Source organism: Pelomonas sp. Root1237 (assembly GCF_001425055.1).
Taxonomy (GTDB): domain Bacteria; phylum Pseudomonadota; class Gammaproteobacteria; order Burkholderiales; family Burkholderiaceae_C; genus Pelomonas.
The window spans coordinates 284,780-341,145 of the sequence record NZ_LMDK01000019.1 but is presented as its reverse complement, the minus strand read 5'-3'; the positions used below and the strand labels follow the sequence as shown (position 1 = coordinate 341,145).

At 66.7% G+C, this 56,366-nt stretch carries 54 protein-coding genes (2 of these 54 running past the window's edge); 21 read left to right on the top strand and 33 right to left on the bottom strand.

The genetic code is table 11. The features are described 5' to 3' along the window. From ASC91_RS24345 to ASC91_RS24260, 18 genes are all read right to left on the bottom strand, one after another. Positions 1–2,352, bottom strand: the 5' portion of a protein-coding gene (locus tag ASC91_RS24345) for a pilus assembly protein (RefSeq protein WP_162247858.1). It extends 1,164 nt beyond the left edge of the window; only the first 2,352 of its 3,516 coding nucleotides appear in the window; its start codon is at positions 2,350–2,352; its stop codon lies beyond the left edge, outside the window. 19 nt (positions 2,353–2,371) lie between these two features. Further along, positions 2,372–2,971, bottom strand: coding sequence for a hypothetical protein (locus ASC91_RS29895; RefSeq protein ID WP_056203330.1), 600 nt, complete (start codon positions 2,969–2,971; stop codon positions 2,372–2,374). A 69-nt stretch (positions 2,972–3,040) separates the two neighbouring features. Continuing rightward, positions 3,041–4,132, bottom strand: coding sequence for a PilW family protein (locus tag ASC91_RS24335; protein WP_056203327.1), 1,092 nt, complete (start codon positions 4,130–4,132; stop codon positions 3,041–3,043). Between the two features lie 14 nt (positions 4,133–4,146). After that, a complete protein-coding gene (pilV, locus tag ASC91_RS24330) occupies positions 4,147–4,554 on the bottom strand; it encodes a type IV pilus modification protein PilV (RefSeq protein ID WP_056203324.1) in 408 nt (135 codons plus the stop codon). 25 nt (positions 4,555–4,579) lie between these two features. Next, positions 4,580–5,191 (bottom strand): GspH/FimT family pseudopilin, encoded by a 612-nt coding sequence (locus ASC91_RS24325; protein WP_157282067.1) that lies wholly within the window; start codon positions 5,189–5,191, stop codon positions 4,580–4,582. 7 nt (positions 5,192–5,198) lie between these two features. Beyond that, complete coding sequence (locus tag ASC91_RS24320) at positions 5,199–5,666, bottom strand: type IV pilin protein (RefSeq protein ID WP_056203319.1); 468 nt, start codon at positions 5,664–5,666, stop codon at positions 5,199–5,201. A gap of 242 nt (positions 5,667–5,908) precedes the next feature. Next, complete coding sequence (locus ASC91_RS24315; protein ID WP_056203317.1) at positions 5,909–7,384, bottom strand: glutamate synthase subunit beta; 1,476 nt, start codon at positions 7,382–7,384, stop codon at positions 5,909–5,911. An 11-nt stretch (positions 7,385–7,395) separates the two neighbouring features. Next, positions 7,396–12,159: a glutamate synthase-related protein gene (locus tag ASC91_RS24310; protein WP_056203634.1), complete on the bottom strand. Its 4,764-nt coding sequence runs from the start codon at positions 12,157–12,159 to the stop codon at positions 7,396–7,398. 129 nt (positions 12,160–12,288) lie between these two features. Then, positions 12,289–13,014, bottom strand: coding sequence for a transposase (locus tag ASC91_RS24305; protein WP_056203306.1), 726 nt, complete (start codon positions 13,012–13,014; stop codon positions 12,289–12,291). Positions 13,015–13,093: 79 nt separating this feature from the next. Further along, entirely contained in the window at positions 13,094–14,230 is a 1,137-nt protein-coding gene (locus ASC91_RS24300; protein WP_056203303.1) for a deoxyguanosinetriphosphate triphosphohydrolase, read from the bottom strand. A 1-nt stretch (position 14,231) separates the two neighbouring features. Then, the gene (gene aroB / locus ASC91_RS24295; RefSeq protein ID WP_056203301.1) at positions 14,232–15,326 is read right to left on the bottom strand and encodes a 3-dehydroquinate synthase; all 1,095 of its coding nucleotides are present in this window, start codon (positions 15,324–15,326) and stop codon (positions 14,232–14,234) included. Positions 15,327–15,383: 57 nt separating this feature from the next. Beyond that, positions 15,384–15,977, bottom strand: coding sequence for a shikimate kinase (locus tag ASC91_RS24290; RefSeq protein ID WP_056203298.1), 594 nt, complete (start codon positions 15,975–15,977; stop codon positions 15,384–15,386). Further along, on the bottom strand, positions 15,943–18,114 hold the full coding sequence (locus ASC91_RS24285; RefSeq protein ID WP_157282031.1) for an Ig-like domain-containing protein: 2,172 nt from the start codon (positions 18,112–18,114) through the stop codon (positions 15,943–15,945). The genes ASC91_RS24290 and ASC91_RS24285 overlap by 35 nt, the downstream gene beginning before the upstream one ends. 58 nt (positions 18,115–18,172) lie before the next feature. Continuing rightward, positions 18,173–20,389, bottom strand: a complete 2,217-nt coding sequence (gene pilQ / locus ASC91_RS24280; RefSeq protein ID WP_394326337.1) for a type IV pilus secretin PilQ — start codon at positions 20,387–20,389, stop codon at positions 18,173–18,175. After that, on the bottom strand, positions 20,386–20,910 hold the full coding sequence (locus ASC91_RS24275) for a pilus assembly protein PilP (protein WP_056203292.1): 525 nt from the start codon (positions 20,908–20,910) through the stop codon (positions 20,386–20,388). Before ASC91_RS24275 ends, pilQ begins: the two co-directional genes overlap by 4 nt. After that, entirely contained in the window at positions 20,907–21,596 is a 690-nt protein-coding gene (locus ASC91_RS24270) for a type 4a pilus biogenesis protein PilO (RefSeq protein ID WP_056203289.1), read from the bottom strand. The genes ASC91_RS24275 and ASC91_RS24270 overlap by 4 nt, the downstream gene beginning before the upstream one ends. Before the next feature lie 6 nt (positions 21,597–21,602). Continuing rightward, entirely contained in the window at positions 21,603–22,205 is a 603-nt protein-coding gene (locus ASC91_RS24265; RefSeq protein ID WP_056203287.1) for a PilN domain-containing protein, read from the bottom strand. After that, the gene (locus tag ASC91_RS24260) at positions 22,202–23,281 is read right to left on the bottom strand and encodes a pilus assembly protein PilM (protein WP_056203284.1); all 1,080 of its coding nucleotides are present in this window, start codon (positions 23,279–23,281) and stop codon (positions 22,202–22,204) included. Before ASC91_RS24260 ends, ASC91_RS24265 begins: the two co-directional genes overlap by 4 nt. 284 nt (positions 23,282–23,565) lie before the next feature. Between ASC91_RS24260 and ASC91_RS24255 the strand changes: the two genes are divergently transcribed. Then, positions 23,566–25,959, top strand: a complete 2,394-nt coding sequence (locus tag ASC91_RS24255) for a penicillin-binding protein 1A (RefSeq protein WP_082532974.1) — start codon at positions 23,566–23,568, stop codon at positions 25,957–25,959. Positions 25,960–25,963: 4 nt separating this feature from the next. Here ASC91_RS24255 and cyaY read toward each other — a convergent pair whose 3' ends face one another. After that, entirely contained in the window at positions 25,964–26,296 is a 333-nt protein-coding gene (cyaY, locus tag ASC91_RS24250) for an iron donor protein CyaY (RefSeq protein WP_082532973.1), read from the bottom strand. Between the two features lie 11 nt (positions 26,297–26,307). Between cyaY and ASC91_RS30970 the strand changes: the two genes are divergently transcribed. Then, a complete protein-coding gene (locus ASC91_RS30970; protein ID WP_082532972.1) occupies positions 26,308–26,445 on the top strand; it encodes a lipoprotein in 138 nt (45 codons plus the stop codon). Here the strand turns inward: ASC91_RS30970 and ASC91_RS24245 are convergent. The 6 genes from ASC91_RS24245 to ASC91_RS24220 form a co-directional block, all read right to left on the bottom strand. After that, positions 26,442–27,437, bottom strand: a complete 996-nt coding sequence (locus ASC91_RS24245) for an ABC transporter ATP-binding protein (protein WP_056203279.1) — start codon at positions 27,435–27,437, stop codon at positions 26,442–26,444. The two genes, ASC91_RS30970 and ASC91_RS24245, sit on opposite strands and share 4 nt — an antisense overlap. Continuing rightward, positions 27,434–28,414 carry an ABC transporter ATP-binding protein gene (locus ASC91_RS24240; protein WP_056203276.1) on the bottom strand — a complete coding sequence of 327 codons (981 nt, stop codon included), beginning with the start codon at positions 28,412–28,414 and terminating at the stop codon, positions 27,434–27,436. The genes ASC91_RS24245 and ASC91_RS24240 overlap by 4 nt, the downstream gene beginning before the upstream one ends. Beyond that, positions 28,411–29,355: an ABC transporter permease gene (locus tag ASC91_RS24235; RefSeq protein ID WP_056203273.1), complete on the bottom strand. Its 945-nt coding sequence runs from the start codon at positions 29,353–29,355 to the stop codon at positions 28,411–28,413. The genes ASC91_RS24240 and ASC91_RS24235 overlap by 4 nt, the downstream gene beginning before the upstream one ends. A 2-nt stretch (positions 29,356–29,357) precedes the next feature. After that, positions 29,358–30,335: an ABC transporter permease gene (locus tag ASC91_RS24230; protein ID WP_056203270.1), complete on the bottom strand. Its 978-nt coding sequence runs from the start codon at positions 30,333–30,335 to the stop codon at positions 29,358–29,360. A gap of 174 nt (positions 30,336–30,509) precedes the next feature. Continuing rightward, positions 30,510–31,904, bottom strand: a complete 1,395-nt coding sequence (locus ASC91_RS24225; RefSeq protein WP_235532085.1) for a porin — start codon at positions 31,902–31,904, stop codon at positions 30,510–30,512. Continuing rightward, on the bottom strand, positions 31,904–32,941 hold the full coding sequence (locus ASC91_RS24220; RefSeq protein ID WP_056203264.1) for a porin: 1,038 nt from the start codon (positions 32,939–32,941) through the stop codon (positions 31,904–31,906). Before ASC91_RS24220 ends, ASC91_RS24225 begins: the two co-directional genes overlap by 1 nt. A gap of 196 nt (positions 32,942–33,137) precedes the next feature. Here ASC91_RS24220 and coq7 point away from each other — a divergent pair, with 196 nt between their 5' ends. Further along, the gene (coq7, locus tag ASC91_RS24215; RefSeq protein WP_056203261.1) at positions 33,138–33,800 is read left to right on the top strand and encodes a 2-polyprenyl-3-methyl-6-methoxy-1,4-benzoquinone monooxygenase; all 663 of its coding nucleotides are present in this window, start codon (positions 33,138–33,140) and stop codon (positions 33,798–33,800) included. A gap of 11 nt (positions 33,801–33,811) precedes the next feature. On the opposite strand, the gene ASC91_RS24210 is transcribed toward coq7, so the two are convergent. Both ASC91_RS24210 and ASC91_RS24205 read right to left on the bottom strand, forming a co-directional pair. Then, positions 33,812–34,243: an OsmC family protein gene (locus ASC91_RS24210; protein WP_056203625.1), complete on the bottom strand. Its 432-nt coding sequence runs from the start codon at positions 34,241–34,243 to the stop codon at positions 33,812–33,814. 12 nt (positions 34,244–34,255) lie between these two features. Continuing rightward, positions 34,256–34,435, bottom strand: coding sequence for a hypothetical protein (locus ASC91_RS24205; RefSeq protein ID WP_157282028.1), 180 nt, complete (start codon positions 34,433–34,435; stop codon positions 34,256–34,258). A 122-nt stretch (positions 34,436–34,557) separates the two neighbouring features. Between ASC91_RS24205 and ilvA the strand changes: the two genes are divergently transcribed. Both ilvA and ASC91_RS24195 read left to right on the top strand, forming a co-directional pair. After that, the gene (ilvA, locus tag ASC91_RS24200; RefSeq protein ID WP_157282065.1) at positions 34,558–36,078 is read left to right on the top strand and encodes a threonine ammonia-lyase, biosynthetic; all 1,521 of its coding nucleotides are present in this window, start codon (positions 34,558–34,560) and stop codon (positions 36,076–36,078) included. Positions 36,079–36,110: 32 nt separating this feature from the next. Continuing rightward, complete coding sequence (locus ASC91_RS24195) at positions 36,111–37,184, top strand: nicotinate-nucleotide--dimethylbenzimidazole phosphoribosyltransferase (RefSeq protein ID WP_056203250.1); 1,074 nt, start codon at positions 36,111–36,113, stop codon at positions 37,182–37,184. 7 nt (positions 37,185–37,191) lie between these two features. On the opposite strand, the gene ASC91_RS24190 is transcribed toward ASC91_RS24195, so the two are convergent. Further along, a complete protein-coding gene (locus tag ASC91_RS24190) occupies positions 37,192–37,821 on the bottom strand; it encodes a hypothetical protein (RefSeq protein WP_157282024.1) in 630 nt (209 codons plus the stop codon). 53 nt (positions 37,822–37,874) lie between these two features. Here ASC91_RS24190 and gspG point away from each other — a divergent pair, with 53 nt between their 5' ends. The 11 genes from gspG to gspF all read left to right on the top strand — a co-directional run bounded on the left by gspG (position 37,875) and on the right by gspF (position 48,389). Next, positions 37,875–38,309 carry a type II secretion system major pseudopilin GspG gene (gene gspG / locus ASC91_RS24185; protein WP_056203245.1) on the top strand — a complete coding sequence of 145 codons (435 nt, stop codon included), beginning with the start codon at positions 37,875–37,877 and terminating at the stop codon, positions 38,307–38,309. Further along, positions 38,281–38,748 carry a Tfp pilus assembly protein FimT/FimU gene (locus tag ASC91_RS24180; protein ID WP_056203240.1) on the top strand — a complete coding sequence of 156 codons (468 nt, stop codon included), beginning with the start codon at positions 38,281–38,283 and terminating at the stop codon, positions 38,746–38,748. Before gspG ends, ASC91_RS24180 begins: the two co-directional genes overlap by 29 nt. Then, positions 38,745–39,113: a type II secretion system minor pseudopilin GspI gene (gene gspI, locus ASC91_RS24175; RefSeq protein ID WP_056203235.1), complete on the top strand. Its 369-nt coding sequence runs from the start codon at positions 38,745–38,747 to the stop codon at positions 39,111–39,113. The genes ASC91_RS24180 and gspI overlap by 4 nt, the downstream gene beginning before the upstream one ends. After that, positions 39,113–39,736, top strand: coding sequence for a type II secretion system protein J (locus ASC91_RS24170; protein ID WP_056203230.1), 624 nt, complete (start codon positions 39,113–39,115; stop codon positions 39,734–39,736). The genes gspI and ASC91_RS24170 overlap by 1 nt, the downstream gene beginning before the upstream one ends. Beyond that, the gene (gene gspK / locus ASC91_RS24165; protein WP_056203228.1) at positions 39,733–40,722 is read left to right on the top strand and encodes a type II secretion system minor pseudopilin GspK; all 990 of its coding nucleotides are present in this window, start codon (positions 39,733–39,735) and stop codon (positions 40,720–40,722) included. The genes ASC91_RS24170 and gspK overlap by 4 nt, the downstream gene beginning before the upstream one ends. A gap of 101 nt (positions 40,723–40,823) precedes the next feature. Beyond that, entirely contained in the window at positions 40,824–42,071 is a 1,248-nt protein-coding gene (gspL, locus tag ASC91_RS24160; RefSeq protein WP_056203225.1) for a type II secretion system protein GspL, read from the top strand. Next, positions 42,071–42,595 (top strand): type II secretion system protein GspM, encoded by a 525-nt coding sequence (gspM, locus tag ASC91_RS24155; protein WP_056203222.1) that lies wholly within the window; start codon positions 42,071–42,073, stop codon positions 42,593–42,595. Before gspL ends, gspM begins: the two co-directional genes overlap by 1 nt. Continuing rightward, complete coding sequence (gene gspN, locus ASC91_RS24150) at positions 42,595–43,479, top strand: type II secretion system protein N (protein WP_235532084.1); 885 nt, start codon at positions 42,595–42,597, stop codon at positions 43,477–43,479. The genes gspM and gspN overlap by 1 nt, the downstream gene beginning before the upstream one ends. Before the next feature lie 2 nt (positions 43,480–43,481). Continuing rightward, a complete protein-coding gene (gene gspD / locus ASC91_RS24145; protein ID WP_235532083.1) occupies positions 43,482–45,731 on the top strand; it encodes a type II secretion system secretin GspD in 2,250 nt (749 codons plus the stop codon). A gap of 11 nt (positions 45,732–45,742) precedes the next feature. Further along, positions 45,743–47,167: a type II secretion system ATPase GspE gene (gene gspE, locus ASC91_RS24140; RefSeq protein WP_056203217.1), complete on the top strand. Its 1,425-nt coding sequence runs from the start codon at positions 45,743–45,745 to the stop codon at positions 47,165–47,167. Between the two features lie 10 nt (positions 47,168–47,177). Beyond that, positions 47,178–48,389 (top strand): type II secretion system inner membrane protein GspF, encoded by a 1,212-nt coding sequence (gene gspF / locus ASC91_RS24135; RefSeq protein WP_056203216.1) that lies wholly within the window; start codon positions 47,178–47,180, stop codon positions 48,387–48,389. A gap of 94 nt (positions 48,390–48,483) precedes the next feature. On the opposite strand, the gene ASC91_RS24130 is transcribed toward gspF, so the two are convergent. From ASC91_RS24130 to ASC91_RS24120, 3 genes are all read right to left on the bottom strand, one after another. After that, positions 48,484–49,161 carry an amino acid ABC transporter permease gene (locus ASC91_RS24130; protein WP_056203212.1) on the bottom strand — a complete coding sequence of 226 codons (678 nt, stop codon included), beginning with the start codon at positions 49,159–49,161 and terminating at the stop codon, positions 48,484–48,486. Next, positions 49,158–49,859 (bottom strand): amino acid ABC transporter permease, encoded by a 702-nt coding sequence (locus tag ASC91_RS24125; protein WP_056203209.1) that lies wholly within the window; start codon positions 49,857–49,859, stop codon positions 49,158–49,160. Before ASC91_RS24125 ends, ASC91_RS24130 begins: the two co-directional genes overlap by 4 nt. 73 nt (positions 49,860–49,932) lie before the next feature. Further along, a complete protein-coding gene (locus tag ASC91_RS24120) occupies positions 49,933–50,769 on the bottom strand; it encodes an ABC transporter substrate-binding protein (protein WP_056203206.1) in 837 nt (278 codons plus the stop codon). A gap of 204 nt (positions 50,770–50,973) precedes the next feature. On the opposite strand from ASC91_RS24120, the gene ASC91_RS24115 reads away from it, so the two are divergent. Next, positions 50,974–52,362 carry a pyridoxal-phosphate dependent enzyme gene (locus ASC91_RS24115; RefSeq protein ID WP_056203203.1) on the top strand — a complete coding sequence of 463 codons (1,389 nt, stop codon included), beginning with the start codon at positions 50,974–50,976 and terminating at the stop codon, positions 52,360–52,362. Then, positions 52,359–53,528, top strand: coding sequence for a PLP-dependent aspartate aminotransferase family protein (locus ASC91_RS24110; RefSeq protein WP_056203201.1), 1,170 nt, complete (start codon positions 52,359–52,361; stop codon positions 53,526–53,528). The genes ASC91_RS24115 and ASC91_RS24110 overlap by 4 nt, the downstream gene beginning before the upstream one ends. On the opposite strand, the gene ASC91_RS24105 is transcribed toward ASC91_RS24110, so the two are convergent. Then, positions 53,525–54,028, bottom strand: coding sequence for a DUF3455 domain-containing protein (locus tag ASC91_RS24105; RefSeq protein WP_056203198.1), 504 nt, complete (start codon positions 54,026–54,028; stop codon positions 53,525–53,527). The genes ASC91_RS24110 and ASC91_RS24105 overlap by 4 nt on opposite strands. A gap of 77 nt (positions 54,029–54,105) precedes the next feature. Between ASC91_RS24105 and ASC91_RS24100 the strand changes: the two genes are divergently transcribed. The 3 genes from ASC91_RS24100 (at position 54,106) to ASC91_RS24095 (ending at position 55,701) form a co-directional block, all read left to right on the top strand. Continuing rightward, positions 54,106–55,002, top strand: coding sequence for a 5'-nucleotidase (locus ASC91_RS24100; protein WP_056203196.1), 897 nt, complete (start codon positions 54,106–54,108; stop codon positions 55,000–55,002). A gap of 100 nt (positions 55,003–55,102) precedes the next feature. Continuing rightward, a complete protein-coding gene (locus ASC91_RS29700) occupies positions 55,103–55,342 on the top strand; it encodes a hypothetical protein (RefSeq protein ID WP_157282021.1) in 240 nt (79 codons plus the stop codon). Next, positions 55,330–55,701, top strand: coding sequence for a hypothetical protein (locus tag ASC91_RS24095; protein ID WP_056203194.1), 372 nt, complete (start codon positions 55,330–55,332; stop codon positions 55,699–55,701). The genes ASC91_RS29700 and ASC91_RS24095 overlap by 13 nt, the downstream gene beginning before the upstream one ends. Here the strand turns inward: ASC91_RS24095 and ASC91_RS24090 are convergent. Then, positions 55,685–56,366, bottom strand: the 3' portion of a protein-coding gene (locus ASC91_RS24090) for a HupE/UreJ family protein (RefSeq protein ID WP_082532970.1). It continues 425 nt past the right edge of the window; the window shows 682 of its 1,107 coding nt (coding positions 426–1,107); its start codon lies off the right edge, out of view; its stop codon occupies positions 55,685–55,687. The two genes, ASC91_RS24095 and ASC91_RS24090, sit on opposite strands and share 17 nt — an antisense overlap.

Below are 56,366 nucleotides of genomic sequence, written 5' to 3'. Positions count from 1 at the left end.
CAGCATGTACATGTTCGACATGACCATGGACGGCACATAGGCCCACAGCTCGGTGCCGCTCGTGGCATCTGCCACGTTGTCTTTGTCCACCACTTTGATGGCGTGCAGCATGCCGTCGTTGGCGCCCACATAAAGTACGCCAGGCCGCTTGGTGCCGGCGAACGCGGTGTAGCCGGCATCGCTCAAGCTCATGGGCGACTGCTTCACGTAGACCGGTGCGCCGTTGACGATGTCGCCCAAGGGACCGGCGCGGGTGCGGAACACCTTGTCGGCATCGGCGCTGGCGGACTGTTCGTAGGTGGTGGCGCCAAGCAGGTAACTGACGAGGTTGGCGGTCGTGGCCTTGAGCTTGGCGCCCGGGTCCATCGTTGCGCACTGACTCAGCTGACTCGCCCCGACGCATGGGTCCGGAAATTTGCTGATCTTGCCGGCGGTGGTCAGATTGGCCACGGTGAAATCGACGAGGCTGTTGCTGCCGTTGTTGAACAGGATGGTGCGCGAGGCCTGGGCCTTGATGCGATCGGCGGCCGACCAGATCGGCGTGCCCGGGTTGATCACGGCCCCGGTGCCGGTGTCGATCTTGAACGCATTGACGGTGCCGTCCCAGGTCTTGGTGGTGTACAGGGGGATGAACAACCAGTCGTCGCCCGCCGACGGTGTCAGCGAACTGGTGGCCGCCGCGGCCGAACTGCCCGTGGCCGCGTCGATGCGGGTCAGCGCATCCACGAGGCTGGCGGCCATTTCCGACGCGTTGTTGGCGCTGTAGTAGGTGCCGCGCCCGTTGACGGCGGCATGCCAGAGATCGTCGACGGCCGTCAGCGTGTTGGACTTCGGCTCGGGCCAGACCTTGTTGCCCTGCTTGATGTCGAAAAAGTCGCCGCTCCTCTGGGTTTCGTAATTCTTGTCGTAGGTCAACGTCCCGCTCAGGCCCAGGCCCATCGCGAACGTGGTCATGTGCTGGGCCGGGTTGTTGTCCTTGGTGTCGACCGGCACGATGTTCGCGCAGACGTCCTGGTTGGCGACCGAGCCCGTGCAGTTGCCCAGCGCCGAGGTGCGCAGGTCGTTGACGTAGTAGTACTGGGCCACGTCGGCCAGCGTGTCGGCGTAGCCGGCGCCGCCGTTGCCCTCATCGCGCATCGGCCGCGCCACCGACGCGCCCGCATCGGTGTTGCCGATACCCACGGTGCCGGCCAGGTCCTTGTGCGTGATGCTGCCCTCGTTCCAGTAGCCGTCCGTCGAGAGGATGGTGTAGTTGCGCTGGCAGGCGTACTGCATCGGGTCGCTCTGCCCGCTCAGCTTGTTGGCGAAATAGCGCCCCGCCCGCGCCAATGCCGGCCGCAGCGGCGTGGCGCTGTTGCCCGACGTGCCGTACAGGCGGGTGAAGAAGTCGGTCTTCTGCGTACCGCCGTCGAAGTCACGGATGTTCAGGAAGCCCGTGCCGTCGGCGCCGTTATTGGCGTACTCGCTGATCTTGGAGAAGCCAACGCGGAATCGCGTGGCGTCGATCCTGGCGAAGGCCATGCCGGCACCGGCCCGCATGGCCAGCATGCGGGTGCGGTAGTAGGAGAACCAGTTGGCATAGTTCTGCTTCTGCGCCGCGGTCGCGTTCTGGGCGCGCACGACGTCGAAGTCGGGGCCTGCGCAGCTGCTGCCCGTTTTCCCGGCCTTGGGCGTCGCCCAGAGGAAGGAGCCATAGTCACCCTCGGTCGCGGTCGTGGTGACGGTTTTTTGGATGGAGCAGCTATTGGCTACGTTGTTCTTGCAGGTCTTGCCGGGTGCATTGATGCGCGCGTACGACGTCACGACGCTGGTCGTCGTGTTGCTGGCACTGTCGTAGTTCGACGTGGAGCCGCTGCCGGGAACGCTACAAGCGGGATCGTTTCTGGCGCCGCACACCGCGGAGGTGGCCGACTGAACGGGGGTGCCGACGGTCGCCCCGACGACACTGGGCGTTTCCGGGTTGTCGTTGCTCAGGTCGACGGTGCTCGAGCCGCTCATGTAGCCGTCGTTCCAGGCGGCCGTGAAAGTGGCGTCCGTCATCGACGTGCCATTGGATCTCAAGGGCGCCGGATAGCTGCGGTTGGGATCGTAGAAGATCTTGTTGGCACCGACCCAGCCGAAGCACACGTCGCCGGTCGGCGCGTCGTCGGGCAGGTAGTTGTCGCTCATGGAGCCCGAGTCGTCGAGCACGAACATCAGGTTGGCGCGCACCAGCGTGCCATTGGTCGTGCTGGCCAGCGGCCGGTCGGCCAGATCGGCGAGCCCGGCGGCGCTGGCCGTCAACGCGGCCAGGAGCAGGGGCAGGCCCCCAACCATCCATCGCAACCCAGGGAGAAAAGAGGTCGTTTTCATGCTTGATCTCCTGCGTGGCTTACAGCTGGACCATGGTTTCGGTGAACGAGACGGTGCCGCGCGCACTGGTGGCGCGCACGACGATGCGGTAGTACTGGGAATTCGTGACGATGGTCTGTGCCTTGCCGTCCTTGTAGCTCTGCACGCCCTTGTTGCCCCCGCCCGTGAGCGCCGAACCGGTGGGCACTGCGCAGTCGACTGCCGACGGTGCACCTTCACCCGCGCACAGCCGCGTGATGATGTAGCGCGCCGTATTCGCGCCACCATTGAGGCTGATCTGGGCAGACGGGCTCACACAGGTGCCAAAGCTGCCCGCCGCGTAAAGCGAGCAGGCGCCGCCGCCGGTCCAATCCACCACCGCTCGCGCGTTGCTGGTGGAACCCTGACCAGTCATGTCCAGCGAGTCGCGACTGCTGGCGTAGTAGCCGGCGGCGGCCCGGTCGTTGTGCAGATTCGTGCCGGCATTGGCGTTCAGGTAGGCCACGGCCGATTCAGCGGCCTGGCTGGCCGCCGACGTTGCATCTTGCTTGAACCCGAGGTTGCCAATGACCAGCGAGCTGGTGTCCACCGACCGCACCAGCGCCACCGCGGCCAGAGAGATGACCACGAGGGCGATCAATGCAAATATCAGCGAGATCCCCCGCTGCCGGCGGGTCGCCGTTGTCCTGGTTGCGTGGCAGTCCGTCATTTAATTTTGTCCCCAGATCACGTTGCGCAGGGGTGCCGTCACCTCGAACACCGAGTAGCGGTAGTGCTTCCAGTCCGGCACGCCGCTGACCACCAGGTCCAGGCAATTGCTGCTGCCGCACGTGGTGGCACCGGTGACGGTGGTTGCCTTGCCTACATCCCACTTCGGCGCGGCCACGGTCACTTCGTCCTTCTGGTAGCTGCCGCTGCGAGCGACGAGTGCGAGCCGCACGGCCAGCACCTGCCGCCAGCCGGCATTGGTGGTGGGCGTCACGTTGTCGTAGGTGTCCACGACGCGGTCGGCGTTGGTGTCCTTGCCATACAGGGCGCGCAGGTAGACGATCTGCGGGAACAGCTCCTGCGACTGCATCCCGCCCGAGGCCAGGTCCAGGGTCTGCTGTTGCAGGTTGTAGTTGGCATCCACCGCGAAGGTGCGCAGCACCAGTTGACCCGCGTTGATCAGCCGATCGCCCGCAAGATAGCCCGCAGCCGGCGCCACCTGCGCGCCGCTGTTCCAGGACGACGCGCCATGCACGACCTGGTTGCTGTTGGCGATCTGCGTCACCTGGTAGGCGCCGCACCAGTTGGTGGCGGAGTTGCCGGCGGGCACGGCGATCACGATGTCGCTCACCGAGATCCCCACCGCCGACCGAAGGGTGAATCGATCCGCGGTGATCGGGTGATTGACGCTCACGATCGCCGGCACGGCATAGGCACGGCTGGACGACATGACCGTGACGCTGTCCGGAGCGCCATTGGCCCCTGCGGCGATCACCACCGGCGTGAGCGTCCAGTTGAAGGCGCCCGTACTCGTATGGTTGGCAACGACCGGGCAGCCGAGCGCGGGCAGATCATCGATGAGGCCGTAGCCGGCCATCTGGATTTCGCGCTGCAGCGTGTACAGCCCCAGGGCGCCATTGACCTGGGCATCGGCACCACCGGTCGTCACGCGCTTCTGCCCTTCGGCGAAGGACAGCACCTGGGCGGTGACCAGCACGACGACCAGGCCCAGCAGCAGCCCGATCATCAGCTCGATGAGCGTCGCGCCGCGCACGGCCGCCCGGCAGGGGGGCAGTTTGGAATTCAAGACCATCACGACAGCGGCCCTCAGTTGATGGACGAGGCCATCGTGAATCGATTGGTCGACTCACCAGCCGCCGTCCAGCGGATCTCGATGGACACCGCCCCCGTGGCCGCCACGGTCACCGTGGACTCGCCGTTGGGGAGTCGGGCCGCCACGCGGGCCTGCCAGTCCTGACAGGCCGCCCCGCAACTGGCCGTGGCGTAGGCGTTGAGGCCGGTGCGGTCGGTCCACATCTCGCCGAGCAACTGCTGGGCGAGGAAGGCCGCCTCGGCCCGGAAGGTGGCGGACGTCTGGGCGCGCGTCATGGCCCCTTGCAGCCCGACGACGCCCAGCACGCCCATCGCGCAGATCAGCAGCGCGACCAGGGCTTCGAGCATCGCAAAGCCGGTGTGCTGGCCGCGGCCAGCCTTCAGGTTCGAGCTTGCTTTCATGCCTTGGACTCCATGGTGCAGCGGGTCAGCATTTGCGCGGATCACTGCTGGCGGTGACCTTGGGCTCGCACATGCGGATGGCGCCGCCGGTCCCCACGACGATGCGCAGCGCGCGGAAGTCATCGCCAGGGACGCTGTTGTCGATGTTCAGCGTGGTCAGCGTGGCCACAGGGGTAAGGTCTACGGGGCGGCCGAAGCCGTTGAACACGACGAACGCAGCGTCACCGCCGGCGGCATCGTCCCCCTGCACCACGACCGATTGGCTGCCGCTGCCGGTGGCATGCTTGTCCAGGATGCGGGGGGCTGTCGTGTCGCTGACCGCGGTCGCGCACTTGCCTGCCGGGTCGTCAAGGCTGACCACCCACGACATGCCGTCCTCTTTAACCGCGCAGCTGTTGTCCATCACCGCCGAGTTGCTCAGGGTGACGAGCGAGAAGCGCACATTGGTGTTGCGCCGCATCGCCTCGGCGCGGGCGCGCTGCAGGCCAGCCTGCAGGGACGTGGCCACGTTGCGGATCTGAGTGTTGCGTATCCAGGCGCTGGCGCTGGGCATCACGGCCATGAGCAGCAACGCCATCAAGGCGACCACCACCACCAGCTCGATCAAGGTAACGCCCCTCAGGGCCGGCCGCTTCATGTTCACCTCAGCACTCGCTGCCCTTGGCGAGCCAGCAGTTCTTGCCGGTCATCGCCGCGCCCTTGAAGGTGGTCGTGGCCTGCACGTTGGCTTCGTTGATGGTGTACACATGCCCCAGCGACACCGTGCCCGTCTTGCCGGTGGCCGTGAGGGTGTAGCCCTGCCCGGAGCTGGTCAGGCCGCAGGCATAGGTGAAGTTCTTGGCGCCGGTGGGAACGAAAGTCTTCCAGCTCGGGGCGGCCGCGGCGTCGACACAGGTCGTGGTCCCGTAGTTGCGGTTGTCCTGGTAGTACTGTTCCATCTTGACCCGGTAGTCCGCCAGCTGCGAGAAGCTTTCGGACAGGGAGCCGCGGCGCACGTAGTCCTTGTATTGCGGGACAGCCACCGCTGCCAGGATGCCCACAATGGCCACCGCGATCATGAGCTCGATCAGCGTGAAGCCACGTTGAACCTGAGGAGACGCGAATTGGGACATGGGCAGTTCCTGTGGAGCGGCGACGAGGCGATGAGCGCCGGGTAGAAGGACCATCAAGTGGTCGTTTCGGGGCATTCTGCGGCAGCGCCGGCGTGAATGTCGTGCAAAACTGCGCACCTCGACACTGCTTCTCGACGGGCGTCCATGCCGCCGCGACGAACGGCATGCCCCCGTAAGTAATTGCTACGGCGCCATGAAAAACGCGACCCGGAGGTCGCGTTGCAGGAGGCGAGGCGGCGTGCTCAGCGCGGCAGCGTCGTCGAACCCATCAGGTATTCATCCACCGCACGCGCGGCCTGGCGGCCTTCGCGGATGGCCCACACCACCAGGCTCTGGCCGCGGCGCATGTCGCCGGCGGCGAAGACCTTGTCGACATTGGTCTTGTAGGCGCTGGCACCTTCGGTCGAGGCCTTGCCGTTGCCACGCGCATCCTTGTCGACGCCGAAGGCCTCCAGGATGGTGGCGACCGGCGACACGAAGCCCATCGCCAGGAAGGCCATGTCGGCCTTGAGGATCTGCTCGCTGCCTTCGACCTCGGTCATCTTGCCGCCCTGCCATTGCAGGCGCACGGTCTTGACGCCAGTCAGCTTGCCCTTCTCACCGATGAATTCCTTGGTGGCGATGGCGAACTCGCGCTCGCAACCTTCTTCATGGCTGGACGAGGTGCGCAGCTTGATCGGCCAGTAGGGCCAGGTCAGCGGGCGGTCTTCCACTTCGGGCGGCTGGGGCAACAGCTCGAACTGCGTGACGCTCTTGGCGCCGTGGCGGTTGCTCGTTCCGACGCAATCGCTGCCGGTGTCGCCGCCACCGATGACGATGACGTGCTTGCCGTCGGCGCGCAACTGGTTCTTCAGCTTGTCGCCGGCGTTGATCTTGTTCTGCTGCGGCAGGAATTCCATCGCGAAGTGCACGCCGGACAGCTCCCGGCCCGGCACGGGCAGGTCGCGCGACTGCTCGGCGCCGCCGGTCAGCACGATGGCGTCGAACTGGCTCTTCAGCTCGCCGGCGCTGATCGTTTCCTTGGCCCAGTTGGTGACCTTGCTGCCTTCGGGCAGGGCGGCGACCATCACGCCGGTGCGGAACTCGACGCCCTCGGCCTTCATCTGCTCGACCCGGCGGTCGATGTGGGACTTCTCCATCTTGAAGTCCGGGATGCCGTAGCGCAGCAGGCCGCCGACTCGGTCGTTCTTCTCGAAGACGGTGACGCTATGGCCGACGCGGGCCAGTTGCTGCGCCGCCGCGAGACCGGCCGGGCCGGCGCCGACGACGGCCACCTTCTTGCCGGTCCGCACCTTGGCCGGCTGGGCCGTGACCCAGCCCTCGGCCCAGGCGCGGTCAATGATGGCGTGCTCGATGGACTTGATGCCGACCGCGTCGTCATTGACGTTCAGCGTGCAGGCCGCCTCGCAGGGCGCGGGGCAGATGCGGCCGGTGAACTCGGGGAAGTTGTTGGTGCTGTGCAGCACGACGATGGCGTTCTTCCAGTCCTCCGGCCGGCCCTTGTAGACCAGGTCGTTGAAGTCCGGGATGACGTTGTTGACCGGGCATCCGCTGTTGCAGAACGGCGTGCCGCAGTCCATGCAGCGCGCGCCCTGCTGCTTCGCCTGCTCGACGTTCAGGCCGATGACGAATTCCTTGTAGTTCTTGACGCGGGCGGGCGCGGGCTCGTAGCCCTCTTCCAGACGCTCGTATTCCATGAAGCCGGTGACTTTTCCCATGCTCCCTCTCCTCAGGCCTTGGCGGTGACGGCTTCAGGCGCCTTGGCCTGAGCGATGGTTTGTGCGGCTTCCTTGGCGGCGTTGATCTCGCCCAGCGCGCGGCGGTATTCGTTCGGGAACACCTTGATGAACTTGCCGCGCGATTCGGCCCAGTGGTCGAGGATGTCGCGGGCGCGCTGGCTGCCGGTCCAGCGGTGGTGGTCCTCCAGCAGCTTCTTCAGGATGGCCTCGTCGGTCTGGGCCTCGCGGTCCACGCCGTCGACACCCTTGGTGCGGTGCCAGATGGCCTTGTCGACGCTGGCTTCCTGCTCCTGCGCCGTGGCGAGCTTCTCCAGCGACACCATGCTGGTGTTGCAGCGCTTGGCGAAGTGGCCGTCCTCATCAAACACGTAGGCGATGCCGCCGCTCATGCCGGCTGCGAAGTTGCGGCCGGTCTTGCCGAGCACGGCGACGGTGCCGCCGGTCATGTACTCGCAGCCATGGTCGCCCGTGCCCTCGACGACGGCCGTGGCGCCCGACAGGCGCACCGCGAAGCGCTCGCCGGCGACGCCACGGAAGAAGGCCTCGCCGCGCGTCGCGCCATACAGCGCGGTGTTGCCGACGATGATGTTCTTGGTCGCGTCGCCGCGGAAGTCGATGCTGGGGCGCACGACGATGCGGCCGCCCGACATGCCCTTGCCGGTGTAGTCGTTGGCGTCACCGATCAGGTAGAAGGTGATGCCATGCGCCAGGAAGGCGCCGAAGCTCTGGCCGCCGGTGCCTTCCATCTGGATGAAGATGGTGTGGTCGGGCAGGCCCTCGGGCTTGCGGCGGATCAGCTCGCCGGACAGGCGTGCACCCACCGAGCGGCGCACGTTGCTGACCTCCTGCATGAACTGCACCTTCTCGCCCTTCTCGAAGGCGGGCAGGCACTTCTCGATCAGCTTGACGTCCAGTGCGCGCTCCAGGCCATGGTCCTGCACATCGTTGTGGATGCGGGCCACGTCGGCCGGGACGTTGGGGCGGTGGAAGATGCGGGCGAAGTCCAGGCCCTTGGCCTTCCAGTGCGAGACGGCCTTCTTGGTGTCCAGCCAATCACTGCGACCAATCAGTTCGTCGAACTTGCGCACGCCCAGCTGGGCCATGATCTGGCGCGCTTCCTCGGCAACGAAGAAGAAGTAGTTGACGACGTGCTCGGGGCGGCCGGTGAACTTCTTGCGCAGCACCGGGTCCTGCGTGGCCACACCTACAGGGCAGGTGTTCAGGTGGCACTTGCGCATCATGATGCAGCCCTCGGCCACCAGCGGTGCGGTGGCGAAGCCGAACTCGTCGGCGCCCAGCAGCGCGCCGATGACGACGTCGCGGCCGGTCTTCATCTGGCCGTCGGCCTGCACGCGCACGCGGCCACGCAGGCGGTTCAGCACCAGCGTCTGCTGCGCTTCGGCCAGGCCCAGCTCCCAGGGCGTGCCGCAGTGCTTGATGGAACTCCACGGCGACGCGCCCGTGCCACCGTCATGGCCGGCGATGACGATGTGGTCGGCCTTGCACTTGGCCACGCCGGTGGCCACCGTGCCCACGCCGACTTCGGACACCAGCTTGACCGACACGTCCGCCTTCGGGTTGACGTTCTTCAGGTCGTGGATGAGCTGGGCCAGGTCCTCGATGGAATAGATGTCGTGGTGGGGCGGCGGGCTGATGAGGCCCACGCCCGGCACCGAGTGGCGCAGCATGCCGATGTACTCGGACACCTTGCCGCCGGGCAGCTGGCCGCCCTCGCCGGGCTTGGCGCCCTGGGCCATCTTGATCTGGATCTGGTCGGCGCTGACCAGGTACTCGGTCGTCACGCCGAAGCGGCCCGAGGCCACCTGCTTGATCTTGGAGCGCAGGCTGTCGTTTTCCTTCAGCTCGTAGTCGACGGCGATGACCTTGCCGTCGATCACGTCGCTGATCTTGGTACCAGCGGTGATCTTGATGCCCTTGAGCTCGTTGCGGTAGCGGGCCGGGTCTTCGCCGCCCTCGCCCGTGTTGCTCTTGCCGCCAATGCGGTTCATCGCCACGGCCAGCGTGGCATGGGCCTCGGTGGAGATCGAGCCCAGCGACATGGCACCGGTGGCGAAGCGCTTGACGATGTCGGCAGCCGACTCGACCTCTTCCAGCGGCACGGCCTTGGTCGGGTCGAACTTGAACTCGAACAGGCCGCGCAGCGTCATGTGGCGCTTGCTCTGGTCGTTGATGAGCTGAGCGTAATCCTTGTAGGTCTCGAACTTGCCCGAGCGCGCCGCGTGCTGCAGCTTGGCGATGGCGTCGGGCGTCCACATATGCTCTTCGCCACGGGTGCGCCAGGCGTACTCGCCGCCGGTCTCCAGCATGCTGTCCAGCAGCGGGTCGTCGCTGAAGGCCGCCTCATGCATGCGGATGGCCTCCTCGGCCACCTCGAACACGCCGATGCCGCCCACCTGCGTGGCGGTGCCGCGGAAGTACTTCTCGACGAAGTCCGGCTTCAGGCCGATGGCCTCGAAGATCTGCGCGCCGCAGTAGGACATGTAGGTCGAGATGCCCATCTTGGACATGATCTTGGACAGACCCTTGCCCACGGCCTTGATGTAGTTGTAGCGGGCCTGTTCGGCGGTCAGCTTGGGCGGCAGCTCGTCCTTCATGGCCTCGAGCGTTTCCAGCGCGAGGTAGGGGTGGACGGCTTCGGCGCCATACCCGGCCAGCACGGCGAAGTGGTGCACCTCGCGGGCGGTGCCGGTCTCGACGACCAGGCCGGCCGTCGTGCGCAGGCCTTCACGCACCAGATGGTGGTGGACGGCGGACAGGGCCAGCAGCGCGGGAATCGCGATGCGGTCCTGGCTCAGATGGCGGTCCGTGATGATGAGGATGTTGTGACCGGTCTTGATGGCGTCAACCGCCGAGGCGCACAGCGAGGCGAGCTGCGCTTCCACGCCGGCGCGGCCCCAGTCACGCGGGTAGGTGATGTCCAGCTCACTGGGCTTGAACTTGCCGTTGGTGGGCTTCTCGATGCCGCGCAGGCGCGCCATGTCGTCGAAGTCGAGGATGGGCTGGCTGACTTCCAGGCGCATCGGCGGGTTGATGGCGTTGATGTCCAGCAGGTTCGGCTTCGGGCCGATGAAGCTGTTCAGCGACATCACGATGTTCTCGCGGATCGGGTCGATCGGCGGGTTCGTGACCTGGGCAAAGAGCTGCTTGAAGTAGTTGTAGAGCGGCTTGTTCTTGCCCGACAGCACCGCGAGCGGCGAGTCGTTGCCCATGGAGCCGATGCCCTCCTCGCCATTGGCGGCCATGGGGGCGAGCAGGAACTTGATGTCTTCCTGCGTGGTGCCGAAGGCCTGCTGGCGGTCCAGCAACGTCGTCGTGAAGCCGGGGCGGGCCGTGTCGGGCACGGCGATGTCGTCCAGCTTGACGCGAACGTTCTCGATCCACTGGCGGTACGGGCGTGCGTTGGCGAACTGGTTCTTCAGTTCCTCGTCGTCGACGATGCGGCCCTGCTCCAGGTCGATGAGGAACATCTTGCCGGGCTGCAGACGCCACTTCTTGACGATCTTGGCCTCGGGGATGGGCAGCACGCCGGACTCGGAGGCCATGACGACGAGGTCGTCGTCGGTGATGCAATAACGAGCAGGCCGCAGACCGTTTCTGTCCAGCGCGGCACAGACCTGGCGGCCGTCGGTGAAGGCCATAGCGGCAGGGCCGTCCCACGGCTCCATCATGGCGGCGTGGTACTCGTAGAAGGCGCGGCGGCGCTCGTCCATGCCTTCGTGCTGCTCCCAGGCTTCCGGGATCATCATCATGGCCGCGTGGGCGAGCGGGTAGCCGCTCATCGTCAGCAGCTCGATGGCGTTGTCAAAGGTGGCCGTGTCGGACTGGTGCTCGAAGCTGATGGGATAGAGCTTCTTCAGGTCGTCGCCCAGCACGGGCGACTTCATGACGCCTTCGCGGGCGCGCATCCAGTTGAAGTTGCCCTTGACCGTGTTGATCTCGCCGTTGTGGCAGACCATGCGGTAGGGGTGGGCCAGCGGCCACTCGGGGAAGGTGTTGGTGGAGAAGCGCTGGTGCACTAGCGCGATGGCCGAGACGACGCGCGGGTCGGCCAGGTCCAGGTAGTACTTGCCGACCTGGTCGGCCAGCAGCAGGCCCTTGTAGATGACCGTGCGGCAACTCATGCTGGGCACGTAGTACTCGCGGCTGTGCGTGAGCTTGAGCGCCTGGATGGCGCTGGAGGCCGTCTTGCGGATGACGTAGAGCTTCCGCTCCAGCGCGTCGGGGACGATGATGTCAGTGCCACGGCCGATGAAGATCTGGCGGATCACCGGCTCCTTCTCGCGCACCGTGGGCGACATGGGCATGTCACGGTCCACCGGCACGTCGCGCCAGCCGATCAGCACCTGGCCTTCGGCCTTGATGGCACGGGCCAATTCCTGTTCGCAGGCCAGGCGGGAGGCAGCTTCCTTGGGCAGGAAGATCATGCCGACGCCGTACTCGCCGGGCGGCGGCAGGTTGATGCCCTGCTTGGCCATCTCGGCGCGGTAGTACTCGTCCGGGATCTGGATCAGGATGCCGGCACCGTCGCCCATCAGCTTGTCGGCACCCACTGCACCGCGGTGGTCCAGGTTCTCGAGGATCTTCAGGCCCTGCTGGACGATGTGGTGCGCCTTGTGGCCTTTGATGTGTGCCACGAACCCGAGGCCGCAGGCGTCTTTCTCATTGCCCGGCCGGTAGAGCCCGTGCTCGGCTAGGTCTTGGATCTCGGCTTGAATCTGCGCGGCGTGGCTCATGGCGCCCTCCTGGAACACAACAGGGCGGGAGCGTAATGCAGTGCAGCATTTGCGGCAACTTGATTAAATTAGGGTCAGAGTCAATTAATTCCCCATCGACGTGGTGAAGTTAAATAAATGGGGTCATAGTCACGCCACTCCGGTTGGCTTGGTTTCCGACGATGCTAGTGGCGTTTTGCGCGGCCGTCCGCGCGGCCGTTTGAGTGCGACTTTCGGGTGGGTGTCGCCCAGCGCCTTCAGGAATGTTGCGCCGCCCACTGGCCGCCCCCGCAACACGGCCTCAGTGAACTGCGCTTGCTCCTGCAGGGTGACACCCTGGTCCATCAACTCGCGATAGGCATGCTCGCGCTCGAAGGGTGTGTTGCCCAGTGACCAATACAGTTCATGCTCCGTGACCAGCGCGCTGCGGTTCAGGCCGAGGTGGTGAGCGGCGCTGGACCAGGGCCATTGCGCCGCGTCCTGGCACAGCCCTGCACGCACCGGATTCAATTCGATGTAGCGGATGCAGGCCAGCAGATGCCGTTCGCCCTCGACCAAGCCCGCCCTGAACCGACCTTCCCAGAGCGTGCCGCTGCGCTGATGACGGGTATTGAACCAGGCCACGTAGCGGCGGCCGAGCGCTTGCATCATGCGACTGAGAGCGTCCGCAGCGGGCGGCGTCAGCAGCAGGTGAAGGTGGTTGTCCATCAGCACGTAGGCATGGACGGCCACCCCATACTGAGCCGCGACCTCGGTCAATGTGACCAGCATCTGCTGGCGGTCGTGATCGCTGAAGAAGATGGCCTGGCGGTTGTTGCCGCGCAGGATGACGTGGTGAGGCTGACCCGGCAGGATCAATCGAGGTAGACGGGCCATGAATGCATCCTTGTCGGCACAACGGCCTCGGCAGGAGCAGCCAGAATAATCGACTCCGACCCCATTTTGTGGAGTGACGTCAGAAAAGCGTCTTGCCCGTCAACCGCTGATGCTCGCGAATGGCGAACCGGTCGGTCATGCCGGCAATGTAGTCAGCACAGGCTCGTTCACGATCGGCGCGCTCGGCGAAGTCCGCCGGCATCTGCGTCGCATCGGACGAATAGGCCGCAAAGAGGTCGCGCAGCACCTGCTCGGCGCGGCTGCGCGTGGATTGCACCTGCGGGTGGCGGTAGAGGTTGGCGAAGAGGAAGCGCTTGAGCGCCGTGCTCTTGATGCGCATCTCCGGGCTGAAGCGCAGCAAGGGCTTTTCAGCCCGGCGCACAGCATCGACGTCGCTGGGTGCCGCTTCGTCCAGCGCCGCACGCGTGGCGTCGATGATGTCGTAGACCTGAGCCGACAGCATGCGGCGGATGGTCTCGAACAGCAGGCGCTTGCCGGCCAGGCCCGGATGCGCATCCAGCGACGCCCGCCAATGCTCCCGCACCAGCTCGACATCCAGCAGTTGCTCCAGCTCGATCAGGCCCGAGCGCACGCCATCGTCAACGTCGTGCGCGTTGTAGGCCACCTCGTCGGCCAGATTGCAGAGCTGGGCCTCCAGGCTGGGCTGGCCGCCATGCAGGAAGCGGGTCGCGATGCCGTCAGGTTCAACGGCCTCGATGAGTTCGGCATGCCGTCGCGAGCAGTGCTTGAGGATGCCCTCGCGCGTCTCGAAGCACAGGTTGAGGCCGTCGAAATCCGGATAGCGCTGCTCCAGTTGATCGACGACACGCAGTGATTGCAGGTTGTGCTCGAAGCCGCCATGGGCGCGCATGCACTCGTCCAGCACGTCCTGGCCCGCATGGCCGAACGGCGTGTGGCCGAGGTCATGGGCCAGGGCCACGGCCTCGACCAGGTCTTCGTCCAGGCCCAGGCTGCGTGCGATGGACCGGCCGAGCTGGGCCACTTCCAGAGAATGTGTCAGCCGCGTGCGGAACAGATCGCCCTCGTGGTTGAGGAAGACCTGGGTCTTGTAGACGAGGCGGCGAAACGCCGTGCTGTGGATGATGCGGTCGCGGTCGCGCTGAAATTCGCTGCGCGTGGGTGCGGGCGGCTCGGGCAGGCGGCGGCCGCGGCTGCGCGCCGGGTCAGCGGCGTAGGCCGGACGCGGCGTCGACATCTCAGGCCGCTCCGTACGCTGCCAGTGTTTCCACGATGCGTGCGTCTGGCACCGAGTGCAGGCCGGCTCGGCCGAGCGCCTCGATGAGGACGAAGCGGATCTCACCCGCCTCCGCCTTCTTGTCCACGCGCATCAGCGACAGATAGCGTTCGGCGCCCAGCTTGGGTGGTTGCACCGGCAGCCCTGCCCTCTCGATCAGACTGCGCAGGCGCTCGACGAAGCCGGCCGGCATCAGCCCCATGCGCTGCGACAGGTCGGCCGCCAGCACCATGCCGCAGGCGACGGCTTCGCCATGCAGCCACGCACCATAGCCGAGGCCCGCTTCGATGGCATGGCCGATGGTGTGGCCGAAGTTCAGGATGGCGCGCAGGCCCTGCTCGCGCTCGTCCTGGCCCACCACGTCGGCCTTGATCTCGCAACTGCGCCGCACCGCATAGCCGAGCACGGCCTTGTCACGCGCCAGCATCGCGTCGAGGTTGTCCTCGATCCAGCACAGGAAACCGGCGTCAGCGATCGGGCCGTACTTGATCACCTCGGCCAGGCCAGCGCGCAATTCGCGGTCCGGCAGGCTGTCCAGGGTGTCCAGGTCGGCGATGACGCGCGCGGGCTGGTAGAAGGCGCCGAGCATGTTCTTGCCCAACGGATGGTTGATCGCCGTCTTGCCGCCCACCGACGAGTCGACCTGAGCCAGCAATGTGGTAGGCACCTGTACGAAGGGCACGCCGCGCATGTAGATGGCCGCCGCGAAACCGGTCATGTCACCGATAACGCCGCCGCCCAGCGCGAACAACACGGTCTTGCGGTCCAGGGCCTGGCCGAGCAGGTGGTCGCAGATGCGGTTCAGGCTGTCCCAATCCTTGTGTTGCTCGCCATCCGACAATACGACCATATCGACGCGACCGTAGACCGCCAGCAGGCGTTCACGCAGGCGAGCGGCGTACAGCGGCGCCACGGTCTCGTTGCTGACAATGACAGCCGTCGCTGCCTTGGGCAGTTGCTGCCAGCTGGCAGGCGCGTCCAGCAGGCCTGAACCGATGCGGATCTCGTAGTTGCGGTCGTCAGGGAGCTGAATGCGGACGGTATCGGTGGCAGGCATGCGGCCAAGTGTAAGAGGCACCTCGCAAGCGGCCCTCCGCCTCCCGTCAAGGCGCCGTCAAAGCGGTTCGGCCCCCACGGTGGCCGCGACGCGGGTCGGGTCCAGCAGGCCCGCCAGCTCCAGCTGCATCAGCGCCATGTTGACGAGGGCATGCACCGAAGGTCGCGCGCTTTCCAGCACATAGTGCGCGCAGCGGCGGTAGAGCGGGTCGCGCTGGTGGTGGAGTTCGCGCAGCTTGGCCAGCGGGTCGCGCACCTGTAGCAGCGGCCGCGTCGTGTCATGGCGCAGACGCCGGAACAGGTCCTCGGGCGTGGAGCGAAGGTAGAGCACCGTCGCACCGCCATGCAGCAGTTCGCGATTGCGCTCTCTCAGCACCGCGCCGCCGCCGGTGGCCAGCACGCGGTCGCCGGGACGTGCGATCAGCTCGGCGATGACCTCGGTCTCAAGGTCCCGAAAAGCGTCCTCACCATGGCGCTCGAAGAACAGCTTGATGCTGCCGCCGATGCGCTGCTCGATTTCATGGTCCGAATCGACAAAAGGCACGCCAATTTGGCGTGCCAGTTGTTTGCCGACGGTGGACTTGCCACCGCCAGGCATGCCCACAAGGGCGATCACGTCACTTCGCGCTGGCGCAGCTGTTGCTGGTGCCATAAGGGCTGACCACGAACGCCGGCGCCGATTCGCTGGAAAGGTCTGCTGCAGCGACCGGCAGTCGTGCGTAGGTGTACAGGTAGTCAACTACGCTTGCCGCGTAGGTCTTGCCTTGAGCGACGCCCTCGGCCACAAGCGCGGAGTAAGACTTGGACGACAGGGACACCGGCACACCAATCGGGTAGTAAGCAGGTGGGCTGAGGACACCCGCAGCCGTGACCGTGATCTTGTAGTCGACCCAAGTACCTAGACTCTTCGGATACTCGAGCTGAAGCACAGCGACGCCGTTTGCATCCGTCCTGGTGGCGCCCACCAGCGTGATCGCGACATCGGACTTGCGTGGATCCAACTGCTTGTTGCCATTCACGTCCTCACCGCCATCGACGACACCGTTCCGATTCAAATCCTCGTTGGGACAAATGGCGTTGAGCTGGCCCACGGTAAACCCCCCGGTACCAATGACGGCCACATAGTCGCCTTGAGGTGTCAGCTCCCAGCGCTTCTTCCCGGCGTTGTATTCCCAGAACCCCTTCGAATAGCTACCCAGATCCAACGACGGGGTGATCTGAACGTCGGCCTTGGGATTGCCAGCTGAATCTACAACGAGCACGACGTACTTTTTCACATACGTCAGACCACCGCCACCGTCACCGATCGAGTTGTCCGTGCCGATCGAGATCGACACCGGATTCGAGACGATGGTCAGCGTCGTGGTAAGCAACTGGCCGCCCGCAGCGACGCAACTGCCAGCCGTGGCGCCGGGCGCGAAGTCGCTGACCTTCCAGCAGGCTTGAATGGTCACGCCGTTCGTCGGGCTGCTGACGGCGCCAGGGGCATAAGTCGTCGAAGCGGTACCCGAAGCATCTGACAGAACGGAGTTTGCCCCAGAGCCAATCTTGCCGGTCCCGTTGTCGCCCGCTGCCGCGAACAGCACGCGGACATTGGAGATGGGCGCATTGCTGCCATCGCGGAAGATGGCACTGACAGTCACCTGGTTGTTGGTGGAGGACGTGTTGACGGTGACGACATCGGCAGACAGGTTCAGTGCCGTCGCGACAGGCGTGGAGCCAGCCACTGGCACCGTCGTGCTGCCGCCTGCGACGGGAATCGTCACGAGCGACTCGCGCCCGCCGGCTACCGCCTTGATCGTCAGATTGGTTCCCGGGGCGTTGGGTGTGGTGTAGGTGAACGTATAGGCGCCATTCAAGTCCGTCGTCCCCGTGGCACTCGTCACGCCGTTGCCGCTGACATTGATAGTCACGCCCGGCATCGGATTGCTGTTCACGTCAGACAGCGTGTATTGGACGGTACCGGCGGCGCCCACCGTCGCAACGGCCGGCACCGGGCTGGCTTGCGAGAAGTTTGCCCCAATGACCTGGAACGCAGCGGTGCGCGTCAAGTTGCCGCTTGTCGCAACGACTGTGATGGTGCGATTCGAGCGGTCCTGCCCGATGTTGACCGTACCGGTTACCTGCCCACTGGCATTTGTAGTGCTGGAGGGTGCGATGAGGAAGGCGCTGGCGTCTGTCACCGACAACTGCACGGGAATGCCCAGCAAGGCGTTTCTATTGCTGTCCACCGCCGTAGCCGTGGCCGTGATCGTTGCGCTGCCCGAGTTGTTGATATTGCTCGCGCTCAGCGTCAACGTCAGGTCATTGGCCTGAGGATTATTGGTCGAAGACTGCTGGACGACATTGAAGGTCACCGCCCGCGTAATAGTGCCCGAGGTCACGGTCAGGGTCACGGGGCGAACCGAAGTGTCGGAGCCCTGGGTGATCGTGGCCGTCAGCTGACCGCTGGCATTGGTCGCTGTCGCGTTATTTGTCGACACCACTGCATTGGCGTTGATTGAAACGGTAACCGGCACGTTGCCGACCGCGGCGCGGTTGGTGTCGATGGACGTCACCGTCGCCGTGATGGAGTCGGACCCCGTGTTCGTCAACGTGGCCTTGTTCAGCACAACGACGAGGTCGGCCGCCACGGCGCTCGCCGCGCCCGACGGGGTGGATGCCGGGGGATCGAAGACCGGTGTTCCGGCGCTTCCACCGCCACCGCCACAGGCCGTGAGCGCTGCAGCGAGCACACCACCCAACAACGCGCGAACCGCAGTCCGGCTCCAAACATCAAACTTCAACATCTCTGCTCACTCCCGTGTGTAGCCAGCGCAGCTGACACATCGTCAATTCGGTGAATCCTCAGCGCACCGTTGACCGCTCACTGACCACCTTGGGCGTCAGGAAGATCAACAGCTCGGTCTTCGAGGTCGTGCGGGTCTTGTTCTTGAACAGGTTGCCCAGGAAAGGCACATCGCCCAGCAGCGGTACCTTGTTGACGGTCTCGCCCTCGTCCTGGGTGTAGATGCCGCCGATGACGACCGTACCGCCGTTCTCGACCAGCACCTGCGTCTGAACATGCTTGGTATTGATCGCATAGCCCTGGGGCGTCAAAGTACCGCGGCTGTCCTTGTTGACGTCCACGTTCAGGATGACGCTGCCTTCAGGCGTGATCTGCGGCGTGACCTCCAGCTTGAGGTTGGCCTTGCGGAACTGCACGGAGGTGGCGCCGCTCGCGGTGGCCACCTGATAGGGCAGCTCCTCGCCCTGCTCGATGAGGGCCTTGACCTGGTCGGCCGTGATGACGCGCGGGCTGGACACGACCTTGCCTTTGCCGTCGGATTCAAGCGCCGACAGCTCAAGGTTCAGGAAGCGGTTGGCGGTGGCACTGAACAGCGACAGCGCGACCTGGGTTGCCGTGCCGCCGCTGAACGCGTCGGACGACACGTTCGCCGGCAGGTTGACGAACTGGGTGTTGTTGTAGTTGGCCGTGACCCCTTGGTTGGTCTGTGAGCCGATGCCGTTGTAGTTGCCGCCAACGGTCACGTAGTTGCCGCCACCGACGCTATAGCCCGGGATGCCTCCCTGCTGCCCGCGCAGGTCGTTCGCGCCGAGCTTGACGCCCAACGAGCGGCCGAACTTGTCGTTGGCTTCGACGATGCGCGCCTCGATCAGCACCTGGCGCACCGGGATGTCGATCTTGGCAATCATGGCCTGGATCTCTTCGAGCTTGCTCGGCACGTCCGAGACGAAGAGCTGGTTGGTACGAGGCTCGAAGATGACACTGCCGCGCGTCGAAAGGATGCGGGTGCCGGTGCCACTGTTGCTGCCGCTGCTACTGCTGCTGCCACCACCGCTGGAACCGCCACTGCCGGAGGACGTGATGCCCTGACCGGTCAAGCCCCTGGCAAGGTCCTCGGCCTTCACATAGTTGAGCTGGAAGGACTGGGTTCGCAGCGGTTCGAGCTGAGCGATGGCGGCCTTGGCTTCAAGGTCCAGCCTCTCCTTGGTGGCGAGCTCTTCCTTGGGCGCGATCCACAACACGTTGCCGGACTTCCTCAGGCCCAGGCCCTTGGCCTGCATGATGATGTCCAGCGCCTGATCCCAGGGCACGTCCTTCAGGCGCAGCGTGACACTGCCGGTCACGGTGTCGCTGGTGACGACGTTGAAGTTGGTGAAGTCGGCAATGACCTGCAGCAGTGCCCGGACTTCGATGTTCTGGAAGTTCAGCGACAGCTTGTCGCCCGCGTAGCCGGGCCCCTGGGTCAGCTTGTTCGGATCGACCTTCTGCGGCCTGACTTCCAGGACGAACTGGTTGTCGCTTTGGTAGGCGCTGTGTTCCCAGCTGCCCTTGGGTTCGACCAGCATGCGCACCCGATCGCCGACCTGGCTCGTGGTGATGGTTTGCACAGGGGTGCCGAAATCGGTCACGTCGATCTTGCGACGCAGGTTCTCCGGCAGGCTGGAACGCAGGAACTCGACCACCAGGCCATGGCCCTGCTGCTGGATGTCGACGCCGACCTGGTTGCTGGGCAGGTTGACGATGACGCGGCCCGCATCGTCCGCGCCGCGACGGAAGTCGATATCGCGCAGCGGCTGAGGTGCGGCGTTCAGGCTCTGTGCGAAATGGACCGGTTCGCCGGGAGCTTGGGCCTGGGGCAAGGGCTGCGCAGGCGTCGGGTCGAGCACGATGACCAGTGCACTGCCTTCCAGCTTGGCCGTGTAGCCCGATGCATGGCGCAGGTTCAGCACGATGCGGGAGCGTTCGCCCGCCTGCGCCACATTGGCCGAGCGCAGATTTCCCTGGTTGATGTCGATCTGGTTGCGACCGACGCCGTTCGTGACGCCCGGTAGATCGATGGCGATGCGCGGCGGCGCCTGGATCGTGAAGCCGGTCGGCAGGGCCGGCAACGGCTCGCTCAGTTCGATCCGCACGACCTCCACACCCGCCTGCTGGCTGGTATTGATCGAGCGTATCTGCGTCTGTGCCCAAGCCGCCGGCGCGGCCAGCAACGTGAGTGCGAATCCCACCAACCAGCCACGGCCCATCGACTTATTCTCCTGCGGTGTCTTGTTCATCGTCCCTTCTCCTGTAGCTGGAGGGTACTGGTGCGCTCGATCCACTCGCCCGCAGCGTCCTGGACGACTTCTCGCAACGTGATCTCGGTCTCGCTGATCTTGGTGATGCGGCCGAAGTTCTGGCCGAGGTAGTCCCCGGCCTTGACTTGATACAACAGGTTGTCGACGCGCAACAGCGCGTAGCGACGGTTGTCGCGCGTCAGGCTGCCCACCATGGCCATGCCGTCCAGCGGATAGGCCTCCAGCGGCTCCTTGCGACGGCTGATTTCGGCCGTCAGCAGGGAATTCGGCTGGGCGGCTTCCTGCTTGATCGCGACGCTGAGCTTCTGCGGGCTGTAGGGATCCACGCCGGCCGCTGACTCATACGGCTGGGGCAGGAATTTCTTGGGCGGCAGCAGCGGCGTGACGGTGGTCTTGGCTTCCTTGCGCTCCTGCTCCATCCATTGGCGCAGCTCATCCATGTCGCCGCCACAACCAGCCAGCGCCAGCAGCACGGCGAGGGGCATCAGCAGACGCTTCATTTCTTGCCTCCCGCCGTCTTGGTCGCGGCCTTCTTCTGCTCGGCGACTTCGGTGGCATCCAGGTAGCGATAGGTGCGTGCCGTGGCTTCCATGCTGAGGGGACCGTTCGCGTCGCGCGGGCCGGCGGGTGCCACGACCACGAGGTTGTGCAAGGTGACGATGCGCGACAGATTCGACACGTCGGCCGCAAAGGCGCCGATGTCGTGATAGCGGCCCGACACCTTGACCGCGATCGGCAGCTCGGCGTAATAGTCCTTGATCAGCACCTGGCCGGGCCGGAACAGCTCAAACTGCAGGCCGCGCCCGACGCCCGCGCTGCTGATATCGGACAGCAGGGAATCGATTTCCGCCTTGCCGGGCAACTGCTTTTCAAGCTGGGTCACGTATTCCTCGACCTGGCTCTTCTGCTTGCGCAACTCGGGCAGGTTGACGGCCTGGCCCAGCTTGTTGTGATAGTCCTGGCGCAGCTGCGGTTCGCGGTCCCGTTCTGCCTCCAGGCCCGCCTGTACGTCGGACAGCACGAAGACATAGCCGGCGATGGCAACGGCCAGCATCACGACCAGCGAGGCTGCGAGCTTGGGCAGCAGCGGCCACTGGCCGGGCTCCTTGGGATTGAGGCCCTGGAATTGGCTCGCGACATCGGCGAACCAGGCGTTCAGGTCGAACTTGGATGTGGAGGTGGCCATGGGCGATCAGCTCTTCTTCGGCGCTGCGGCACCCGGCGCAGCCTCGCGCGGCGGGGTCTTGATCGAGACCTTCATCGAGAAGTCCAGCAGGCGCCGCTGGTCACGCGTGTTGGTCGTGACATTGGCCAGCTTGACTTCGATGAGATCCGGCTTCTCCAGCCATTCCGAGCTGCGCGACACGTTGCGCAGGAATTCGGACACGCGCTCGTTCGTCTGGGCAATGCCGCTGATGGTGACGAGCTTGGCGTCCTGCTTGATGGCCGTCAGATAGATGCCTTCGGGCGCGAGCCGGGCCAGATCATTGAGCAGTTGCACAGGCGTGTTGCGATCGGTCTGCAGGTCCTCGACGGCACGCTGGCGTGCCTTCAGCGACTCGATTTCGGCCTTCAGATCGGCGATGTCCTTGATCTGGGCCTCCAGCCGCGCAATCTCGCTCTGGATGTACTGGTTGTGCGACTGCTGCTCCGCAGTCAGGAACTGCAGCATCAAGTAGGCCGCCACCACCAGGCCGGCGCCGACCAGGCCAGCAAAGCCCAGGCCGGCGAAGAAGGCAGCCTTGCGCCGCTTGCGCCGCTCTTCGCGATACGGCAGCAGGTTGATCAGGATCACTGGAAGAACCTCCGCATCGCGAGGCCGCAGGCGGTCAGATAGGACGGCGCCTCACGACGCAGCTTGGGCTCGCGCACGGCCGAGCCCATGGCCATGTTCTCGAAGGGATTGACCACCATGCAGGCGAAGCCCGTCAGGTCCGTCACTCGCTCCTTCAGACCGGGCAGAGTGGCCGTGCCGCCGGCCAGCATCACGTAGTGCACCTTGTGATGCGGCGTGCTGGTGAAGAAATACTGCAGCGCCCGACCGATTTCCTGAGACAGGCTGTCGACGAAGGGGTTGAGCACGCTGCTCTCGTAATCCTCGGGCAGTTCGTTGGCGAGCTTCTTCTGCTCGGCCTCTTCGAAGGAGAAACCGTACTGCCTTGAGATGAGCTGTGTCAGCTGGGATCCGCCAAAAGACTGGTCCCGGTCGTAGAGCAGCTCGTCGTCGCGCAGCACCTTGAGGCTGGTGGTGTCGGCGCCGATCTCGAACAGCGCAACGAGCGCATCCTTGCCTTCATTGGGCAGGGCAGCGATCAAGCGGCCCATGGCCATGCGCGAGGCGTGGGACTCAATGTCCAGCACCACGGGACGCAGGCCTGCCGCTTCAGCTAGGCCCTGGCGGTCCTGCACGCGATCCTTGCGCGAGGCGGCGATCAGCACCTCGACATCGCCCACCGACGTGGGGCTGGGGCCGATGACGCAGAAGTCCAGGCTGACCTCGTCCAGCGAGAACGGGATGTACTGGTTGGCCTCGGCCTCGACCTGCAATTCGAGTTCTTCCTCGCGCAAGCCGGCGGGCAACATGATCTTCTTGGTGATGACGGCCGACTGCGGCATGGCCAGGGCGGCGTCGCGGGTCCTGCTGCCGCTGCGCGCAACGACACGGCGGACCGCGTCGGCTACCTCGTCGAACTTCTCGATCTGGCCGTCAGCAATCCAGCCCTTCTCGAAGGGCTCGCTGGCAAAACGCTCGAGCACGAATTCACCGCTCTTGGTCTGGCTCAGCTCCACCAGCTTGACGCTGGATGAACTGATATCCAGGCCAATCAGGGGGGGGTGCTTGCGACCCAAAAGTGCGTCAAGTATTCCCATGCCCTTTGTTCCCGACACGCGAGTTACGTATCGGACTATTAATAAGTTACTTGAATGCTAGCAGCAAAGCCGTTGACGCCGAACGGAAATTCGGCGCGAGCTGGTAACGCCACGTTGCTAAACATACACGATTCAACCAACTTGCAAGCTACTGAAAAACACATGTGAAGCGGTCGTTTGGCACACGGTTTGATGCATGCGCGGGTATACAAGGATGCCGAGGCGGCGCTTCCTATAATCCGCCGCCTCCTCCCAACGCGCCCGCGGGCGCGCCCCGCCGGCTCATGATCGACAAGCCCCGCTCTGCTGCACCCAGTCCTTCGCCCGCCGGCACACCCACCTCCCGTCCCCTCTCCGGCCTGAGCTCCCGCCTCGGTCGCTGGGCCTTGTGGGCTCTGGGCGTCGTGGCAGGCGGCATCGCGGCCGTGTGCCTGCTGCTGGCCTTGGGTCTGGCCCTGGCCTATCCCAACCTGCCCGACATCAGTGGTCTGACGGACTATCGACCCAAGCTGCCCATGCGCGTGCTGTCCACTGACGGTGTGCTGCTGGGCGAGTTTGGCGAGGAGCGCCGCAACTACCTGCCAATCCGCGAGATTCCCAAGGTCATGCAGGAGGCCGTGCTGGCTATCGAGGACGCACGCTTCTATCAGCATGGCGGCGTCGACTACCTGGGCATCATCCGCGCGGGCCTGGCCAATGTGGGCGAGTCGCGCAGCCAGGGCGCATCGACCATCACGATGCAGGTGGCGCGCAACTTCTACCTTTCCACGGAAAAGACCTTCACGCGCAAGATCTACGAGATTCTGCTGGCGCTGAAGATCGAGTCGGCGCTGTCCAAGGAAAAGATCCTCGAGATCTACATGAACCAGATCTTCCTGGGCCACCGCGCGCATGGCTTCGCGGCAGCCAGCGAGATCTACTTCGGCAAGACGTTGGACAAGCTCAGCATCGCCGAGGCTGCGATGCTGGCCGGCCTGCCCAAGGCGCCGTCGGCCTACAACCCCATCAACAACCCGCGCCGCGCGAACATCCGTCAGCAATACATCATCGAGCGGATGTATGAGACGGGCTACATCACCGAGGAGCAGCGTGATGAGGCCAAGGCCGAGAAGCTGCGCATCCGCCCGGTGCAGGAGTCGGTATCGCATGCCGAGTTCGTCGCCGAGGCGGCGCGCCAGCTGATCTTCAGCCAGTATGGCGACGAAGCCTATTCGCGAGGGCTGAACGTCTATCTGACGCTGAACAGCGCCGAGCAGAACACGGCCTACCGCGCGCTGCGCCGTGGCATCCTCGACTACGAGAAGCGCCAGGTCTACCGCGGCCCCGAGGCCTATGCCGATCTGCCGAGCGACGCCAAGGAACTGGACGCGCGCATCGCGCTGGTGCTGGCCGACCACCCTGCCAATGACGAGCTGCTTGCCGCCGTCGTGCTGGAGGCCGATCCCAAGAAGGTGACGGCGGTGCTGCAAAGCGGCGACGTGATCGCCATCATCGGCGAAGGTCTCAAGCCTGCCACCTCCGGCCTGTCCGACAAGGGCAATCCCAAGACCCGCATCCGCCGAGGCGCCGTCATCCGCGTCGTCAAGGGCGCCAAGCAGAAGGACGGCGGCGAGTGGACCGTCACCCAACTGCCCGAGGTCGAGGGCGCCTTCGTGTCCCTGGACCCGAAGACCGGCCAGGTGCACGCCATGGTCGGCGGCTTCGACTACAACAAGAACAAGTTCAACCATGTGACCCAGGCCTGGCGTCAACCGGGTTCGAGCTTCAAGCCCTTCATCTACTCGGCGGCGCTGGAGAAGGGCTTCACGCCGGCCACCATCGTCAACGATGCGCCGCTGTTCTTCGACGCTGGCACGACCGGCAGCCAGCCCTGGGAGCCCAAGAACTACGACGGCAAGTTCGAAGGCCCGATGCCGCTGCGCACGGCGCTGGCCAAATCCAAGAACATGGTCTCCATTCGCGTGCTGCACTCCATCGGCGTGCGCTACGCGCAGGACTGGATCACGCGCTTCGGCTTCGAGGCCGAGAAGCACCCTGCCTATCTGACCATGGCCCTGGGCGCCGGCTCGGTGACGCCCATGCAGATGGCCCAGGGCTATGCGGTGTTCGCCAACGGCGGCTATCGCGTCAGCCCGCAGCTCATCGCCAGGATCACCGACAACAAGGGCCGGTTGCTCTACGAAGCCCTGCCCGTCACGCTGACCGACGACACCCGCGCCATCGAGCCACGCAACGCCTTCCTGATGAGCAGCCTGCTGCAGGAGGTCACGCGCAGCGGCACCGCAGCCCGCGCCCAGGCGACGCTGAAGCGTCCCGACATCTATGGCAAGACCGGCACGACCAATGATTCGATGGATGCCTGGTTCGCCGGCTACCAGAAGGATCTCGTCGCCATCGTCTGGATTGGCTATGACCAGCCGCGCAAGCTCGGCGACCGCGAGACGGGCGGAGGCTTGAGCCTGCCGGTCTGGATCGAGTACATGGGCTTTGCGCTGAAGAACAAGCCCGTCGACGAAATCACGCCGCCGGAAGGCATCGTCAACGTCAATGGCGAGTGGTTCTACGAGGAATACACAACCGGCAACGGCGTGCGTGAACTGTCCAGCGAACCCGCGGCGGTACCTGGCGCGGCGACCGAGGACGAGAAGAAGTCCATCCTGGACCTCTTCAAGAGATAGCGGCTCAGGTGCTGAACGCCAGCGCCTGGCCTGCCTGCTCGCTTGCGCAGCGCGACAGGCGCGCGAGGAATTCCTGGTCTTCGCGGTCCACCCATTGCGAGCCGTCCCACTTGAAGTGATAGCCGCCCGAGCGCGCCGCAAGCCAGATCTCCTGCAGCGGGGGCTGGGTGTTCAGCACGATCTTGCTGCCTCCGGGCATGCTCAGCTCCAGCAGGCCACCGGTGCGATGGGTGTCGATGTCCACCACGTCGGCCTCGAGCCAGGCATCGATCTGCTCCTCGATGCGAGCGAGCAGGGCGTGGGCCTTGGCGTGGTAATCGGCGTCGGACAGGGGCATAAACTGGGCGGATGAAGAAGACTGCCGCCAGTTTAGGTGTCCTGCTGATCACCCTTACCGCCCTCATGGGTTGTGGGCAGAAGGGGCCGCTGACCCTGCCCAAGCCGGCCGGCGCGGCCTCTGCTCCGGCGTCTGGCCCTGCGCGCTAGTCCCGGCCTTCTTCCACCGCGTGGCAGGCCACGCGCACACCCTTGATCTCCAGCAGCGCCGGCCGCTCGGCCTTGCAGCGCACATTGGCCAGCGGGCAGCGTGGGTGGAAACTGCAGCCGCTCGGCGGATTCAGCGGGTTGGGCACCTCGCCCCGCACCGGCGTGCGGGCGCGGCCGCTCATGTGGATGTCGGGGATCGCATCCAGCAGCATGCGTGTGTAAGGGTGCAGCGGGCGCGCGAACAGCAGGGCCTTGTCGGCCACCTCGACGAGGCGGCCGAGATACATGACGCCGACCTGGTCGGCCACATGGCGCACGACGGCCAGGTTGTGCGAGATGAAGAGGTAGGTCAGGCCGCGTTCGCGCTGAAGATCCTTCATGATGTTGAGGACCTGAGCCTGCACAGACACGTCCAGCGCAGAAGTCGGCTCATCGCAGACAAGGAATTCCGGTTGCGTCGCGAGCGCACGGGCGATGGAGATGCGCTGACGCTGGCCGCCAGAGAACTGGTGCGGGAATTTCTCGGCATCGGCCGGATTCAAGCCAACCGAGCTGAGCAGCTCACCGACGCGCTGCCTGGCCTCCGCGTCGCCCGGGATCAGGCCGTGCTCGCGCAGTGGCTCGGCGACGATATCCAGCACCTTCCAGCGCGGGTTCAGCGACGCATAGGGATCCTGGAAGATCATCTGCATGCGCCGGCGCAGCTTCAGGGCACCGGCACCGGCCAGCGTCTTGGCGATGTCCTCGCCGTCGAAGCTGACCGCGCCGCGCGTCGTCGCGTACAGCCCAACCAGCAGGCGTGCGACCGTGCTCTTGCCGCAGCCACTCTCGCCGACGAGAGCCAGCGTCTTGCCGCGCTCGATGCTGAAGGACACGCCGTCCACCGCATGCACAAAAGCCCTGGGCTTGCGCTCGACGACGCGGTTCAGCCAGGGGGGTGAAACGTCAAAGATCTTGGCAAGGTCCCGTACCTCGACGAGGGGCGTGCTCATCGCGGCACCTCCACGGTGACAGGCCGCCAGCATGCCGCAGTCGTCGCGCCAACCTGGACCAGTTCGGGCCGCTCGGCACGGCAACGCTCGACAACGCGAGGGCAGCGCGGGTTGAAGGCGCATCCCGGTGGGATCGCAGTGAGGCGCGGCATCGAGCCATCGATCTGCAGCAGGCGTTCGCGATCCTCGTCCATCGCCGGGATGGACCCCATCAGCCCGACGGTATAGGGGTGGGCCGGGTGGTGGATGACGTCGGCCACCGGGCCGATCTCGGCGATGCGGCCGGCGTACATGACGGCGACGCGGTCGCAGGTTTCGGCGATGACACCCATGTCGTGGGTGACCAGCATGACGGCCGCGCCCTGCTCGCGGCAGACCTTCCTCAGCAGCGCAATGATCTGCGCCTGGATTGAGACGTCCAGCGCCGTGGTCGGCTCGTCGGCGACGATGAGCTTGGGGTTGGCCGCCAGGGCCAGCGCGATGACGACACGCTGGCGCATGCCGCCCGAGAACTGATGCGGGAAATGATCGACCCGAGCCTCCGGCGCCGGAATGCCTGTGGACGCCAGCAGTTCGACGGCCCGGGCCCGGGCCTGGGCGGCGCTCAAATCAAGGTGGGTCGTGATCGTCTCGGTGAGTTGCCGGCCAACTGTGTAGAGCGGATTCAGCGACGTCAGCGGATCCTGGAAGACAGCGCCGATCTCCTTGCCGCGGATACGGCGCATCTGCTCGTAAGGCAGGTTGTCGATGCGCCGGCCCGCCAACCTGATCTCGCCGGCGGCGATGCGGCCCGGCGGGTCCAGCAGGCCAATGATGGCCGCACCGGTCAGCGACTTGCCGGCGCCGGATTCGCCGACGACGCCAAGGATCTCACCGGGAGCGATCGAGAAAGAGATGTCGTCCAGCGCCAACAACGTGCCGCGGCGGGTCGGGAACTCCACCCGCAGGTGGCTGACTTCAAGCAAAGGGACAGTCATCGCAGACGGGGGTTGAGCGCGTCACGCAGCCAGTCGCCCAGCAGGTTCACACTGAGCGTGATCAGCACCAGCGTCAGGCTGGGCCAGGCGGTGATCCACCATTCGCCCGAGAACAGGTAGTCATTGCCGTTGCGGATCAGCGTGCCCAGGGACGGGCTGGTCGCCGGCACGCCGACGCCGAGAAAGGACAAGGTCGCCTCGGTAATGATGGCCGACGCGATCTGGATGGTGGCCAACACCAGCACCGGCCCGAGCACATTGGGCAGCACATGGCGGCGCATGATGCGCAGTGAGCCGACGCCGATGACGCGGGCGGCCTGCACGTACTCCTTGTTGCGCTCCACCAGCGTCGAGCCGCGCACGGTGCGTGCGTACTGCACCCAGCCCGTCAGCGCAATCGCCAGCACGAGGACGACGAAGGCCAGCATGTCGGGAGCGTGCGGGAAGAGGCTGCGGCCGACGCCGCTGATCATCAGCGCGACGAGGATGGACGGGAAGGACAGCATCACATCGCAGATGCGCATGATGAAGGCGTCCGTGCGGCCGCCAACGAAGCCCGCCAGCAGGCCCAGGCTGACGCCGATCAGGATGGACAGCAGCACCGAGGCGATGCCGACGAGCAGCGAGATGCGCGCGCCGTACATCAGCGCGGACAGAATGTCGCGGCCCTGGCCGTCCGTGCCGAGCCGATACCTGGCTTCGCCGCCATCGACCCAGGCCGGAGGCTTGAGCGAGTCCATCAGTTCCAGCGTCGCCAGGTCGAAAGGGTTGTGCGGCGCCACAAGCTCCGCAAACAGCGCGCAGACAAGGCAGACCAGCGCAATGGCAGCGGCCAGCATCGCGACCGGCGAGTTTCGGAAGGAATGCCAGACGTCGCCGTCGAAGAAGCCGCGCAGCGCGGATGCCGACGGGGTGGAGTTGGGATTGGCGTCGACTGCCATGGTCAATGTGCTTTGCCCTCAACGCGCAGGCGCGGATCGACGGCGAAATAGAGGAGGTCAACGCCCAGATTGATGACGACGAAGATCAGCGAGATCAGGCAGAGATAGGCGGCCATCACGGGGATGTCGGCGAACTGCACGGCCTGGATGAAGAGCAGGCCCATGCCGGGCCACTGGAAGACCTGCTCGGTGATGATGGCAAAGGCAATCAATGAGCCGAGTTGCAGGCCGGTGATCGTGATGACGGGCACCAGCGTGTTCTTCAATGCATGGCCGAAGTAGACGCTGCGGTCCGTCAGGCCGCGGGCGCGGGCAAAGCGGATGTAGTCGGTGCGCAGCACCTCCAACATCTCGGCGCGCACGAGCCGCATGATCAGCGTCAGTTGGAAGGCCGACAGCGTGAAGGCCGGCAAGACGAGGTGCAGCAGGCCGTCGCGCGTCAGCAGGCCCGAGGTCCACGCTCCCAGGGCAACGACTTCGCCGCGGCCGAAGCTCGGCAGCCATTTGAGTTCGACCGCGAAGATCCAGATCAGCACGATGCCGATGACGAAATTGGGCAGGCTGACACCGAACAGCGTGCCCGTCATCAGCAGTTGCGCGCTTGCCTTGCCGCGGCGCAGCGCCGCATAGACGCCCAGCGGAATGCCCAGGCCGAGCGCAATCAGGCCGGCGACGAGAGCGAGCTCCAGCGTCGCCGGGAAGCGTTCGACGATGAGGCTTGAAACCTTGCGGCCCTGGCGCAGGCTGATGCCGAATTCGCCCTGGGCCGCGTTGACCGCGAAGCGCGCGAATTGCACGGGAAAGGGCTGATCCAGGCCCAGATCCTTGCGCAAGGCGATGCGCTGCTCCTCGGTCGCATCCTGGCCCAGCAGATTCGTGACCGGGTCGCCCACGTACTGAAACAGCATGAAGGCGATGAAGGCGACCGTCAGCATGACGACGAGAGCCTGGACAAGGCGGCGAAGGATGAAGACCAGCATGAAGACTTTGAAGCGAGCGCGTCTTTGCGCGGCGCGAAGGCGGGATCATGGCGAAGTGCGGGGGCCGGGGCTTCCCGGGAAAGCCCTAGCTCCGCGAGCCTGAGCCGCCAATGAAAACGGGCCGCTTTCGCGGCCCGTCGAGACGCCTCGCGAGGCCGAAGCCCCGCATCGGCATCAGAAGCGGTGACGCAGACCGACCATCGCGCCGCCACGCTTGCCAGCGCCGTTCAGGAACAGCACCTCGCCCTTGAGCTTGGTGTAGTCCATTTCCAGGTAGGCGTCGGTGCGCTTGGAGAACGCGTAGTCGAGGACGACGGCGAAGAAGTTAGCCTTGGACTTGGTGTTGGCGTTCGTCGAGAAACCGCCAGGCGCCGCTGCAAAGGCCGCACTGAACGGGCCCAGGTTCTGGACCGTGCCGTAGTGCGTTTGTTCGGTCAACCAGGCATTGGCGCCGATGTTCAGCTGAGGCGTCAACTGATAGGTCGCGCCGAACATGATCATGGTGCGCTTCTTGATGTCAGCCGCATCGCCATTGAAGATGTTCGCGCCCAAGATACCGCCGGTATAGGCTGTACGCGTCGCCAGGGCGATATTGGCCGGGCCGCCGGCGGCGGTCGAGGCCGCGAAAGCTGCGGGGCTGCTCAGGCTCAACAGCGTGAAGGGGTTTTCGAACTTGTTCTCGCCCCACGACGCATGCACGTAGAGCGGGCCATTCGTGTACGAGCCGCCGAGGACGGTCGCCTTGATCTTCTTGCCGGTCTGCTCGGTCGCTTGCAGATATGCGGCGCCCGCGCCGAACTTACCGTCGTTGTAGCGAACCAAGCCGCCGACGGTCTTGTTCGGGAAAGCCGCGGCAGCGCCCGATTGACCTTCACCGGCGCTCACCTGGACTTCGGCATAGAAGCTGCCAAACTGGGCCAGGTACTTGACCATGTTGTCCTGACGCGCGGCCATGGACATGCCGATTTCGGGCTTGTACGCCTCGATATACGGCGAGTAGCGGAAGGATGCGAAGGTCGAGGTGTAGACGTCGAACAGGATGTTGTATTGACGGCCGAGGCGGATCTGGCCCAGGTCACTGGACTGCAGGCCAACCCAGGCTTGACGCCAGAAATCGGTTCCCGAGGACGCCGCGCCGGTGTCCGAATTCAGGCGATGCTCCATGTTCACCAGAGCCTTGAGACCGCCGCCCATGTCTTCCACGACATTCACGCCCAGACGGCTTTGCGACATGCCGCCAGGGATCAACTGCTTTGGTGCAGCTCCAGGATTGACGTTGGTGGTGTAACGCGCGGCAGCGTCCACGATGCCGTACAGGGTCACGGTGGACTGGGCCCAAGCGGAAGAGGTGCAAGCGGCCAGAGCGGCAACTGCCAGAGTGGCTTTTTTCATCAAGGTTGTCTCCTGCGAAGAAAAGTGAACTTTTTGATTCTCAGTGATGCGCCCTGCCATAACGCGAGCTCTGTTGTTGATTTCCCACAGCAATTCCCCTGTCCCGCATGGGACAAAAGAAAAGCCGCCCGAAGGCGGCTTGGCTGATTTCGCTGCGGCCGAGAGGCCGCTCGACATCAGAAGCTGTGACGAACGCCGACGTCGTAGCCGGTGGACTTCAGGCCGTTGGAGGTCGCTGCAGGAGCGCCGCCGACGGCGAAGCGCGCAGCGCCGCTGTTCTTCAGCTGCGAGAACGTCGTGTACAGCGCGGTACGCTTGGACAGGTTGTAGATGTAGCCAGCCGCGAACAGCTTCGCATCGCCGATGGCGGTGTAGCCCGCGACGGCCGTCTCGGCGCCAGCATTGGCCTTGGCGTCCGTGAACGAGGCCCACAGTTGACCCTGGCCAAGCGGTGCCGTCACGGCAGCCGTCAGGATCTGCTGCTTGCGCGACAGGTACTTGGACTCCGTGTAGGACAGCGACGGGCGAATCACGCCGAAGTCGTAGGCTGCACCGATCGAGGTCAGCTTGAACTTGCTGCTGTCACCCGCGTTGGACGTGCTGGCATAGGCGCCCGACACGTGCAGGGGACCCTGCTTATAGCCCAGACGAACGGACTGGCCCTTGTTCGTGTCCACGCCTTCACCAGCCGAGATGTCCACACCGCCGTAGAAGCCGCCGAGATTGGCCGGCAGGGAATACGAGACGAGGTTGTCAGCACGGCCGAAAGACGTACCGTTGCCGCTGCCCAGGTTGCTGTACAGCACGCTGACGCTGCCCAGGCCGGTGAATGCGGACGGGTCGAAGTCTTCGACGTGCAGGCGCGAGACGGTCTTGTTGCGGCCGAGGCGCACTTCACCGAAGTCGCCGCTCAGGCTGACCGTGGCGCGGCGACCCCAGAAGGCGCTACCGCCACCAGCGACACCGGTGTCGGTGTCGACTTGGGATTCCAGCCAGAAGCCAGCCTTCAGGCCGCCGCCCAGATCTTCGGTGCCACGCACGCCGAAACGGCTGGTGTTCAGACCGCTGGAGTCCAACTTCTTCACCGTGAGACCGCCGGTCTTGACGTACTTCAGGTCGGCATCAATGACGCCAAACAGAGTGACGGACGATTGCGCGACGGCAGCGCCGCCGGTCAGACCGAGGACGGCCAAGGCAATCAGAGCTTTCTTCATTCGATACTCCTAGGTATTCATCCGAGTCGCCGAGCGAACAGGCCACAGCGACTTACCTCCTATGAGGAAGTGCGCGTATTCCACTACAGGTTTGAGATGCTGGGGAATTCACGGATATGAAATTATGTGTTGTCGTTGCCGATCCACAACGCCGCCCCAGATTCACCATTTCTTCATCGAAACATTGCTTAACTGAATGCAACCTCGAGCAAGCAATTCACATCGTCGTGATCTGGACTTTCGGGACAGGTTGATCAGCGCGCTCGACGCCGGGCTTCGCACCGTGTTCGTGCCCACCCGCGCCACCCGCCAGTCGCCGTCGGCGGCCCAGTCGCCGGTCGAGTTGGATGCGGCAGACCAGCAGCACGCGGCAGCGCTGATGCGCGTCAATCACGTCGGTGAAATCTGCGCCCAGGCGCTTTACCAGTCACAGGCGCTGTTCAGCCGCAACGAGCAGCTGCGGCGGCACTTCGAACAAGCCGCCCAGGAAGAACTGGATCACCTCGCCTGGACGGCCGACCGGATCGCCGAACTGGATGGCCATACCAGCCACCTCGCGCCGCTCTGGTGGGCCGGTGCCTTCGCCTGGGGCAGCCTGGCTGGGCTGGCCGGCGATCAATGGAGCCTTGGCTTCGTCGTCGAAACGGAGCGCCAGGTCGAAGCCCACTTGGCCTCGCATCTTCAACGCCTGCCTGAGGCCGACGCGCCATCCCGCGCCATCGTCGACCAAATGCGGCGCGAGGAAGCCGAGCATGCCGACGCGGCCGTTGCCGCCGGCGCGCGGCCATTGCCCGCGCCCATTGCGGAGCTGATGCGCGCGGCAGCCAAGGTCATGACGACCGTGGCTCACCACATCTGATCAGACCTGGCTCAAACTTCAGTGACCTCGAAAGAGGTACTGATGGCCGAGGTCTTGGCCAGCATGGCTGTCGCCGAACAGTATTTCTCGTGCGACAGCGCCACTGCGCGCTCGACGATCTCAGGCTTCAGCCCCTTGCCGCTGACGATGAAGTGAAAGTGGATGGCTGTGAAGACCTTGGGATCGCTGGTGGCGCGCTCGGCCTTCAGCGTCACCTTGCAGCCACGCACATCATGGCGGCCGCGTTTGAGGATGAGCACCACGTCATAGGCCGTGCAGCCGCCCGTACCCGCCAGCACGGTTTCCATGGGCCGCGGCGCCAGGTTGCGCCCGCCACCGTCCGGCGCGCCGTCCATGCTCAGCACATGGCCGCTGCCGGTCTCGGCCACGAAGCTCATGCCACTCGGGCCCTCAGGACCCAGCCAACTGACGGTGCATTCCATGGTCATCTAGAGTCAAAGCTCCAATTCGTTCACGAAAAATATTGCAGCGCAGCATAACTCGGCGCTAAACTGCCACTCAAGCGAAAACGTTTTCGCACCGATTGTCTCCTCCACCGCCTCCATGGTGGATTCAACCCGAGCTTGCAAAAGCTCGGGTTTTTTTTCGCCGAAGGCAGGCAAGCGGCGCCCCATGAGGGTCTCCCCTATCATGCGGCGCCGCAACAAGACACCATGGAGAGACGATGAGCGCCCCCTCGCGCCGACGCCAGCCCCCCGCCAAGGCGCCGTCCAGCACGTCATCTCAGGTGCCCGCGATGCTGCCGCCCGGCAGCAGCTATCTGCAGCGAATCCTGAACGCCCGGGTCTACGAAGTCGCCCGCGAGACCCATCTCCACGCCGCCGCCAAGCTATCCAAGCGCCTGTCCAACAAGGTCTGGCTCAAGCGCGAGGACGAGCAGGACGTCTTCAGCTTCAAGCTGCGCGGCGCCTATAACAAGATGGCGCATCTGTCGGCCGAGCAACGCGCGGCCGGCGTCATCTGCGCTTCGGCAGGCAACCACGCCCAGGGCGTGGCGCTGTCGGCGAAAAAGCTCGGCTGCCGCGCCGTCATCGTGATGCCGGTGACCACGCCCCAGGTCAAGGTCGAGGCGGTGCGCGGCCACGGCGGCGAAGTCGTGCTGTTCGGCGAGAGCTTCACCGACGCCTATGGTCACGCCAAGGAACTGGAGAGCGCGCAAGGCCTGACCTTCGTCCACCCCTTTGACGACCCCGACGTCATCGCCGGCCAGGGCACCATCGCCATGGAGCTGCTGCGCCAGCATCCCGGCCCCATCGACGCGATCTTCGTCGCCATCGGCGGCGGCGGCCTCATCTCCGGCGTTGCTGCCTACGTCAAGGCGCTGCGCCCGGAGATCAAGATCATCGGTGTGCAGACCACCGACTCTGACGCCATGCTGCGCTCGGTGAAGGCAGGCAAGCGCGTGACGCTCAGCGACGTCGGCCTGTTCGCCGACGGCACCGCCGTCAAGCTGGTGGGCGAGGAAACCTTCCGCATCGCCCGCGAACTGGTTGACGACTACATCGTCGTCGACACCGACGCCGTTTGCGCGGCCATCAAGGATGTCTTCGAGGACACGCGTTCCATTCTTGAGCCCTCAGGGGCGATGAGCGTCGCCGCCGTCAAGCAATACGCCGCGACGACTGGCGCCAAGGGCGAAACGCTGGTCGCCATCACCTGCGGCGCCAACATGAACTTCGACCGCCTGCGCTTCGTCGCCGAGCGGGCCGAGGTCGGCGAGCACCGCGAGGCGTTGTTTGCCGTCACCATCCCCGAGGCGCGCGGCAGCTTCAAGCGCTTCTGCGAGTTGCTCGGCCCGCGCAGCGTCACCGAGTTCAACTACCGCATCGCTGGCGCGGACGTCGCCCATATCTTCGTCGGCATCGCCATCTCCAAGCCCGACGACGCTGCCAAGCTGGCCCGCACCTTCAGCAAGGCCGGCTTCGAGACGCTGGACCTGACCAACGACGAACTCGCGAAGCAGCACATCCGCCACATGGTGGGTGGGCGCAGCGAACTGGCACGCGACGAGCGCCTCTATCGCTTCGTCTTTCCAGAACGGCCGGGCGCGCTGATGCGCTTCCTGTCCAGCATGCACCCCGACTGGAACATCAGCCTTTTCCACTACCGCAACCAGGGTGCGGATTACGGCCGCATCCTTGTCGGCATCCAGGTTCCCAGGGGCGATGCGGCGGCTTTGCGAGAGTTCCTCAACGGCTTGAACTACCCCTTCGAAGACGAAACCTCCAATCCGGTCTATCGCTTGTTCCTCGGTTGAGTTGAAATGCGGGGTCTGACAACGCCTGCGCCATGACCGTTGCCCAACAGTCGCTGATCTCCCCCACCGCCAATCCCGAGCTGGAAAAAGCCCTGCGTGACCGCGTCGATCGACGCTCGGCCATCGCTGGCGGCCTCGGCGAACTGGAACCACTGGCCGTCCGCCTCGGGCTCGTGCAGAACAGCCTGACGCCGCGCTTTCGCGACCCGGTGCTCGGTCTTTTCGCTTCCGATCACGGCATCGTCGTCGACGGCGTCGGCGCCCAATGGGGCCGCGCCACCAGGGACCAGGTGCAGATGGCCCTGCATGCCCAGTTGCCGGTGTCAGTCTTTGCCCGGCTGCAGGGCCTGCACCTGACCGTCGTCGACTGCGGCGTCGCCGAGAACCTGCCCCCTCACGCCCGGCTGCTGGCGCGCAAGGTCGCCCATGGCACGCGCAACGCGCGCACCGCGCATGCGATGAGCGTCGAGCAGGCCCACGCTGGCGTGCGCGTCGGCATGGAGATCGCCGACAACCTGCCCGGCAATGTGCTGGCCTGCGCCTCCATGGGCCAGGGCTCGCCCGAATGCGCCGCCCTGGTGCTGGCGCGGCTGTCCGACCAACCGGTGCGCGACTTCATCGTCTCTGGCCCGACCATGCGCCAGGACGATCTCGTCCATCTGCTCGACGTGCTGCAAGGCGCCCTGGCCCGCCATCGCGACGCCAAGGACCCCATGGACATCATCGCGGCCTTCGGTGGCCACGAGATCGCCGTCATGGTTGGCGCCATGCTCGTTGCGGCCAGCAAGCGCAGCCTCATCATCGTGGACGGCATCGCCGCCTGCGCGGCCCTCAAGCTCGCGTCGCTGATCTGCGCGCCGGTGACCGACTACGCGGTGTTCTGCCGCAGCCATGTGCACCGCGGCCTGGATGAAGCGCTGGCCCTGTTCCATGCCTCCGCCTTGCTTGAACTGGGCATGGACAGCGCCGACGGCACCGGCGCGGCCCTGGCCTGGCCGATGATCCGCGCCGCCGCCGCTCTGCTGACCGATCTGCACGAGGTCGCCGAAGCCCGCGTCGCGGCCCGCCCCGACCCCAGCGCCCACGTCCCGACGCTGGGCGCCTAACACCAGGTCAGCGCTGCTGCTCCTCGCGCGTCGGCGGCGAGGCCTGATTTGCCGGCGCCGCGCCATAGGTGGCCGGCACGGGCGGCGGCGCATTGCCGCGCCGCGGCAGGCCCTGTGCGTTGGGCGCGGCATTGGGATTGCCATTCGGATTGCCGCCCAGCACCACCGGAGATGGCGCAGCCGGCGGCAGCGCGCCCGTCGCCGCAGCGGCCGGCGGGCTGATCTGCAAGACCTGGCTGGGCGCCTGGCCGATGCGGCCAAGGCTGGCGCTGCGCACGTCCACGCGCAGCAGGCGCAACTCGCCGTCGACCACTGCGCCGACGCGCACCGTGCGCGCCACGCCGTCCACCTCGATCAGCGCGACGCCCTCGCCGGCCTCGGCCGCCTTCGCGTTCCTGGGCGCGACAACACCCAGCAGGCGCAGCCGCGTCGATACCGCGACCTCGGGCTCGGGCACGGCCTCGGGCGCCGTCACGCCGAGCAGCCGGCTCAGGTCGACCGCGCCGCCGCGCCCCTCACCGGCCGGCAGCACCGAAGCCGGCATGGCCAGCGGCCGTGCGAGCAGTTGCAGGCTCCAGTAAGCCACCGAGCCGCCGAGCAGCAGCCACACCGTAAACGCCATCGTTCGAGCAAGCATGGCCCATTATGATGGCCCGCTCACCGCAGCTCAGCGCTTCCACGCCCCCAGACATGCGTCGCTCCTCCCTCACCGGCTCCGTTGCCCGCGGCTTCACGCTGATCGAACTGTTGGTCGTGCTCGTCATCATCGGCGTGCTCGCGGCCCTCGTCGTGCCCAACGTGCTGGACCGCGCCGAAGACGCTCGCGTCACCGCCGCCCGCACCGACGTCAACAACCTGATGCAGGCGCTCAAGATCTACAAGCTGGACAACCAGCGCTATCCGAGCTCAGAGCAGGGCCTGGACGCCCTCGTGCACAAGCCCACGGCCGGCAACCCGCCGCCGAACTGGAAGCCCTATCTGGAGAAGCTACCCAACGACCCCTGGGGCCACCCCTACCAGTACGCCAATCCCGGCGTGAAGGGCGAGGTTGATATCTATAGCTTTGGCGCCGACGGCCGCGCCGGCGGCGAGGGCCGTGACGCGGACATCGGTTCCTGGCAGTAAGCCCAGGGGCTTCACGCTCATCGAGCTGCTGGTCGTCGTCGCACTGATCGCGATCACCAGCGCCACGATCACGCTGGCGCTGCGCGACCCCGCCGAGCTGCAGCTGCAGCGCGAAGCCCAGCGCCTGGCCGCACTGCTGGAGACGGCGCGTGCCGAGAGCCGCGCGTCGGGCCTGGACGTGCGCTGGATTCCCAAAGGCATCAAGACCGGTGACGACTTCCGCTTCGAAGGCCTGCCCCGCACCATCCAGCTGCCGACGCGCTGGCTCGGCGAGCCGGTGGCCGTGCTGATCGAGAACGCGACCGCCACCAACCCTGGCCTGAGGCTCGGCCCCGAACCCGTCATCCCCGCCCAGCGCCTGCGCCTGCAGCTCGGCAGCCAGCAACTCGTGCTGGCCACCGATGGCCTGGCCGCCTTTGACATCGTCACGCCGCAATGAATCCCGTGCATGACCAGCGCGGCTTCACGTTGATCGAGGTCCTCGTCGCCCTGGTCATCGTCGCCATCGCGCTGGGCGCCGGCATCAAGGCTGCCGGGGCGCTGACCAACAACGCCGAGCGCCTGGCCCAGGTCAGCGCTGGCCAATGGTGCGCCGAGAACCTGTTGACCGAATTGCGCTTGACGCAGCAGTTTCCCGACATCGGCGAATCGCCCTTCAGCTGCGAGCAGCTCGGCCGCAGCTATGGCGGCAAGCTCAGGGTCAGCCCGACGCCCAACCCACTGTTCCGCCGCGTCGACGCCGACGTCACCGACGACCAGGGCCGCCCCGTGCTCAGCCTGAGCACCATCATGGGCAAGTTCTGATGAAGGTGCGCGGCTTCACCCTCGTCGAGGTGCTCGTCGCCCTGGTCGTCATGGCGACCATGGCGGCCATGGCTTGGCGCGGCATCGACGCCCTCGTGAGAAGCCGCGAGATCGCCCAGGCCCACTTGGCCCAGACCGCCCGGCTGCAGACCGTGCTGGCGCAGTGGGAGGTCGACCTGCACGCCTTGCAGGACAGCCACAGCACCGTGCAACCCATCGCTTTCGACGGCGGCAACCTCGTGCTGACCCGCCAGGCGCCGACCGGTTTGCAGGTCGTCGTCTGGACCCTGCGCGAAGGCAGCCTATGGCGATGGGAAAGCCCGGCGCAGCGTACCGTGCAGGACCTCGAAGACCAGCGCCAGCGCGGCCTGCAGCAACTGGACCAGCGCAACCCGGCCCTACGCGCATTCGACGGCGTGGCCGGCTGGCAGTTCTATTGCTACTGGGGCAATGCCTGGAGCAACTGCCAGTCCACCGGCGGCAACGGCAACGACAACGCCGGCCCCGTCAACCCCAAGACGCCGACCCAGCCGCCCGCCGGCCTGCGCGTGGCCATGCAGTTCGCCGAGGGCAGCGGCCTGACTGGCACGCTGACGCGCGAGCTGGAGGTGACCGTTCGATGAAGACTCGTCAGAGCGGCGCCGCCTTGCTGACGGCCATGATCATCGTCACGCTGATTGCCAGCCTCGCCGCCGGCATGGTCTGGCAGCAGTATCGCGCCGTGCAGATCGAAGCCGCCGACCGCGCCCGCGCGCAGAGCGCCTGGATCCTGCAGGGCGCGCTGGACTGGGCCCGCCTGATTCTGAAAGAGGACGCCCGAGGCAACAGCCAGCAGCGGAAGAAGATCGACCACCTCGGCGAGCCCTGGGCCGTGCCGCTGGCCGAGGCGCGGCTGTCCACCTTCCTGGCTGCCGACCGAACGGCGGCCAGCGACGACGACGGCCCCGAGGCCTTCCTGTCCGGCACCATCGAGGACGCGCAGAGCCGCTACAACCTGCGCGCACTGCTCGGCGGTGCAAAGGTGCCGGAGTTGGAGCAGCGCGTGCTGGAGCGGCTGTGCAGCCAGGTCAACGCGGCGCCCGGCGCGGCTGCCGTCATCGTCACCGGCCTGCGGAGCGCTTTCCCGGCGCCGGCCAGCGCCGCCAGCGGGCCCGGCGCGCCTGCGAGCGATGCGGCCATCAGCGAGTCCGGCCCCCTGCAGCCGGCCGGCCTGGACCAGCTCGCCTGGCTGGGCCTGGACGCCGACACCCTCAAGCGCCTGCAGCCCTATGTGGTGCTGCTGCCCAAGCCCACGCCGGTCAACTTGAACACCGCGCCGCGCGAAGTCATCGCAGCGCTGTTCGAGGGCGTCGACCTCGCCTCGGCCGAGCGCCTGGTGCAGGGCCGCAAGGCCCAGCCGCTACAGAACGTCGACGATGCCAAGAATTTCCTGCCCGCCGCTGTCGACCTCAGCGGCAACCGGGCGTCGGTGGATTCGTCCTACTTCATCGTCACCGGCCGGCTGCGCCTTGACGAGCGTCAGCTCGAACAGCGCTCGCTGATCTTTCGCAACAACCTGAGCATGGACGTCCTCGCCCGCGAGCGCATCAACCAGCTGCTGGATCAGTGATTCCTTGAACTCGAACCCGGCTACAGACTTTCACCGGCGGCTTGGCGCCCGGGCCGGGAAGGCAGCCGCCCCTCCTAGAATGCGCCGCCCCTGATCTCCCAATGAGCACCCTGCTGCTGTTCCTGCCCCCACGGACGCGCCTGCGCGCCCTGGGCAAAGCCGCGTCCGCCGCGGCCGAGCTGCCGCGCGCCAACGCGGTGCGCGAGTACGACTACGCACTGACGCCGGATGGCCGCCAGATCACCGCCGAGGGCCGTGCCGCGCCGGGTGGCCTGCCGGCGGCGGACAGCGTCATCGCCGTCGTCAACGAGTCCGATGTGGCCTGGCGCCGTGTCGAACTGCCGCGCGCCGGCCGCCAGATGCGCGCTGCCCTCGCCGGCAAGCTTGAGGAGGCCCTGCTCGACGAGCCCGACACCCTGCACTTTGCGGTCGAGCCCGACGCCCTGGGCGGCGACACGGCCTGGATCGCCGTCACGTCGCGCCCCTGGCTGGCCGAGCATCTGGCCCAGCTCGAAGCGGCCCATATCTTCATCGATCGCGTCGCACCGCTGTCCTGGCCCGACGAATTGCCGCGCGGCCATTTCTTTGAAGCCAATGGCGCCGGCGTCGCCCTGCGCTGGAGCCATGTCGACGGCGTCGCCACCCTGCCGCTGGAAGGCGGCCTGGCGCGCCAGCTCTTCCCGCCTGGCCTAGTGCATGCCGCGCAGTGGACGGCCACGCCAGCTGTGGCGACAGTGGCCGAGCGCTGGCTGGGCACGACGGTCACCGTGCAGACGCCGACGCAGCGGGGGCTGGCCGTCGTCGACAACGCCTGGGATTTCCGCCAGTTCGACCTTGCGCCCCGCGCCCGTGGCGTGCGCGCCCTGCGCCTTCTCAGCCGCGGGCTGATGCGCAAGCCCTGGCAGCCGGTGCGCTACGGCCTCGCCGGCCTGGCCATCGTTCAGCTGCTGGGCCTCAACCTGTGGGCCTGGCACCAGCATCGCGAGGTGGCGGCGCGACGCGAGGCGGTCACGACAACGCTGACCGGCGCTTTCCCGCAGGTGCGTGCCATCCTCGACGCGCCGGTGCAGATGCAAAAGCAGCTCGACCTGCTGCGCGCCAGCGCCGGCAGCGTCGGCGAGCAGGACCTCGAAGCCCTGCTCGCGGCCGCTGCCATGGCCTGGCCGGCCGACCGCCCGCCGACTGATGCGCTGGCCTTCGAGCCCGGCCGCCTCACGGTGTCGGCACAGGGCTGGGCCCAGCCCCAGATCGACAATTTCCGCAATCAGCTGCGCAGCGAAGGCTGGCAGCTGGACGCCAGCGAGGGCAAGCTGACCATCAGCCGCACCAACGCGCAAGGACGCCCCTGATGGCCCGCTTCAATTCCAGCGCCGGCGACGGCCTCTCCGCCCAACTCGGCCAGGCCAAGGCCCAGGCGCTCGCGCACTGGCAAGCCCTGGGCGAACGCGAACGCTTAGCCGTGGGTGCCATCGGCCTGCTGCTCGGCCTGCTGCTGGCCTGGAGCGTGCTGCTCGCGCCGGCCCTGCGAACGCTGAAGACAGCGCCCACCGAACTGGACCGGCTGGAGCTGCAACTGCAGCAGATGCAGGCCCAGGCGCAGGAGGCCCAGGCGCTGCGCGCGGCGCCGCCGGTGCCGCCCGACCAGGCCCAGGCCGCATTGAAGGCCTCCGTCGAACACCTGGGCGCCGCAGCCCGCCTGAACCTGACGGGCGACCGCGCCGTCGTCACGCTCACCGGCGTCGCACCCGAGCTGCTGCAGGGCTGGCTGGGCGAGGTGCGCTCGGCAGCGCGGGCCCGGCCCGTCGAAGCTCAGTTGACGCGCGGCCCCAAGGGCTATGCCGGCACGCTGGTGCTGAGCCTGGGAGGCGCCTGATGGCCTTGTTCAAGAAGCGCAGCGGCCACACGACGCAGCAAATGTCGGACTCGGTGCTGGTCAGCGGCAGCTATGGCGGCCGTGCGGTGCGCCACCGCACGCCCCGGCGCTGGGCCGTGGGCGGCGCCCTGATCGGCATCCTCGCCGCGCTCATCGTCTTTGCGCCGGCGAGCTGGCTGGCACGCGCGCTGGCCTCGGCCAGCAACGACCACCTGCTCATCGTTGACACGCGCGGCAGCGTCTGGAATGGCTCGGGCGTGCTGGTGCTGACCGGTGGCACCGGCAGCCGTGATGCCTCGGCCCTGCCCGGCCGGCTGTACTGGCGCATGGCCGTCAAAGGCCTGGGCCTGCAGCTCGCGGCGCGCCAGGACTGCTGCATCAACGGCGACCTGCTGCTGGGCGTCAAGCCGGGCCTGGGCCGCATGGAGATCAGCGTCGACAACCAGACCGACTGGCTGGCCCGCCTGCCCGCCGGCCTGCTGGCGGGCCTGGGCACGCCGTGGAACACGCTGCAGTTGGGTGGCTCGCTGCGCCTGTCGGCCCGCGAGCTGAGGCTCGAATCGGTGCAGGGCCGCTGGCGCCAGTTCGGCGAGCTGCAGTTGGACCTGCTCAACCTGTCCTCGCGCGTGTCCACGGTTGCGCCACTGGGCAGCTACCGTTTCACCGTGACGGCCGACACCGCCAATCCCGGCGTCAGCACGCTGCGCCTATCCACGCTGGAGGGCGCACTGCAGCTTTCGGGCGTCGGCACACTGAACAGCGGTGGTAAGAGCCGCTTCACTGGTGAGGCCGGCGCCGCGCCGGGCCGCGAGGAAGCGCTGAACAATTTGCTGAACATCATCGGGCGCCGCCAAGGGGCCCGCTCCGTCCTGACGATCGGATGATCATGAATTTCCAACGCACCGCCGTCGCTTCGGCTACCGCGCTCTCCGTGCTGCTGACGTCCGCAGGCAGCGCGTTCGCCCAGCCCGACAGCGCCACAGTGCAGCGCGGCCGGCCAGGCTCGGGCAAAGGCCCCGCCGTACGCGCCAGCTCGCCGGTCACACTGAACTTCGTCAACGCCGACATCGAGGCCGTCACCCGCGCCATCGGCGTCATGCTGGACCGCCAGATCATCATCGACCCGCGCGTCAAGGGCACGATCACGGTCTACAGCGAGCAGCCGGTGTCGGTGCGCGAGGCTTACCTCAACTACCTCGCAGCGCTGCGCGGCCTGGGCTTCACCGTCGTCGAGACGGCCGGCCTCTTGAAGGTACTGCCCGAGCCCGACGCCAAGCTGCAGGCCGGCTCGGTGGCCGTCGAGACCAGCGCAGTGCGTGGCGACCAGATCCTGACGCAGATCTTCCGCATCCAGCACGAGAACGCGAACAACCTCGTCGCCGTGCTGCGCCCGCTGATCAGCCCCAACAACACCATCAATGCCAACCCGGGCAATAACAGCCTGATCATCACCGACTACGCCGACAACCTGCAGCGCATCGCCAAGATCATCGCGGCGATGGACACGCCGGGCACCAGCGACATTGAGATCGTGCCGCTGAAGAATGCCGTCGCGGCCGACCTAGCACCGCTGGTGCAGCGCCTGGCCGATGGCGGTGCGGCCGTCGGCGGGGCCGTGCCCGGCCAGAGCAGCAGCGCCGTCAACGTGCTCGTCGACCCGCGCTCCAACGGCCTCATCCTGCGCGCCAGCAACCCGGCGCGCCTGGCCGCGGTGCGTTCGATGGTCGACAAGCTCGACCAGCCCAGCGGCGATGGCGGCGGCAACAACATCCGCGTCGTCTACCTGAAGAACGCCGACGCCACCAAGCTGGCCACCGTGCTGCGTGCGGCTTTCGGCGCTGCCTCGTCGAGCAGCAGCAGTGGCGGCAGCTCCTCCGGCACGTCCAGCCTCAGTGGCAGCGGCTCGCTGACTGGCGCCTCGCCCTCGCTGACCGGCGGCAACGCCGCCAACAGCAACACCGGCGGCATGAGCTCGACCGCCGCGACGACGCCGCTGACGCAGTCAGCCGGCCCTTCCACCGGCGGCTTCGTGCAGGCCGACCCGTCGACCAACTCACTGATCATCACGGCTGCCGAGCCGCTGTACCGGCAGGTGCGCGCCGTTATCGAGCAGCTCGATTCGCGCCGCGCCCAGATCTACGTCGAGTCGCTGATCGTCAAGATCGACAACACCAAGGCGGCCCAGTTCGGCGTGCAGTGGCAGAACCTGTTCGGCAGCAAGGGCGACAGCACCATCACCGGCGCCGGCACCAATTTCGGCTCGGGCCTGGCCAACATCATCAACGGCACGGTGGCCGTCGCCGGTGGCCGCTCCACCGTGGGTCCGGCGCTGAGTTCAGGCTCGGCGCCCACCGGCCTGAACATCGGCGTTCTGAAAAAGGTCGGCGACTTCTACACCCTCGGCGCCGTGGCCAATTTCTTCGAAAGCCAGAGCGGCGCCAACGTGCTGTCCACGCCCAACCTCGTGGCGCTGGACAACGAGGAAGCGCGCATCGTCATCGGCCAGAACGTGCCCTTCGTGACGGGCTCCTACGCCAGCGGCACGACGACCGGTGGCACCGTCAACCCGTTCACGACCGTGGACCGCAAGGACGTGGGCCTGACGCTGAAGATTAAGAGCCAGATCGGCGAAGGCGGCACCGTGCGCATGGTGGTCTACCAGGAGAATTCCTCCGTGGTGCCCGGCTCCAACAGCACCACCGGCCCGACGCTGGACAAGAGCGCCATCGAGACCAGCGTCGTCGTCGATGACGGCGACATCATCGTGCTCGGCGGTCTGCTGAAGGATGAGTACACCGACGGCGACGACGGCGTGCCCGGGCTGTCCAAGATCCCACTGATCGGCAACCTCTTCAGCAGCAAGAGCCGCAAGCGCGTGAAGACCAACCTGATGGTCTTCCTGCGCCCCGTCGTCATGCGCAACGCCGACAGCGCCAACCAGCTGACGCTGGACCGCTACGAAAGCATCCGCGGCGTGCAGCAGCTCAGCCAGCCGCAGAAGAGCCTCGTGCTGCCGGACACCGGCGCGCCGGTGCTGCCCGAGCCCAAGACTTCGCCGCCGAACAAGGCGCTGCCGCAACCGTCGCTGCAGCCGCCGCCACAGCAGCAGCAATCGCCGCAGCAATCGCCACAGTAAGCGATCGATCCATGGCCGCCACCCGCCACCCCCTGCCCTACGCCTTCGCCAAGGCCAACACCGTGCTGCTGGAGGACGACGGCAGCACGCTGACGCTGTGGGCGCCGCCCGAGGTCGGCTGGGCCACGCTGTCCGAGGTGCAGCGCCAGTACGCGGTGGACCGGCTCGAATCCGAAGCCGTCACGTCGCTGGCCGAGCGCATCAACGCCGCCTATGCCGGCAGTGAATCGAGCGCAGCCGTCGTCGTCGGCGAGGTCGAGAGCGCGGTGGACCTGTCGCGCATGATGCAGGACCTGCCGGCCGTGGAAGACCTGCTCGAAGCGGCCAACGACGCGCCCATCATCCGCATGCTGAACGCCCTGCTGACCCAGGCGGCCAAGGACGGCGCGAGCGACATCCACATCGAACCCTATGAGCGCGCCTCGTCGGTGCGCTTTCGCGTCGACGGCACGCTGCGCGAAGTGGTGCAGCCCAACCGTGGTCTGCACGCCGCGCTGATCTCGCGGCTGAAGATCATGGCCGAGCTCGACATCGCCGAGAAGCGCCTGCCGCAGGACGGCCGCATCTCGCTGCGCATCGGCGGCCGCGCCATCGACGTGCGCGTGTCCACCCTGCCCTCGGCGCACGGCGAACGCGCGGTGCTGCGCCTGCTGGACAAGAGCGAATCCAAGTTCACGCTCGAAGGCCTGGGCATGGACGGCAACGTGCTGACCGCCTTCAAGAAGCTGGTGCAGCAGCCCCACGGCATCGTCCTGGTCACCGGCCCGACCGGCTCGGGCAAGACGACCTCGCTGTACGCCTCGCTGCAGACCGTCGACACCAGCACGACCAATGTGCTGACCGTCGAGGACCCGATCGAGTACGAGCTGCCCGGCATCGGCCAGACCCAGGTCAACAGCAAGATCGACCTGACCTTCGCCAAGGCCCTGCGCGCCATCCTGCGCCAGGACCCGGACGTCATCATGATCGGCGAAATCCGCGACTACGAGACCGCTCAGATCGCCATCCAGGCCTCGCTGACCGGCCACTTGGTGCTGGCCACTCTGCACACGAACGACGCGCCCAGCGCCGTCACGCGCCTGACCGACATGGGTGTCGAGCCCTTCCTGCTGAGCAGCTCGCTGCTCGGCGTGCTGGCCCAGCGCCTGGTGCGGCGGCTGTGCCCCGTCTGCAAGCGCCAGGACGACCATGACCGCTGGCACCCCGTCGGCTGCGATGCCTGCGGCCACACGGGCTACAAGGGCCGCACAGGCGTGTATGAGCTGATGGTGGCCGACGAAGCCGTGCGCAGCCTCATCCACAACCGAGCGCCGGAGAGCCAACTGCAGGCCGCCGCCGAGGCCAACGGCCTGCGCTCCATGCGCGAGGACGGCGAAAGGCTGATCGACGCCGGCGTGACGTCGCTCGAAGAAGTGCTTCGCGTCACTCGCGAGTAGCTGACCCGCCGTGCCAGCCTACAAATACGAAGCCCTCACCGACGCCGGCCGCCAGAGCAGCGGCCTGATCGAGGCCGACAACCCGCGTGCGGCGCGTGCCATGGTGCGTGCGCAAGGCCTGACGCCACTGTCGATCGAGATGGTGCAGCAGCACGGCACCCAGGAAGGCAGCCGCTTCACCCGCCGCGTCTTCAGCACGACGGCGCTGGCCGTCTGGACGCGCCAGCTCGCCGGCCTGGTCGGCTCCAGCCTGCCCATCGAGCGTGCGCTGACAGCCCTGGCTGACGAGAGCGAGGACACCAAGCAGCGCGAGCTGATCTCGCAACTGAAGGCCGAGGTCAATGCCGGCTCGACCTTCGCGCGGGCCCTGGGCCTGGCGCCGCGCGAGTTCGACGAGGTCTATCGCGGCGTCGTGGCTGCCGGCGAACAAAGCGGCGCGCTGGGCCAGGTGCTGGAGAAGCTCGCCGACGACCTCGAGGAGCGCCAGGACCTGAAGGCCAAGCTCATCGGCGCAATGGCCTATCCGGCCATCGTCTCCTTCATCTCGGTGCTGATCGTCATCTTCCTCGTCACCTATGTCGTGCCGCAGATCGCGACCGTGTTCACCAGCTCCAAGCGCGCCCTGCCCGCGCTGACGATCGCGATGCTCGCCGTCAGCGACTTCGTGCGCAGCTGGGGCTGGGCCATGCTGGCCGTTCTCGTCGCCGGCGGCGTGGCGCTGCGCTTCGCGCTGAAGGCGCCGGCCTTCCGGCTGCGCTTTGACGCCGGCATCCTCGGCCTGCCCCTGGTCGGGCGGCTGGCGCGCGGCTACAACGCCGCCCGCTTCGCTGGCACGCTGGCCATGCTGGCCGGTGCCGGCGTGCCCATCCTGAAGGCCCTGCAGGCAGCCGCCGAGACCCTGTCCAACCGCGCCATGCAGGCCGATGCGCTGGACGCCCTCGTACAGGTGCGCGAAGGCGCGCCGCTGGGCTCGGCCCTGGCCGGCAAGAAGCGCTTTCCCGGCATCCTGGCGATGTTCGCCCGCCTGGGCGAGCAGACGGGCCAACTGCCCGAGATGCTGAGCCGCGCGGCGCGCCAGCTGGGCGTCGAGGTGCAGCGCCGCTCGATGGCTGCTGCCACGCTGCTCGAACCGCTGCTCATCGTCGCGATGGGCGCGGTGGTGCTGCTGATCGTGCTGGCGGTGTTGCTGCCGATCATCCAGCTGAACACCTGGGTGAAATAGACCACCCCCTACCGCAGCGAAGCTGCGGCCCCCTCAAGGGGGCACCGCTGGTGGACCGGCAAAGCCGGATCCACGGCGGTCGCGCGGTCATGCACTACGGCGCGACGAGGCGCCGTTCGGCCATCCTGGCCACGCGCGTCAGCCCGAAGCACATGACGAAGTAGCAACCCGCCAGCGTCAGGTAGATTTCCACCGGCTTGACCAGCACCTGGGCGTTGATCTGGTTGGCGATGAAGGACAGCTCGGAGAGGCCGATGATGGTGCCCAGCGAGGTCTCCTTGATGGTTGCGACGAACTGGTTGATCAGCGAGGGCAGCATGTGGCGCAAGGCCTGGGGCAGCAGCACCGAACGCAGCGCCTGGCCGCGCGTCATGCCCAGCGACATCGACGCCTGCAGCTGGCCGCGTGGCAGGGCCTGCAGGCCGGCATGCACGATCTCGGCAAGGTAAGCGGCGTCAAAGACGATCAGCGCGATCAGCATGGTCCAGAACTGGTCGGTCTTGTGGCCGGTGACCGTGGGCAGGAAGAAATAGGCCCAGAACACCACCATCAGCAGCGGCGTGCCACGCACCACCCAGACCCAGCCGGTCACCGGCAGGCGCAGCCAGCGATTCGGGCTGAAGCGGGCCAAGCCCAGCAGGATGCCCAGCGGCAGCGCGAGCACCAGGCCCAGTGTGGCGAGGATCACGGTCAGCGCCAGGCCGCCCAGCGGCCCGTGCGGGTACTGGCCGACGAGGAAGTAGAGCCAGTAGGTGTCGACGAGTCCACTCATCGCTTGGCCCCCTGAGGCGACACCACGTGCTGCGCCCATTGCGCCAGCCCCGTCAGCACCAGTGACACCGACAGATAGGCCACCGTGACGAGGGCAAAGGTCTCGAAGCCGCGAAAGCTCGCCGACTCGACGCGCTGGGCCTGCGTCATCAGCTCGGCCGCGCCGATGACGGTGGCAATGCTGGTGTTCTTCCAGAGGTTGAGCGTCTGTGACAGCAGCGGTGGCAGCGTGATGCGCAGGGCCTGCGGCAGCACGACCAGGCGCATGCCGGCCAGGAAGCTGAAGCCCAGGGCCATCGCCGCGTCCAGCTGCGCGCCGGGCACGGCCCGCACGCCGGAGCGGATGTCCTCGCTCATGTAGGCGGCCGTGTACAGCGTCAGCGCGGCCCAGGCGCTGAGGATCTCGATATTGCCGGCGTAGACCTTTTCCTTGATGCCGGCGGGCAGCAGCTCCGGCACGCCAAAGTACCAGAACAGCATGTGTACCAGCAGCGGCACGCAGCGCACGGCCTCGACATAGCCTTCTCCGATGACGCGCAACGCGCGCCACGGTGACAGGCGCAGCAACGCGATGAAGACAGCCAAAGGCAGCGCGGTCAGCAGCGTCAGGCCGGTCAGCAGCAGCGACAGGCGCAGGCCTTGCAGCAGCCAGGTGAGGTAGTCGCCCTGCAGCAGCGGGGCAAAGGAAAGGACGGGCATCGGGGGGCTCACCAGAAACGAGGCAGCCGCCGGCCCTCGTGAGGCGGCGGCTGCAATCAGACAGACCGACGAATCAGCTTTCGACCTTGTCGCTGTCGATCTTGAAGGTGCGCTTGGGGAACTTCAGACGCGTGTCCGGGCCATACCACTTGACGAACAGCTTGTCGGCTTCGCCACCCTTCTCCAGGCCGCTCAGCGCCGCATCGACCTCGGCCTTCAGGCGCTTCTCGCCCTTGCGAATGCCGATGGCCAGGGGCTCGACGCTGATGTTCTGGTCGAGGATGCGGTATTGCGCCGACGCCGCGCCGAGCTTGGCGTGCTGATCCAGCAGCGAGACCTCATCGTTGACAAAGGCCACGCCCTTGCCCTGCTGCAGCGCCTGGAAGGCCTGCGGGCCGGTGTCGAAGGTGACGACGTCGACCTGAGGCACGGCCTTGCGAATATTGGGCTCCTGCGTGCCACCTTTGATGGTGACGACCTTCTTGCCGGCGAGCGCGGCTACGTTCTGGATGCCGCTATCGGCTTTGACGAGCACCTTCTGGCCGGTGACGAAGGTGGTCAGCGAGAAGTCGATGACGGCCTCGCGCTCCTTGTTGTGCGTGAGGGAGGCAGCCAGCAGGTCGACATGGCCTTGCTGTAGCTCGGGGATGCGCGCAGCGACGGCGAGCTGCTTGATCTGCAGCTTCACGCCCAGCCGGGTGGCGATGGCGCGGGCCAGATCGACCTCGTAGCCAATGATTTCGCGCGTCTTGGGGTCGATGAAGCTGTTGGGCTCGTCGGTGCCGAGCACGCCGACCACGAGCTCGCCCTTCTTCTTGATGTCGTCGAGCTGGTCGGCGTGGGCGACCTGCACTGCAAAGAGGCCGGCAGCGACCAAGGCCAGGGTGATTACGCGGCGGGAGAGAGTCATCTGGATTCCTGGAGAACAAGTGGTCGCATGCTAGGAATCACATAAGCCGCCGTGAACGACGCTTTTCGCATTTGCTTGTGCGGCGGGGCTCGGCCGAAAACCGCGCAAGCTCATGCGAAAAACGGGATTGCGCGCGAAGCCTCCCTTCGTATCCTGCGAGGTCTAGCCCAAATTGGCCGCGCCCGACCCGCGGCCCGACTCGTCATGAACGCTCGACTCCCGCTCGAGGCCCGGCCCGCCGTGCTGGACCTCATCGGCAACACGCCGCTGTTGCCCGTGCTGCGCCTGGACACCGGCCCCTGCCAGCTCTTCCTCAAGCTCGAATCCCAGAACCCCGGTGGCTCCATCAAGGACCGCATCGGCCTGGCCATGATCGAGACAGCCGAGCGCGAGGGCCTGCTCAAACCCGGCGGCACGGTGGTGGAAGCCACCGCCGGCAATACCGGCCTGGGCCTGGCCCTGGTGGCGCGTGCCAAGGGCTACCAGGTGGCGCTCGTGGTGCCCGACAAGATGTCCGCCGAAAAGGTGCTGCAGCTCAAGGCTCTCGGTGCCCGCGTGCACCTGACACGCTCCGACGTCGGCAAGGGCCACCCGGCCTACTACCAGGACGTGGCCGCCCGCCTGGTGCGCGAAATCCCCGGCGCCTGGTATGCCGACCAGTTCAACAACCCCGCCAACCCGCTGGCCCACGAGACGACCACCGCGCCCGAGATCTGGCAGCAGATGGGCCACGACGTCGACGCCATCGTCTGTGGCGTCGGCTCGGGCGGCACCATCACCGGCCTCGGTCGTTTCTTCCAGCGCGTGCGCCCCGGCATCGAGATGGTGCTGGCCGACCCGGTCGGGTCCATCCTGAAGGACTACATCGACACCGGCAAATTCGGTGACGCCGGCTCATGGGCGGTGGAAGGCATCGGCGAGGACTTCATCCCGCCCATCGCCGACCTCAGGCCGGTACGCACGGCCTACAGCATCAGCGACACCGACAGCTTCGCCACCGCGCGCGAGCTCTACCGCGCCGAGGGCATCCTGGCCGGTTCATCCACCGGCACGCTGCTGGCCGCGGCCCTGCGCTACTGCCGCGAGCAGACCACGCCGAAGCGTGTCGTCACCTTCGTCTGCGACACCGGCACGCGCTACCTGTCCAAGGTCTACAACGACCATTGGATGTTCGACCAGGGCCTGCTGACGCGCCCGCGCCTGGGCGACCTGCGCGACCTGATCTCGCGCCCGGTGACCAGCGGCGGCGTCGTGTCGGTCGGGCCGGACGACACGCTGCAGACCGCCTTCTCGCGCATGCGCCAGGCCGATGTGTCGCAATTGCCGGTGCTCGACGGCGACCGCCTCGTCGGGCTGCTGGACGAGTCCGACCTGCTGGCCCGGCTACATGCCGACCCGGCCGCGTTTGGCGCCCTGGTGCAGAGCGCGATGAATACCGACGTCATCACGCTGGCGCCCAGCGCGTCGCTCACCGAACTGAACGAGCAGTTGCGCCGCGGCCTCGTGGCCGTCATTGCGGACGACGCCGGCTTCCACGGCCTGGTCACCCGCTTCGACCTCATCAACCATCTGCGCAAGGAGATCGCGCGATGAGCGATCAACTCGACTTCAACACCCGCGTCATCCATGCCGGTCAGTCACCCGACGCCGTCACCGGCGCCGTCATGCCGCCCATCTCGGTCAGCTCCACCTACCGCCAACATGGCCCCGGCGAGCACACCGGCTATGAGTACGGCCGCACCCACAACCCGACCCGCCAGGCCTGGGAGCGCGCCGTCGCCGACCTCGAAGGCGGCGCCCAGGCCTATGCCTTCGCATCCGGGCTGGCGGCCATGGCCACGGTGCTCGACACCCTGCCCGCTGGCGCCCATATCGTCGCCGGTGACGACCTCTACGGCGGCAGCTATCGCCTGTTCGAGCGGGTGCGCAAGCACAGCGCCGGCCTGCGCGTGACTTACGTCGACAGCCGCAACACCGAGGCCGTGCGCGCTGCGTTGCAGCCTGACACCCAGCTGATCTGGATCGAGACGCCCAGCAACCCGCTGCTGCGCCTGAGCGACCTGGCAGCCATAGCCCGCGTCGCCCGCGAGCACGGCGCGCTGGCCGTGGCGGACAACACTTTCGCCAGCCCCTGGGCCCAGCGCCCGCTGGAACTGGGCTTCGACCTCGTCGTGCACTCGGCGACCAAATACCTCAACGGCCACAGCGACGTCATCGGCGGCATTGCGGTCGTGGGTGGAGAGCCGCGCCAGGCCGAGCTGCGCGAGAAGCTCGAGTTCCTGCACAACGCCGTCGGCTCGGTGGCCGGGCCCTTCGACAGCTTCCTCGCGCTGCGTGGCCTCAAGACGCTGGCATTGCGCATGGAGAGGCACAACGCCAGCGCCGCCGAATTGGCGACCTGGCTGGCCGCGCAGCCCCAGGTCGAGCGTGTGCTCTACCCCGGCCTGGAAAGCCACCCGCAGCACGCCCTGGCCAAGCGCCAGATGCGCGGCGGCGGCGGCATGATCGGCGTCGCGCTGAAGGCCGACCTGGCCGGTGCGCGCCGCTTCCTGCAGCGCGTCGAGCTGTTCACGCTGGCCGAGAGCCTGGGTGGCGTCGAGAGCCTGATCTCGCTGCCCGCCTTGATGACCCACGCCTCCATTCCGCCCGAGACGCGGGCGCGGCTGGGCATCACGGACTCGCTGGTGCGCCTGTCCGTAGGCATCGAGGCCACGGACGACCTGCGGCGCGACCTCGCCACCGCGCTGGCCGTGATCTAGCGGTAGAAGTAGTAGGTCGCCGTGTAGGTGACGCGCACGACCTGGCCGGCCGCCGTGCAGGCCTCGGCGGGCGCGACGCCACCGACCGTCGTGACGCGCTGGATGCTCTTCGTCGTGCTGAAGACGCCGCTGCCGCCGTTGCTCTTGGCCGCGAGCAGCAGCCAGGGGATGGCCTTCGCGTCCGGGCCCGGGTCGCGGGCCTTGACCTCGCCGACGACCGTGCTGCCATCCAGTCCCTCCCAGGTCGGACCGGCGTAATGCTTGCCCAGCGGCCGCCCCGCGCGGTCGGCCAGCGTGGCCTCGGGCGCCTTGAAGACCCAGGCGGTGCCGCTGCCATCGGCCTTGGCCTGGCATTCGTAGATCTGCCAGCCCTGGGCCAACGCCTCGAGCTGCAGCACCTGCCCGGCAGGGGGCTGCAACGCGGCGGGCACCTGAGGCGGCACCGGCTTGCTGGCGCAGGCGGCGAGGATGGGCAGCATGGCAAGGGCAGCAGCGCGCATGGGCAAGTCTTTCGAGTTGAAAACGCGGCGAGTCTAGGAAGGCGTGGCCCGGGCGTCGAGCCCTATCATCGACCGCCATGCCAGCCACGCTCTCCGGTCAACTCGTCGTCGCCATCTCGTCACGCGCCCTCTTCGACTTCGAGGCCGAGAACGAGGTCTTCGAGGCCGGCGACGACCATGCCTACATGGCCCTGCAGCAGCAGCGCCTGGACGAACCGGCGCCGCCCGGCGTGGCCTTCTCGCTGGTGGAGAAACTGCTGGCCTTCAACGCCGGTGGCGCACCCCAGGTGGAGGTCGTCGTGCTGTCGCGCAACGACCCGATCTCGGGCATGCGCGTGTTCCGCTCGGCCAAGCACTACGGCCTGCCCATCGAGCGCGGCGTGTTCACGCGTGGCGCCTCGCCCTGGCGCTACCTGAAGCCGCTGTCGGCCCAGCTCTTTTTGTCCACCAACGAGGCCGATGTGCGCCAAGCCCTCGGCGCCGGCGTGGCCGCAGCGCGCGTGATGCCGCTGGCGGCGCGGGCCTCGGCAGCGCATCCCAAGGAATTGCGCATTGCCTTCGACGGCGACGCGGTGCTGTTCTCCGACGAAGCGGAGCAGGTGTTCCAGCGCGACGGCCTGGCGGCCTTTCGCGAGCATGAACTGCAGCGCGCCCACCTGCCGCTACAGGCCGGGCCCTTCAAGCCGATGCTGGAGGCGCTGCACCGGCTGCAGCATTCACACGCCAACGGCATGAAGGTACGCACGGCCCTCGTCACTGCGCGCAGCGCACCGGCTCACGAGCGCGCCATCCGCACGCTGATGGATTGGCAGATCGAGGTCGACGAGGCCATGTTTCTCGGCGGCCTGGCCAAGGGGGAATTCCTGCGCGAGTTCGAGCCCGACTTCTTCTTCGACGATCAGGTCGGCCATGTCACGAGTGCGGCCGCCCACGTGCCCGCGGGTCACGTGACCGCCGGCATCGCCGCAGGCTGACCTCCTCCCCCTAGCTTGTGCATGCCGGCGTGACCGGGTCGCGCGGATTTGCGCGTCTGTGCATGTAGGGGCCGCTTGTGTGTGCCCCGGGGAGCATGCCGTGCCAAATCTTTGGATTCCTCATGCGAGCCGCCCGGCTTGCGGCCTGCCGCGTCTGCGGCGCCAGCCGCCACAGGTCTTCGGCTTCTACTGGGAGATGCTGCACGACCGCTCCGGCGACGTCGTGGGCGATGGCTTCAGCCGCTGCGCCTTCCCGCAGTTGCTGATGCGCCCGGGCTACAGCTACCGCATCACACCGCTGCGCAGCGACCTGCGCCAGGAGGCTGTATGGCCGTCCTGATCAGCGCACTGCTGGACACCGACGCGATGGCCTTTGCCACCGAGCCTGCCATGCTGGGCGTCAGCGCGCGGCTGGAGCAGGCACTGACCACGCACCTGGACGACGCTGCCGGCAGTGTCGACATCCCGCTCCAAGCCCTGGTCGGCGATGCCGACAGCCTCATCATGGCCCAGATGCTGCTGGCCCAGTTGCCGCCCGGGCTGGCTTGCCTGGGCGCGCGGGATACGGCTGGCGGGATGCACGAAGGCGACGATGCGCTGTCGACTTGCGCATCGGGCCGCGGCATACAGGCGGTGTTCTACCGCTTCGACCTGGCGTTGCTGCGCAGCCGCCTGCGGCCGCTCAAGGCAGCAGGCTGAGCCCGAAGCTGCGCTCGACACACCAGAGCAGGGCCAGCGCGGCGACAGCGCTGGATCCACCGGGCACGATCCAGCGCCGGTAGATGGTCGCCGAGCGCAGCATCAGGGCCAGTGGCAGCAGCAGCGCGACGACGGCAAGCTGTCCCAGCTCGACGCCGAGGTTGAAGCCCAGCAGCGGCAGCACCAGTTCGCTGCCGCGCAGGCCCAGGTCCTTCAGCGGCCCGGCAAAGCCGACGCCGTGCACGAGGCCGAAGAGGCCGACCATGCTCCAGCGCGGCCCAGGCACAAAGGGCCGCAGGTTGTCGAGCGCGGCGAGCAGCACGGTCAGCGCGATCAGCGATTCGACGACGGTGGTCGGCGGGTCGATGGCGCCGCTGGCCGCCAGCGCCAGGGTGATGGAGTGGGCCAGAGTGAAGGCGGTGACAAGCTTGAGCGTCTCGGCCAGCGCGGCGCGGCCGCTGGCACGGGGCGCCCAGCCCTTGCCCTCGCGACGCCAGACGGCGACGAGCAGCAGCGTGACGAGGAAAAGCACATGGTCCAGCCCGCTGGCGATATGGGCCATGCCCTCGACGACGAAGCCACCGAAGCCGCGGCTGTCCAGCGCCAGACGTTGTGGGCCGGCGCCGGGCGTCAGCACCAGCGGCTCGCCCGCCGCGCCGACGAGG

Coding starts and splice junctions, on each gene's coding strand:
- gspK (WP_056203228.1), top strand. CDS start 39,733: ATGAAGACTCGTCAGAGCGGCGCCGCCTTGCTGACGGCCATGATCATC.
- ASC91_RS24130 (WP_056203212.1), bottom strand. CDS start 49,161: ATGAGTGGACTCGTCGACACCTACTGGCTCTACTTCCTCGTCGGCCAG.
- ASC91_RS24115 (WP_056203203.1), top strand. CDS start 50,974: ATGAACGCTCGACTCCCGCTCGAGGCCCGGCCCGCCGTGCTGGACCTC.
- ASC91_RS24225 (WP_235532085.1), bottom strand. CDS start 31,904: ATGTCGAGCGGCCTCTCGGCCGCAGCGAAATCAGCCAAGCCGCCTTCG.
- ASC91_RS24245 (WP_056203279.1), bottom strand. CDS start 27,437: ATGAGCACGCCCCTCGTCGAGGTACGGGACCTTGCCAAGATCTTTGAC.
- ASC91_RS30970 (WP_082532972.1), top strand. CDS start 26,308: ATGAAGAAGACTGCCGCCAGTTTAGGTGTCCTGCTGATCACCCTTACC.
- ASC91_RS24125 (WP_056203209.1), bottom strand. CDS start 49,859: ATGCCCGTCCTTTCCTTTGCCCCGCTGCTGCAGGGCGACTACCTCACC.
- ASC91_RS24170 (WP_056203230.1), top strand. CDS start 39,113: ATGAAGGTGCGCGGCTTCACCCTCGTCGAGGTGCTCGTCGCCCTGGTC.
- gspD (WP_235532083.1), top strand. CDS start 43,482: ATGAATTTCCAACGCACCGCCGTCGCTTCGGCTACCGCGCTCTCCGTG.
- gspL (WP_056203225.1), top strand. CDS start 40,824: ATGAGCACCCTGCTGCTGTTCCTGCCCCCACGGACGCGCCTGCGCGCC.
- gspG (WP_056203245.1), top strand. CDS start 37,875: ATGCGTCGCTCCTCCCTCACCGGCTCCGTTGCCCGCGGCTTCACGCTG.
- ASC91_RS24275 (WP_056203292.1), bottom strand. CDS start 20,910: ATGAAGCGTCTGCTGATGCCCCTCGCCGTGCTGCTGGCGCTGGCTGGT.
- cyaY (WP_082532973.1), bottom strand. CDS start 26,296: ATGCCCCTGTCCGACGCCGATTACCACGCCAAGGCCCACGCCCTGCTC.
- aroB (WP_056203301.1), bottom strand. CDS start 15,326: ATGCCTGCCACCGATACCGTCCGCATTCAGCTCCCTGACGACCGCAAC.
- ASC91_RS24335 (WP_056203327.1), bottom strand. CDS start 4,132: ATGGTCTTGAATTCCAAACTGCCCCCCTGCCGGGCGGCCGTGCGCGGC.
- ASC91_RS24325 (WP_157282067.1), bottom strand. CDS start 5,191: ATGAAGCGGCCGGCCCTGAGGGGCGTTACCTTGATCGAGCTGGTGGTG.
- ASC91_RS24205 (WP_157282028.1), bottom strand. CDS start 34,435: ATGGGGCGCCGCTTGCCTGCCTTCGGCGAAAAAAAACCCGAGCTTTTG.
- ASC91_RS24285 (WP_157282031.1), bottom strand. CDS start 18,114: ATGTTGAAGTTTGATGTTTGGAGCCGGACTGCGGTTCGCGCGTTGTTG.
- gspM (WP_056203222.1), top strand. CDS start 42,071: ATGGCCCGCTTCAATTCCAGCGCCGGCGACGGCCTCTCCGCCCAACTC.
- ASC91_RS24110 (WP_056203201.1), top strand. CDS start 52,359: ATGAGCGATCAACTCGACTTCAACACCCGCGTCATCCATGCCGGTCAG.
- ASC91_RS24100 (WP_056203196.1), top strand. CDS start 54,106: ATGCCAGCCACGCTCTCCGGTCAACTCGTCGTCGCCATCTCGTCACGC.
- ASC91_RS24255 (WP_082532974.1), top strand. CDS start 23,566: ATGATCGACAAGCCCCGCTCTGCTGCACCCAGTCCTTCGCCCGCCGGC.
- ASC91_RS24310 (WP_056203634.1), bottom strand. CDS start 12,159: ATGAGCCACGCCGCGCAGATTCAAGCCGAGATCCAAGACCTAGCCGAG.
- ASC91_RS24190 (WP_157282024.1), bottom strand. CDS start 37,821: ATGCTTGCTCGAACGATGGCGTTTACGGTGTGGCTGCTGCTCGGCGGC.
- coq7 (WP_056203261.1), top strand. CDS start 33,138: ATGCAACCTCGAGCAAGCAATTCACATCGTCGTGATCTGGACTTTCGG.
- ASC91_RS24195 (WP_056203250.1), top strand. CDS start 36,111: ATGACCGTTGCCCAACAGTCGCTGATCTCCCCCACCGCCAATCCCGAG.
- ASC91_RS24300 (WP_056203303.1), bottom strand. CDS start 14,230: ATGTCGACGCCGCGTCCGGCCTACGCCGCTGACCCGGCGCGCAGCCGC.
- ASC91_RS24235 (WP_056203273.1), bottom strand. CDS start 29,355: ATGGCAGTCGACGCCAATCCCAACTCCACCCCGTCGGCATCCGCGCTG.
- gspE (WP_056203217.1), top strand. CDS start 45,743: ATGGCCGCCACCCGCCACCCCCTGCCCTACGCCTTCGCCAAGGCCAAC.
- ASC91_RS24210 (WP_056203625.1), bottom strand. CDS start 34,243: ATGGAATGCACCGTCAGTTGGCTGGGTCCTGAGGGCCCGAGTGGCATG.
- gspN (WP_235532084.1), top strand. CDS start 42,595: ATGGCCTTGTTCAAGAAGCGCAGCGGCCACACGACGCAGCAAATGTCG.
- ASC91_RS24290 (WP_056203298.1), bottom strand. CDS start 15,977: ATGGCACCAGCAACAGCTGCGCCAGCGCGAAGTGACGTGATCGCCCTT.
- ASC91_RS24270 (WP_056203289.1), bottom strand. CDS start 21,596: ATGGCCACCTCCACATCCAAGTTCGACCTGAACGCCTGGTTCGCCGAT.
- ASC91_RS24220 (WP_056203264.1), bottom strand. CDS start 32,941: ATGAAGAAAGCTCTGATTGCCTTGGCCGTCCTCGGTCTGACCGGCGGC.
- ASC91_RS24305 (WP_056203306.1), bottom strand. CDS start 13,014: ATGGCCCGTCTACCTCGATTGATCCTGCCGGGTCAGCCTCACCACGTC.
- pilV (WP_056203324.1), bottom strand. CDS start 4,554: ATGAAAGCAAGCTCGAACCTGAAGGCTGGCCGCGGCCAGCACACCGGC.
- ASC91_RS24315 (WP_056203317.1), bottom strand. CDS start 7,384: ATGGGAAAAGTCACCGGCTTCATGGAATACGAGCGTCTGGAAGAGGGC.
- ASC91_RS24260 (WP_056203284.1), bottom strand. CDS start 23,281: ATGGGAATACTTGACGCACTTTTGGGTCGCAAGCACCCCCCCCTGATT.
- ASC91_RS24120 (WP_056203206.1), bottom strand. CDS start 50,769: ATGACTCTCTCCCGCCGCGTAATCACCCTGGCCTTGGTCGCTGCCGGC.
- ASC91_RS24320 (WP_056203319.1), bottom strand. CDS start 5,666: ATGTCCCAATTCGCGTCTCCTCAGGTTCAACGTGGCTTCACGCTGATC.
- gspI (WP_056203235.1), top strand. CDS start 38,745: ATGAATCCCGTGCATGACCAGCGCGGCTTCACGTTGATCGAGGTCCTC.
- ASC91_RS24105 (WP_056203198.1), bottom strand. CDS start 54,028: ATGCGCGCTGCTGCCCTTGCCATGCTGCCCATCCTCGCCGCCTGCGCC.
- ASC91_RS24240 (WP_056203276.1), bottom strand. CDS start 28,414: ATGACTGTCCCTTTGCTTGAAGTCAGCCACCTGCGGGTGGAGTTCCCG.
- ilvA (WP_157282065.1), top strand. CDS start 34,558: ATGCTGCCGCCCGGCAGCAGCTATCTGCAGCGAATCCTGAACGCCCGG.
- ASC91_RS24230 (WP_056203270.1), bottom strand. CDS start 30,335: ATGCTGGTCTTCATCCTTCGCCGCCTTGTCCAGGCTCTCGTCGTCATG.
- pilQ (WP_394326337.1), bottom strand. CDS start 20,389: ATGAACAAGACACCGCAGGAGAATAAGTCGATGGGCCGTGGCTGGTTG.
- ASC91_RS24095 (WP_056203194.1), top strand. CDS start 55,330: ATGGCCGTCCTGATCAGCGCACTGCTGGACACCGACGCGATGGCCTTT.